Origin of the sequence: Pseudomonas sp. UBA3153, assembly GCF_002364635.1 — a bacterium.
Lineage (GTDB): Bacteria > Pseudomonadota > Gammaproteobacteria > Pseudomonadales > Pseudomonadaceae > Pseudomonas_O > Pseudomonas_O kuykendallii.
Map to the genome: position 1 here is coordinate 1 of NZ_DEYR01000034.1, position 56,004 is coordinate 56,004.

The window sequence follows — 56,004 nt, forward strand, 5'->3', positions numbered from 1 at the left end:
AGCGAGCCCGCCGCGGCGCCGGCCGGCGAAGCCAAGCCGTGGTTCGTCTACCTGGTGCGCGCCGCCAACGGCGCGCTCTACTGCGGCATCAGCGACGACCCGCAGCGGCGCTTCGCCATGCATTGCAGCGGCAAGGGCGCGCGCTTCTTCCACTCCAGCCCGGCGCAGGCGCTGGTGTACGTGGAGGCCTGCCCCGGCAAGGGTGACGCACTGCGCCGCGAGCGGGCGATCAAGCAACTGAAGAAGGTCGCGAAGGAACAGCTGATCGCCATGCATGGCGCTGATGCCACGCCATCCGCCTGAGTGGCTGGGACGCGGGGAAGCCGGCGGGTAAGCTGGCCGTACGAACAACAACAGCGGAAGCCAGCATGCACGACCTCATCCTGCACCACTATCCAGCCTCGCCGTTCGCCCACAAGACCCGCCTGCTGCTCGGCTTCAAACAGCTGAGCTGGCACTCGGTGAACATTCCGCCGGTAATGCCCAAGCCCGATCTGCTGGCGCTCACCGGCGGCTACCGCAAGACGCCGGTGTTGCAGGTCGGTGCGGACATCTATTGTGACACCGCGTTGATCGCCCGCCGGCTGGAGGCGGAGAAGGCCGCCCCGACGCTGTTCCCGCAGGGCCAGGCATTCACCGTCGCCGCCTTCGCCCACTGGGCCGACTCGGTGGTGTTCCAGCATGCCGTCACCCTGGTGTTCCAGCCCGAATCCGTCGCGGTGCGTTTCGCCCGCCTGTCGCCGGAAGCGATCCAGGGCTTCCTCGCCGACCGTGCCGGGCTGTTCAGCGGTGGTTCGGCGTCGCGTCTGCCGGCCGAGCTGGCGCGCCACAACTGGCCGACGCTGATGACGCGCCTGCAACAGCAACTGGCGCAGGGCGGCGAGTTCCTCTTCGGCGAGGCGTCCATCGCCGATTTCGCCATGGCCCACCCGCTGTGGTTCCTCAAGGCCACGCCGGTCACCGCGCCGCTGGTGGACGCCTACCCCGAGGTCGTGCGCTGGCTGCAGCGGGTGCTGGATTTCGGCCAGGGTTCGCCCAGCGAGATGAGCGCCGCCGAGGCCATCGAGGTCGCCCGCCAGGCGAGCCCGGCGGCGTTGCCGCAGACCTCGATCGAGGAGCCGAACGGTTTCTCGGTGGGCCAGCGGGTGCTGATCGCGGCGACCGACTACGGCGTCGATCCGGTGGAAGGCGAGTTGCTCCACGCCGGTGCCGAAGAGCTGATCCTGCGCCGCGAGGACGCGCGCGCGGGCGTGGTCCATGTGCACTTCCCGCGCGTCGGCTTCCGCATCGAGGCGCTCTGAGGCACGGCTCAGTAGGCGGCGAGGATGCCCTGCGGGTCGTAGCCATGGATCACCGTGCCCTTGACGTCGATCACCGGCACGCCGCGGCCGCCGAGCGCGTCGTAGGCGCGGCGGCCGTCGGCGGACTTCTCGATGTCGAGTTCGCGGTAGGGAATCGCGCGTTCGGCGAGGAAGGCGCGGGTCTTGGCGCAATAGCCGCACCAGGACGTCGCGTAGAGAATCACCTCGCCGGTGCGCGCCTGGCGGTGCACCGGCTGGCCGAGGCCGAGCAGCGGCTCGACGCGGTCCCACTGTTGCCAGGTGGCGAGCGCGGCGAGGATCAGCAGGATGCGTTTCATCGTCAGTCCTTGCGGCGTTTGAGCTGGTCCTTCAACTGGGTCGGCAGCTGACGAATGATCAGCATGTCACGGCCCTCGTCGTACTCGATCTTCGACCCCAGCAGATGCGCCTCGAAGCTGATCGACAGCCCTTCGGCGCGCCCGGTGAAGCGCTGGAACTGATTCAGCGTGCGCTTGTCCGGCGGAATCTCCGGCGACAGGCCGTAGTCGCGGTTGCGGATGTGGTCGTAGAACGCCTTCGGCCGGTCCTCGTCGATCACCCCGGAGAGTTCTTCCAGGGTCATCGGCTCGCCGAGCTTGGCCTGGGTGGTGGCGTAGCCGACCAGCGCACTGGTCTTCTCCCGCGCCTGTTCTTCTGGCAGGTCCTCGCTCTCGACGAAATCGCTGAAAGCCTTGAGCAGGGTGCGCGTTTCGCTCGGCGCATCGACGCCCTCCTGGCAGCCGATGAAGTCGCGGAAGTAGTCCGAGACCTTCTTGCCGTTCTTGCCGCGGATGAAGGAGATGTACTGCTTGGACTGCTTGTTGTTCTGCCACTCGGAGATGTTGATGCGCGCGGCCAGGTGCAGCTGGCCGAGGTCGAGGTGCTTGGCCGGCGCCACGTCCAGCGCCTCGGTCACGGTGACGCCTTCGCTGTGGTGGAGCAGGGCGATCGCCAGGTAGTCGGTCATGCCCTGCTGGTAATGGGCGAAGAGCACGTGGCCGCCGGTGGAGAGGTTGGATTCCTCCATCAGCTTCTGCAGGTGCTCGACGGCCTGGCGGCTGAAGGCGGTGAAGTCCTGTTGCCCGTCCAGGTACTGCTTCAGCCAGCCACTGAACGGGTAGGCGCCGGACTCCTCGTGGAACAGCCCCCAGGCCTTGCCCTGCTTGGCGTTGTAGCTTTCGTTGAGGTCCGCCAGCAGGTTCTCGATGGCCTGCGACTCGTGCAGTTCGCTGTCGCGTGCGTGCAGCACGGCGGGCGTGCCGTCGGGTTTCTTGTCGATCAGGTGGACGATGGCGTGGCGGATCGGCATGGCGGTCTCGTGGCGAACGGGAAAGACGCGCAGTTTACCCGAGGCACGGGGTTGCGGCGTCAGTGCAGTGAGAGCAGGAAGGTCTCGACGGCCGCCGGGCTGCGCAGGCGTACCCGCTGGACATGGGCGAGGCGAGGGTCGGCGAAAACCTCGGTGTAGCGCCGCCGGTTGCTGCGGAAGTTCTTCAGCGTCCAGAGCAGGATCGAGTCGCGGCTGAGGAACGAGCGGCGGAAACTCTCGCGGTTGCCGGTGCCCGGCCACAGCTCGTCGCCGCTGAAGGAGCGCCGCAGTGCCCGGCTGATGGCCTGGTAAAGGGTGCGGATCAACGAGTAGTCGATCCAGACGATCATCTGCACGTCCCGCCACTTCATCGCGGCGGTGCGCTGGTAGTTGCCGTCGAGCACCCAGCCCGGCTGTGCCAGCGCGCGTTGCAGGCGGGCGAAGAAACTCGGGTCGTCGGACTCCTGCCAGTCAGGACGCCAGAACAGTGCGTCCATCTCGATGCAGGGCAGGCCGAGCTGATGGGCCAGGCGCCGCGCGAAGGTGCTCTTGCCGCTGCCGCTGGTGCCGACCACGTTGATCCGCCGCGGCGCATCGCTGTGGGCGGGCGTCATACCGGGCGAGACGGCTCGCCGCGCAGCAGCTCGACCAGCGCCGGCAGTTCGCGCATGTCCCTGAGCAGCGCCTCGACGCCCAGTTCGCGCAGCACTTCGCCGTGCTCCGGCGGAATGTGGCTGGCGCCGAGGAAGCCGATCACGCGCATTCCGGCGGTCAGCGCGGCGGTGGCGCCGGTGGCGCTGTCTTCGACCACGAGGCAGCGCGACGGCACGACGCCGGCACGCCTGGCCGCCAGCAGGTAGAGGTCCGGCGCCGGTTTCGGCCGCTCCACGTCCTCGGCGGCGAAGATCCCGGAGTCCACGCGTTCGCGCAGGCCGGCGCGCTGCAACGCGTGCTCGACGCTGGCCCGGCGGCTGTTGCTGACCACTGCCAGCGGCAGGTCGACGGCCAGCAGCGCGTCGCGCACGCCGGCGATTGGCGCGGCGTCCCGGAAGGTCGCGGCTTCGCTGCGCTGGCGCAGCTCGGTGTGGAAGCCGTCCGGCAGTTCGACGCCGAAGTGCGCCTCGACGCGAGCGAGGATGTCGTGGCTCTGCAGGCCGAAGGTGCCGGCCAGGAGGATATCCAGTTCCTGCAGCGGGAACCGCTCGCCTAGCACCTCGCGGCGCAGGCGTTCGACGATGATTTCGCTGTCGACGATCACGCCGTCGCAATCGCTGATCAGCAGGTCGATATAGGAATTCATGCGGCCCGGCCCTTGCTGGAAAGCCTGTCTTGATAACACAGGCCCGCGCCGAGGGTCACCCTTGGGTGGCGGCGGCCCGACGGGGCGGTCGCCGCCCATGCAGCGCCACAAGCACGCCGAGCAGCGCCAGCGCGTACAGCGCCTGAACGCCCAGCGCCACCAGCACCAGCGCGCAAAGCGCCACGGAAAGTCCCGCCAGCCAGCGCCAGAGACCCTCCAGTAGCACCCAGCCCGCGGCCATGCTGAGCAGGTAGATGAGCACGAAGTTGCCGTTGGCGTAGCGGATCAGCTCGTCCACCGACAGCGACAGCAGGCTGCTCGCCAGCGAACACAGCGCGCAACAGGCGACGATCAGCAGCAGCGCGCGGGACGGCACGCCGTGCCGGTTGAGCCGCGCCAGCCCGGCCGGCGCCTTGCCTTCGTCGGCCAGGCTCCAGAGCAACCGGGCGAAACCCAGCAGGTAGACGTTGGTCGAGGCGAAGCAGGCCAGGTAGCCGAGCAGTGCCAGCAGCCAGCGGCCGCGTTCGCCGAACAGCTGGCCGACCAGGTCGGGCAGCGAGGTGGCATCGCGCTGGGCGTCGCCGTAGTGACCGAAGTTCAGCACCGCCAGCGAGCAGGCCCAGTACACCAGCCCGGCGAGCAGGGTGCCGAGCAAGAGTGCCAGCGGGAAGTCGCGCTGCGGGCGGCGGAACTCCTCGCCGAGGTGGGCGAACGCCTCGATGCCGACGAAGCACCAGAACATCACCGCCAGCGCCGTCGGCAGGCGCGACCAGTCGGGCGCGGCGCTGTTCAGCAGCGGCAGGCTGGCGTCCGGCAGATCGCCGGCCCACCAGATCAGCGCGATGCAGGCGACGATGGCCACCGCGATCGCCGCCTGCAGGCTGCCGGAGGCGCGCATCGGCCGTTGCCCGAGCAACAGGATGATCGCCAGCGTACCGAGCTGGATCGCCAGCGCCTGGCCGGGCGTGATGGCGAACACCGATTGCCAGAAGCCCACGCCGATGTGCAGCGCGGCGGGCACGCCGACCGGAATCACCGCGAGGAACAGCCAGGCGCTGACCCGCTCGAAGCGCAGCCCGAACGCGCGGCCGATCAGGTGCGGCGCGCCGCCGGCGTGGGGAAAGCGCCGGCCGAGCTGGGCGAAAGTGAAGGCCACCGGCAACACCAGCAGGATCAGCAACGGCCAGGCCCACAGCGAGGCGATACCGGCGCTGCTGGCGGCGAGGGCGGGGACCACGAAGATCCCGGTTCCCAGTAGCGAAGTGGCGAGCAGGGCAATGCCTTGCAGCAGCCCCAGCTCCTTGTTCAGACGGCTCATACGGTATGCTCGCGGGCTTGAAACGGCGGTAAGCCATGTTAGGCCGCCGCCGCCATTCAGGTTGCCGGCTTTGCCCGGCAGAGTGGCGCAAGCCGCCGCCGAATCGCCTGTCACCGTTTTGCGAGAACCCCGTGGACAAGTTCGATCGCCAGATCATCGCCCTGTTGCGCAGCGACGCGCGCACCCCCGTCACCCGCATCGCCGAAAGCATCAGCCTGTCGCGCTCGGCGGTGGCCGAACGCATCCGCCAACTGGAGGAGCGCGGCGTGATCCAGGGCTATCACGCCCGCGTCGCCGACCCGGAAAGCAACGCGATCAAGGCCTACCTCGAGCTGTTCTATCACGAGAGCCGCTGCGAGCAGTACGTCGAGCGGATGCGCGCCTTCCCGGAAATCCAGCGCTGCAGCGGCATCAGCGGCGAGACCGACATGCTGGTCTACCTGGAAGTCGCGAGCATGGCGCGGCTCGGTGAAATCCGCGGGCAGATCGAGAACTTCCCCGGCATGCAACGGGTGAAGACCCACGTCGTGGTGACCGACTGGGCGTTCTGACCGCGCCCGGATTTCCCCGGCCTGGGTGGCGGCCACGGCATCGCGCCGTAGGGTGCGCCGCGCGCACCGAGGCCGCTTGTCTGCGGTGGGAATCGCTCTCCCTTTGCGGTGCGCACGGCGCACCCTACGTACCGAGCGCCCGTCATCCGGCGCGCCTGCACCCGTGGCGAACGCTCTCGTAGGGACGAACTCGTTCGCCAGCCCCGTAGGGTGGGTTAGCGGCATCGCCCGATGAACCCTGGCGACCCTGTGGCCGAAAGCCGCGTAACCCGCCGGCGGAATCCGGCATGACTCCGCCTGGTGGGTTACGCCGCGTGACACACGCTCCCGGCACGATGATCGGCGCCGCTCGCGCTGTCGTGCGCCGGTCGAGTCGGTACAATGTCGGCCAATCGGGCCCGCGGGCGGGCCGTCACCTATTCGCGAGGGCTGGGCAATGACGTTCAAAGTATTCGTAGACGGCCAGGAAGGCACCACCGGGTTGCGCCTGCTCGACTACCTCGGCGGTCGTTCGGATATCGAGCTGCTGCGCATCGACGACGCCAAGCGCAAGGATTCCGCCGAGCGCGCGCGTTTCCTCAACGCCGCCGACGTGGCCTTCCTCTGCCTGCCCGACGCCGCCTCGCGCGAGGCCGTCGCGCTGGTGAACAACCCGAACACCTGCATCATCGACGCCAGCACCGCGTTCCGCACCGACAGCGGCTGGGCCTACGGGTTGCCGGAGCTGGCGCCCGGCCAGCGCGAGGCGATCCGCGCCAGCAAGCGCATCGCCAACCCCGGCTGCCATGCCACCGCCTTCATCCTGCTGGTTCGCCCGTTGGTGGACGCCGGCCTGCTGCCGGCCGACTACCCGCTCAGCGCCTTCTCGCTGACCGGCTACAGCGGCGGCGGCAAGCAGATGATCGCCGAATACGAAGCCGGCGCTAACGCCAAGCTGAAGAGCCCGCGCCCCTACGCCCTCTCCCAGGCGCACAAGCACCTGCCGGAAATGCGCGTGCAGACCGGGATCGCCGCGGCGCCGGTGTTCAACCCCATCGTCGGCGACTTCCTCAAGGGCCTGTCGGTGACCGTTCCACTGCAGCTCAGCCACCTGCCGACCGGCGCCAGCGTGGAAAGCCTCCACGCCGCGCTGGTCAGGCATTACGCCGGCGAGCCGTTCATCCGCGTGATGCCGCTGGACGGCGCCGACAACCTCGACGGCGGTTTCCTAGACGTGCAGGCGTGCAACGAGAGCAACCGCGCCGACCTGTTCGTCTTCGGCAATGCCGAGCGCGTGACCCTGGTCGCGCGCCTCGACAACCTCGGCAAGGGCGCTGCCGGCGCCGCCGTGCAGTGCATGAACGTGCACATCGGCGCCGCGGAAAACACCGGGCTCAACAGCGGCCTGTGATCCTCCCGGCGGGCTCGGCAAACGAGCCCGCCAGCAAGGGCACCACGATGGAAACCCTCTCCCTGTTCGATACTTCGCCGGCCGCCGCGCCCTTCGACGGCCTGCGCCTGCTGCACACCTCCGATTGGCACCTCGGCCAGCACTTCATGGGCAAGACCCGCCAGGCCGAGCACCAGGCGTTCTGCGACTGGCTGATCGGCCAGGTGCGCGAGCAGGCGGTGGACGTGGTGCTGATCGCCGGCGACATCTTCGATAACGGCGCGCCGCCCAGCTACGCCCGCGAGCAGTACAACCGCTTCGTCGTCGACCTGCGCGACAGCGGTGCGCAACTGGTCGTGCTCGGTGGCAATCATGACTCGGTGGCGACCCTCGGCGAGTCGCGCAGCCTGCTCGGCCGGCTCGGCGCGCGGGTGGTCCCGGCGGTGGCGGAAAACCCGGAAGACCAGTTGCTGGTGCTCGACAAGCGCGACGGCTCGCCGGGCGCGCTGCTCTGCGCGATCCCGTTCCTCCGCCCGCGCGACCTGCTCCGCAGCGAAGCGGGGCAGAGCGCCGAGGACAAGCAACGCTCGCTGCAGGAAGCCATCGCCGGGCACTACCGGGAACTCTTCGCGCAGGCCGAGCGGCGCCGCGCCGAACTCGGTGGCGCATTGCCGATCATCGCCAGCGGCCACCTCACCACCGTGGGTGCCAGTGCCAGCGATTCGGTGCGGGAAATCTACGTCGGCGCGCTGGAGGCCTTTCCCACCAACGCCTTCCCGGCGGCGGCCTACATCGCCCTCGGGCACATCCACCGGCCGCAGAAGGTCGGCGGCCTGGAGCACATCCGCTACTGCGGCTCGCCGATCCCGCTGGCCTTCGACGAAGCGCGGCAGGAAAAACAGGTACTGCTGGTGGACCTCGACAGCGACGGCCTGCGCGCCGTGACGCCGCTGCCGGTGCCGCGCTTCCAGCCGCTGGCCTCGCTGCGCGGCTCGCTGGCGGAACTCAAGGGAGCGATCGCCGACGCGGCGCGCGAGGGCAGCGCGACGTTGCCGGTGTGGCTGGATGTAACGGTAACCGCAAGCGATTACCGCAGTGACCTTTGGGCCCAAGTGGCCTCGCTATGCGAGGGGCTACCGGTTGATCTTTTTTGTGTGCGCGGTGCGCGGGATTCGATCGGAGCCAGATTGGTTGGTGAATCCCGCGAAACCCTCGACGAGCTCACCCCGCACGACGTCTTCGCCCGTCGCCTCGCCAGCGAAACCCTCGACGACGCCCTCCAGCAGCGTCTCCACGATCTACACCGGCAGGTGCTCGGCGAGTTGCAGGACGGGGAATAGTGTCGGGCGATGAACCGCCCGGTGGGCAGGTGAAGCGTTGCCCACCCTACGGAACTGGAGCACACCCACGTAGGGTGGGTTAGCCGCGCCGGGCGAGGGGTGGGGCAGGCGCGGAAGCCGGCGTGCGGCGTAACCCGCCAGGGGGTGACATGCCGGACTCCGCCCGGTGGGTTACGCGGCTTTCGGCCTCGGGTCGTCAGGGGCTATCGAGCGATGCCGCTAACCCACCCTACGAGACTTGTCACGCCCGGTCGGCAGGGGCTCCGCGCTGCCGTTAGAATGCCAACCCCGACCTGATCAGCTCCCGCCATGAAAATCCTCTCGCTGCGCCTGAAGAACCTCAACTCGCTCAAGGGCGAGTGGAAGATCGACTTCACCGCAGAGCCGTTCCGCGACAACGGGTTGTTCGCCATCACCGGGCCGACCGGGGCGGGCAAGACCACCTTGCTCGATGCCATTTGCCTGGCGCTTTACCACCGCACGCCGCGGATGAATGCGCTGTCGGCGAGTAGCAACGAGCTGATGACGCGGCACTGCGCCGATTGCCTGGCCGAGGTGGAGTTCGAGGTGAAGGGGCAGGGCTACCGGGCGTTCTGGAGCCAGCGCCGGGCGCGCGACAAGGCCGACGGCGCGTTGCAGGCGCCGCGTGCCGAGCTGGCGCGGCTGGACGGGCAGATCATCAGCGACAAGCTGAGCGAGAAGCCGCGCGAGGTGGAGCGCCTGACCGGGCTGGATTTCGAGCGTTTCACCAAGTCGATGCTGCTGGCCCAGGGCGGTTTCGCCGCCTTTCTCGAGGCGTCGGCCAACCAGCGCGCCGAGCTGCTGGAAGAGCTGACCGGCACCGACATCTACGGGCAGCTGTCGCAGCGGGTTTTCGAGCGCACCCGCGAGGTCAAGGCGGCACTGGAGCAGCTCCGCGCGCGCGCCGAGGGCGTCGAGTTGCTCGACGAGCCGCAGCGTGCCGGATTGGCCGAAGAGGCCGCGCGCCTGGCAGGCGAGGAGGCGACGTTGCACCGGCAACTCGCCAGCGCCCAGGGCGAACGCCACTGGCTCGATGAGCTGGGCAAGGCCGAGGCGCGCCAGCAGGACGCGCTGGCCGGCGAAGACCGGGCGCGACAGGCGCTGGACGCGGCGGCGGGCGATCTGCAACGCCTCGCCGACAGCGAGCCGGCGGCGCGGCTGCTGCCGGTGCAGGGGCATCGCCTGGAAGCGGAGCAGGCGCTGCAGGACACCCGGCGGTCGTTGCAGGCGGTCCTCGACGAACAGGCGGCGGTGTCCGCCGAAGCCGTGCGTCAGCTCTGGCAGGCGCAGCGTTTCTCCGCGCGGCTGGCGGGCGAGCGCGGCGAGGCTTTGTCGGCCGTGGTCGAGCAGCGGCGAAGTCTGGACGCCGATTTGAGCGAGCGCGCGCCGCATGCAGCCCTGGCCGAGCAACTGAGCGGCTGGCGCAGCCGGTTCGAGGCACGCAGCACCTGCCAGCAGGAAATCGCCGAGGCGCAGGCGCGCCAGCAGGACGCCGCCCGCCAGTTGCACGCGCTGGGCGCCGAGGTCGCCGACCGGCAGCAGCACCTGCAGAGGGCGCAGGCACATCTGCAGGCGGCGCGGCAGGCGCTGGAGGCGCCGCAGCGGGATTGGCAGTCGACCCTCGACGGTCGCAGCGAGGCCGAGTGGCGCGCCGACTGGCAGCGCCTGCTGGCCCGCGGCAGTGCCCTGGAACAGCTGCGCCAGCTCGGCGAGCGGCGCACGCAACTGGCCGGCCAGGTCGAGCAGGCGCGCGTCACGCTGGCCGCGCGGCAGCGTCAGCAGGACGAGAAGAACGCAGAAGTCGCGGCGCTGCGCGAGCGTTACCGCGACCTCAAGCAGCAGGTACAGGACAAGAAGACGCTGCTCGCCCAGGAAGAGCGCATCAAAGCGCTGGAAACCCATCGCGCGCAGTTGCAGCCCGGCGATGCCTGCCCGCTGTGCGGCGCCCGCGAGCATCCGGCGATCGCCGCGTATCAGGCGCTGGACGTCTCGGAGACCGCCCGCGCCCTGGCGGCGAAGGAGGCGGAGCTGGAGGCCTTGGGCGAGCGCGGTCAGGAACTCAGCCGGCAGGCCTCGGCGCTGGACGAGCAGCGCCGCCAGGCCGGCGAGCTGCTGGTGTCCGGCGAGGAACAGCGGCTGTTGCTAGACCAGGCCTGGCAGCAGCAGTGCGAAACCCTGGCGCTGGAACCCGGCGATTCCTCGGCCATCGCCGGGGCGCAGGCCCATCAGGTTGCGGCGCTGGCCGAGGTGCAGTGTCGGCTGGAAGCGCTGGATGGCCTGAAGCAGCAGCTGGAGAGCGCCCGCCTCGAACTGCAGCGGGCCCAGCAGGCCGAAGCGGACGCCGCGCAGGCGCTGGCCCTGGCGCAACGCGACCAGCTCGCCCGGCAAACCGCGCTGGACGAGCTGGGCCGCCAGTTGAGCAAGCTGCACGCGCAGCAGGCGCAAGCGGACGAGAGGCTGGCTGCCGAGCTGCAAACCCTCGGTTACGCGCTGCCGACCGATGGCGCCGCCTGGCTGCGCGAGCGCGAAGCCGATGCCCAGGCCTGGCAGCAGGCGCAGGCGCGGCTGCAGGCGTTGCGCGAACAGCAGACAACGCTGGAGCACGCCGCCGCCCATGTCCGCGAGCTGGCCGGCAAGTGGATGCAGCGCTGGCAGGCGGCGCAGCACGCGGATCTGCCCGAGGACGCGCCGCCGGCCGATCTGGAGGCCGCGATAGGCGAGGCGGAGTCGCAGCTCGCCGGCGCGCAGCAGCGCAGCGCCGAATTGCAGGGCACCCGGCACAGCCTGGAACGGCGCCTGGCGCAGGACCAGGCCAGGTTCGCCGAGGCCGAGCAGGCCTGGCACGTGGCGCTGGAAGACAGCCCGTTCGCCGACACCGAGGCGTTTCTCGAGGCCTGCCTGGACGAGGCGCAGCGTGCCACCCTGCAGGACGCCAGGGAGCGCCTGCACACCGGGCTGGCCCAGGCGCAGGCATTGCGAGCGTCGGCCGAACAGGCGCTGGCCGACCTGCGCGCCGCACCCAAGACCGACGCGGACGCCGCGCAACTGGATGCGCGCCTGGCCGAGCTGGACGCCGCGCTGCGCAGCCTGACCCAGCGCCAGGGCGAGATCCGCGCGCAACTGCAGGGCGACGAACAGCGTCGGCAGAGCCAGCAGGCGCTGTTCGCCACGATCGCTGCGCAGGAGGGCGAGCACCAGCTCTGGCAGCACCTCAACGGCCTGATCGGGTCGGCGGACGGCGCCAAGTACCGCAAGTTCGCCCAGGGCCTGACCCTCGACCACCTGGTGCACCTCGCCAATCGTCAGCTGGAACGCCTGCATGGGCGCTACCTGCTGGCGCGCAAATCGGTCGGCGAACTGGAACTGGAGGTGATCGACACCTGGCAGGCGGATGTCGCCCGTGACACGCGCACGCTGTCCGGCGGCGAGAGCTTCCTGGTCAGCCTGGCGCTTGCCCTGGCGCTGTCCGACCTGGTCAGCCACAAGACCAGCATCGACTCGCTGTTCCTCGACGAAGGCTTCGGCACGCTGGACGGCGAAACCCTGGACATCGCCCTCGACGCGCTGGACAGCCTGAACGCCAGCGGCAAGATGATCGGCATCATCAGCCACGTCGAGGCGCTGAAGGAGCGCATTCCGGTGCAGCTCAAGGTCAGCAAGGGCCACGGCATGGGCTACAGCAGCCTGGAGAAGCGCTTCGCCGTCGAACCCCGGGTGCCGGCGACGCCGTAACAGCCGGTAAAGAATTCGCTCCGCGGACCGCCTGCGTTTTTAGGGGCCGCGAGCGCTCAACGGCGGCCGTTGCAGGCATCATTGCCGAACTGTCGCCGCGTTATGGCGTCCATTGCCACGTTTACCCCTGCCGCCGCCTCGCGGGTGCGCGGTTCCCAGAACCTCCGTCGTGAAGTGATCCATGCAAAGACGAAATCTGTTGAAAGCGTCCATGGCGCTGGCCGCCCTGACCGGCCTGCCGGCGTCCGGTTTCTTCGCCGCCCGCGTGCTCGCCGACACCGCCAACGGCGCCGCCGAACCCTTCGACTTCAAGCGCCTGCAGGCGCAGGCCAAGGCGCTCGCCGGCAAGCCCTACGTGGATACCCGCGAGACGCTGCCGCCGACCCTGGCGAAGATGACCCCGCAGCAGTTCAACGCCATTCAGTACGACCCCGAGCATTCGCTGTGGAAGGACCTCGAAGGCCAGCTCGACGTGCAGTTCTTCCACGTCGGCATGGCGTTCCGCCAGCCGGTGCGCATGCACAGCATCGACCCGGCCACGCGCCTGTCGCGCGAAGTGCACTTCCGCCCGGAACTGTTCAACTACGCCAGCAGCGGCGTCGATGTCGCCCAGCTCAAGGGCGACCTTGGCTTCTCCGGGTTCAAGGCGTTCAAGCAGCCGAACATCGCCAAGTACGACATCGTCTCCTTCCTCGGCGCCAGCTACTTCCGCGCGGTGGACAAGACCGGCCAGTACGGCCTCTCGGCGCGCGGCCTGGCGATCAACACCTACGCCGGCGGCCCCGAGGAATTCCCCAATTTCGTCGAGTTCTGGTTCGAGACGCCGGACAAGGACAGCACCCGCTTCGTGCTTTATGCGCTGCTCGATTCGCCCAGCGCCACCGGCGCCTACCGCTTCGACATCGACTGCCAGCCGGACCAGGTGGTGATGTCCATCGACGCGCACGTCAACGCGCGCCAGGCGATCAGGCAGCTCGGCATCACGCCGATGACCAGCATGTTCAGCTGCGGCGGCCACGAGCGGCGCATGTGCGACACCATCCACCCGAACATCCACGATTCCGACCGGCTGTCGATGTGGCGCGGCAATGGCGAGTGGGTCTGCCGCCCGCTGAACAACCCCGAGCGCATCCAGTTCAACGCCTTCGCCGACAACAACCCGAAAGGCTTCGGCCTGGTGCAGAGCGACCACGACTTCGCCACCTACCAAGACACCGTGGACTGGTACAGCCGCCGGCCGAGCCTGTGGGTCGAGCCGACCAACGACTGGGGCGAGGGCAGCGTCGACCTGATGGAGCTGCCGACCACCGGCGAGACGCTGGACAACATCGTGGTGTTCTGGAATCCCAAGCGCGCGATCACCGCCGGAACGTCGCTGAACTACGCGTACAAGCTCTACTGGGCCGCGCTGCCGCCGGTGCAGCCGTCGCTGGCGAGGGTGCTCGCCACGCGCTCCGGGATGGGCGGTTTCATCGAGGGCTGGGCGCCGGGCGAGCATTACCCGGAGGTCTGGGCGCGGCGCTTCGCCATCGACTTCACCGGCGGCCCGCTGGACGCCATGGCCCCCAGCGAGGGCATCGAGCTGGTGGTCACCGCATCCAACGGCGAGGCGAAGGACTTCCACATCCTTGCGCTGCATCCGGAGGTGAAGGGCTTCCGCGCGCTGTTCGACTGGTTCCCCACCAACGACAGTGTGGATCCCGTGGAATTTCGCGCCTTCATCCGCCGCGCGAGCGACAGGCAGGTGCTCAGCGAGACCTGGCTCTACCAGTACTTCCCGCCGGCGCCGGAGAAGCGCAAGTACCCATAGGCGGGATTCGGTGGACGGCTGAAAAAGCCCGCATCGAGCGGGCTTTTTCCGTCTACCAGGGCGTTGCCTTCCCTCTCACCCAGCCCTCTCCCATGAATGGGGAGCGGCGTGCGCGTCCGCCGCAGGTTGGGCTTCAGCCCACGCGATGCAGTGCAGCGAGCCGCCCCTACAGATACCCCTCGGCCTGCAGCCGGAACAACTGCGCGTACTGGCCTTCGGCGGCGAGCAGCTGCGCGTGGCTACCCTGTTCGAGGATGCGCCCGTGTTCGAGCACGATGATCTGCTCGGCGCTGCGCACCGTGGAGAAGCGGTGCGAGATGAGGATGGTCATCTTGCCCGCGGCGTGTTCGCGGAAGCGTGCGAACACCTCGGCTTCGGCGGCGGCGTCCATCGCGGCGGTGGGTTCGTCGAGCACCAGGATGTCCGCCGAGCGGCGCATCCACGAGCGCGACAGGGCGATCTTCTGCCACTGCCCGCCGGAGAGCTCCTGGCCGTCGCGGAACCAGCGGCCGAGCTGGGTCGCGTAGCCCTGGTCGAGGTCGTCGATGAAGTCGCTGGCCATGCCGCGTTCGGCGGCTTCGCGCCAGCGTTCCGGATCGTCGAAGGCCTCCACGTCGCCGACGCCCAGGTTCTCGCCGACGCTCAGCTGGTAGCGGGTGAAGTCCTGGAAGATCACCCCGATCCGCCGCCGCAACGCCTCGGCATTCCACTCCTGCAGGTCGCTGCCGTCGAGCAGCACGCGCCCCTCGCTGGGCGCATACAGGCGCGTCAGCAGCTTGATCAGCGTGGTCTTGCCGGAACCGTTCTGGCCGACCAGCGCCAGGCTGTGGCCGGGCTCCAGGTGCAGGTCGATGCCCTGCAGCGCCGGCCGGCTGGCGCCCGGGTACTGGAAGCCGACACCCTCGAAGCGCAGGCCGTCGCCCGGCAGCACGCCGGCATGCAACGTGCCGCGTTCCTCGGCGACCGGCTGTTCCAGGTAGTCGTAGAGGTTGGACAGGTAGAGGTTGTCCTCGTACATCCCGCCGATGGCGGACAGGCTGCTCGCCACGGCGGCCTGGCCCTGGCGGAACAGCAGCAGATACATGGTCATGTCGCCCAGGCTCAGGCGCCCGCCCACGGTGTCCAGCACCACCCAGGCGTAGGCGCCGTAGAACGCCAGCGTGCCCAGCAGGCCGAGGCCGAAACCCCAGCCGTCGCGGCGCAGGGTCAGCGCGCGGTCCTCGGCGTAGAGCCTGGCGAAGATCTCCCGGTAGCGCTGCAGCAGCAGCGGGGCGAGACCGAACAGCTTCACTTCCTTGACGCTGTCCTCGCGCGCCAGCAGCGTCTCCAGGTAGTTCTGCATGCGTGATTCCGGCGAGCGCCAGCTGAACAGGCGGAAGGCATCGCCGGAAAACTTCGCTTCGGCGAAGAACACCGGCAGCGCGCCGGCCAGCAGGATCAGCAGCGCCCAGGGCGAGAAGCCGACCAGCAGCACGCCGAAGCTGATCAGCGACAGCGCGTTCTGCGCCAGGGCGAAGGTCTTGTTGACCAGCGCCAGCGGCCGCACCGAGGCGTCACGGCGCGCGCGCAGCATCTTGTCGTAGAACTCGGAGTCCTCGAATTGCGCCAGCGACAGGCGCTGCGCCTTCTCCAGGATCAGCAGGTTGACCTTCTGCCCGAGCAGCGCGCGCAGCAGGGACTGTTGCACCGACAATCCGCGTTGCGCCGCGGCGATGGCGGCGACCACGCCGGCCTCCATCAGCAGGTAGCGCAGCACCGGCCACAACGGCGCCTCGCCCTGCACGCGATGCAGTTCCATCGCCGCCACCACCGCATCGACGATCTGCTTGCCCAGCCAGGCGGCCAGCGCCGGCAACACGCCGGCCACCAGCGTCGCGGCCATCAGGCCGATGGTCAGTGGTCGCGAGGTACTCCACACCAGCGACAAGGCGCGACCGGCATAGCCGAGCAGGGTGGCGGCGCGGGGCAGGCGGGTTCGCGGAACGGCAGGGGCGACGCTGGGCTTCATGGAGGACGCGACTTTGGCTGAAGGGTGGCTGGGGGCCGTCGAGGTTTGGTTCGCGGCAACGTGGCTCGCGATGAACGCTCGACAGCCCCTAGTGTTTCACAGGCGCGCCCGGCCTGGGTCAATCCAGCTGCGCCAGTTGCTCCAGGGTGACCGTGCTGGCGATGCTGCCGAGCAGGCGGATCGAGTCGACGTGATCGGCCAGGGTCGCGGCGGCGCAGGCTTCCTCGAGGATCAGCACCTCGAAGTCGCGATCGTGGGCATCGCGGGCGGCGCTCTGGATCGCCATCGCCGTGCTCACCCCGGCGAGCACCACGCGGGTCACGCCGCGGGCGCGCAGGGCCGGCTCCAGGCCGGTGCCGTGGAAGGCGTTGACGCGTGGTTTGACCAGCACCATGTCGGCCAGCGCGGATTCCAGCACTGGGTGGAATTCGGTGCCTGGCGAGCCGATCTCCAGCACGCCCATTTCCTTCGCGTTGCCGAACAGCCGGGAATGCCTGGGCAGGTTCGGATACCCCTTGTCGAAGCCGACCTTGACCAGCACCGAGAGCCAGCCCTTGCGCCGTGCGATGGCCAGCGCGTGGTTGGCCTTGGCGATCACGTCGCGGTCGATGACCTGCTGTGCGGCGGCGGCCATCCTGCCGCTGGGATGGGTGATGTCGACGATGTAGTCCAGGCCGATGAATGCGGTAGTCATGCGTACTCCATTTTTCGGGGAACACCCTCATTGGATACGCGCCGCGCGGATGATTCACCGCAGCGGTTCAGCCAGCCGACGACCGTTCACCTTGCCCGCGTGCGTCGTGCCACGCCTGCCGTTGCGCCGCGTCGTGGAAGGTCCAGGCGACGAAGCGGCTCTGCTTCTGGCCCTGCGCCATCTCCATCGTGCGTTGCTGGCGCACGCCGGCGCGTTTCAACGCGGCGCTCACCGCCGGCAGGTTGGATGCCTTGGACACCAGCGTGCTGAACCACAGCACCTGGCTGGCGCAGGCGGCGCTCTCGGCGATCAGCCGGCTGACGAAGGCCACCTCGCCGCCCTCGCAGTACAGCTCGTTGCTCTGCCCGCCGAAGTTCAGCGTCGGCAGCTGGCGGCTCGGGTCGAGCTTGCCGAGGTTGCGCCATTTGCGCTGGCTGCCGCGCGTGGCCTCGTCGCGCGAGGCATGGAACGGCGGGTTGCACAGCGTCAGGTCGAAGCGCTCGTCGGCGTGCAGCAGGCCCTGGAGAATCTGTTCCGGGCGTTCCTGCAGGCGCAGCGCGATGGCCTTGTCCAGGCGATTGCTGCGCAGGATCACCTCGGCCGCCTTCAGCGCCACGCGGTCGATGTCCGAGCCGAGGAACCGCCAGCCGTAGTCGGCGTGGCCGAGCAGCGGGTAAATGCAGTTGGCGCCGCAGCCGATGTCCAGCACACGCACCCCGGCGCCGCGCGGGATTTCACCGCCGTTGTCGGCGGCGAGCAGGTCGGCGAGGCCGTGCAGGTAGTCGGCGCGGCCGGGAATCGGCGGGCACAGGTAGCCGGGCGGGATATCCCAGTGGGCGATGCCGTAAAGCTGCTTGAGCAGCGCCCGGTTGAACACCTTCACCGCCTCCGGGTTGGCGAAGTCGATGCTCTGCTTGCCGTACGGATTGAGGATGACGAAGGCCGCCAGCTCCGGGCTGCTGGCGATCAGCTTTGGAAAGTCATAGCGACCCTGGTGGCGGTTGCGCGGGTGCAGCAGGGGCTTGGCGGCGGGCTTGTTCGGCATGGCGGGTTATCGGTTGGCGCGGCGGGGCATTGTCCCACAAGCCGCGCCGGCCGCGCTGTATCACCGCATCGCCATCACGCCGCCCTGCGTAGGGTGCGCCGCGCGCACCGTCACCGCGCTAGAACGGAAACAGCCAGGGCACCATCGCCACGCTGACCGCCATCACCAGCAGGGTGAAGGGCACGCCGACGCGGACGAAATCGCCGAAGCGGTAATGCCCCGGCCCCAGCACCAGGGTGTTCACCGGCGAGGAGATCGGCGTCATGAACGCCGCCGACGCCGCCAGTGCGACGATCATGGCGAACGGGTAGGGCGAGGCGCCGAGGCGTTCGGCGGTGCTCAGCGCGACCGGCGCCATCAGCACCGCGGTGGCGGTGTTGGAGATGAACAGGCCGATCAGCGCGGTGACTAGGAACAGCCCGGCGAGCAGCGCGCGCGGGCCGGCGTCGCCCAGCGCGCCGACCAGGCCGTTCACCGCCAGCTCGATGCCGCCGGTTTTCTGCAGCGCCAGGGCGAAGGGCAGCATGCCGACGATCAGCAGCAGGCTCTGCCAGTGGATCGCCTTGTAGGCGCTGTCCATGTCGATGCAGCGGAACGCGCCCATCAGCAGGCAGCCGATCAGCGCGGCGATCACGTTCGGCACCAGGCCGCTGACCATCAGCGCCACCATCACCGCCAACGCCAGCAGCGCGTGCGGCGCCTTGCGCGCGGCCGGCGCCACTTCGTCCACTTCCGCCGGCAGGCTGAGCACGAGGAAATCCCGCCCCAGGCTCTGCAACCGGTGGATTTCCTTCCAGGCGCCGGCCACCAGCAGGATGTCGCCGGTCTTCAGCTTCTCGTCCACCAGCAGGCCGTCGAGCGCCTCGCGGTTGCGCCGCAGGCCGACCACGTTGAGCTTGTGGCGGCTGCGGAACCCCAGTTCCTGGATGGTCTTGCCCGGCAGCTCGGAATCCGGCGGCAGCGCCACTTCGGCCAGTCCGAGCACATGGGAGTGGATGCTGTAGTAGGAGGTCTGCAACGGCAGCGGCTCCAGGCCCAGTTCGTCGTAGGCGCCGAGCAGGGCGATGGCCGGGCTGGCCAGGTCGATCAGCAGGATGTCGCCGGGCAGCAGCTCGGTGTTGCCGGTGGCCATCAGCAGCAGGCTGCGGAACTTGTGCTGGCGCTCGACCGCGATCACGTTTATGCCGTACTGCTGGCGCAGCTCCAGCTCGTTCAGCGCCTGGTTCGCCAGCCGCGAGTCGGCGCGCACGCGCAGGCGCCGCTCGCGTTCGCTCAGGCGATAGCTCTGCGCCAGGTCGGCGAGGGTGCGCCGGGCGTCCTGCTCGCCGTTCTCCGAGGCGCGACTGCCCAGCCAGCGCCGCGCCAGCAGCAGGTAGCCGATGCCCAGGGCGAGTATCGTCAGGCCGATAGGCGCGAAGGCGAAGAAGCCGAAGCCGGCCTGTCCCTCGCGCACCAGCTCGGCGTGCACCACCATGTTCGGCGGCGTGGCGACCAGCGTCAGCATGCCGCTGATCAGCCCGGCGAACGCCAGCGGCATCAACAGGCGGCTGGCCGCCACGCGCATCCGCGCGGCGACGCCGAGAACAACCGGGATGAAGATCGCCACCACACCGGTGGAACTCATCACCGAGCCGAGCCCGGCGACCATCAGCATCAACAGCACCAGCAGGCGCGTCTCGCTGCTGCCGGCGCGGTGCACCAGCCAGTCGCCGAGGCGATAGGCGATGCCGGTGCGCACCAGGCCGTCGCCGATGACGAACAGCGCGGCGATCAGCAGCACGCTGGGGTCGCTGAACCCGGCGAGCACTTCGTGCAATTCGAGAATTCCGGCGAGCGGCAGGGCGACGATCATCAGCAGCGCGACCACGTCCACCCGTGGCCGATTGCGCACGAACAGCGTGATGCACAGGACGAGCAGGGCGAGGACCAGCAGCAGTTCCTTATTCATCGTCGGACGGTCGAATGGCGGGCGACGATGGGCTCACGGGTACTCCAGGACCGCTTTGATCATCGGCAGGTGCCGCTCGATCCAGGCCTTGTCGATGGCGCCCCAGTCACGAATCTCGTAGCGCCCGGCGTTGTTGCGCTCGCCTTCCTGCTGCTCGAAGGCGCACTCGATATCCAGGTCGGCCAGCGCCGCCAGGGTGTCCTGCGCGGTGCGCCGCGGCATCCCGGTAGCCTCCGTCAACGCCGGCACGCTGGTCGCCGCGCCGCTGTCGATCAGCCAGGCGACGTAGAGGCGACGGTAGAAGCTGGTCTTGGTCTTGCTGACGTCCATTCCGAGTGTCCTTGTATGCCTCTGGAGCAGGCGGTTCGCCGCCGGCCTAATGCACAAGGCCCGCGGGTGCGGGCCTTGGCGTCGTTACAGGCTGGCGATCTTCTGCCGCTGTTCGGCGAGGTTGGCCAGCGCCTGTTCGGCTTCGGCGAGTTTGGCGCGCTCCTTGTCGATGACGTCGGCGGGCGCCTTGTCGACGAAGCCGGCATTGGACAGCTTTCCGCCGATGCGCTTGACCTCGCCCTCCAGGCGCTGGATTTCCTTGTCCAGGCGCGCCAGTTCCGCAGCCTTGTCGATCAGGCCGGCCATCGGCACCAGCACCTGCATGTCGCCGACCAGCGCGGTGGCGGACATCGGCGCTTCCTCGCCGGCGGCGAGCACGCGCACCGATTCCAGCTTGGCCAGCTTGTTCAGCAACGGCGCGTTGTCGTTCAGCCGGCGCAGGTCCTGCTCGCTGGCATTGGCGACGATGATGTCGATGCGCTTGGCCATGGAGATGTTCATTTCGCCACGGATCTGCCGCACGCCGAGCATCAGCGTCTTGACCCACTCGATGTCGCCTTCGGCGGCAGGGTCGATGCGGCTTTCGTCGGCCACTGGCCAGGGTTGCAGCATGATCGTCTCGCCGCTGACGCCGGCCTGCGCCTTGATGCGCTGCCAGATTTCCTCGGTGATGAAGGGCATGAACGGATGAGCCAGACGCAGGATCACTTCCAGCACGCGCACCAGCGTGCGGCGGGTGCCGCGCTGGCGCTCGAGGGGCGCGTTCTCGTCCCATAGCACCGGCTTGACCAGCTCCAGGTACCAGGCGCAGTACTCGTCCCAGACGAATTCGTAGAGCGCCTGGGCGGCCAGGTCGAAGCGGAAGGCGTCGAGCTGGCGGGTGACTTCGGCTTCGGTGCGCTGCAGCGCGGAGATGATCCAGCGGTCGACCGAGGACAAGTCCACGGCTTCGCCATTCACGCCGGTGTCCTGGCCATCGGTGTTCTCGATGACGAAGTTGGCGGCGTTCCACAGCTTGTTGCAGAAGTTGCGGTAGCCCTCGACACGGCCCATGTCGAACTTGATGTCGCGCCCGGTGGAGGCCAGCGAGCAGAAGGTGAAGCGCAGCGCATCGGTGCCGTAGCTGGCGATGCCTTCGGGGAACTCGGCCCTGGTCTGCTTGGCGATCTTCTCGGCCATCTTCGGCTGCATCAGGCCGCTGGTGCGTTTCTCCAGCAGCGCGTCCAGCGAGATGCCGTCGACGATGTCCAGCGGGTCAAGCACGTTGCCCTTGGACTTGGACATCTTCTGGCCCTGGCCGTCGCGGACCAGGCCGTGGACGTAGACGGTCTTGAACGGGATCTGGCCGGTCAGGTGGGTCGACAGCATGATCATCCGGGCGACCCAGAAGAAGATGATGTCGAAGCCGGTGACCAGCACGTCGGTGGGGTGGAAGGTCTTCAGGTAGTCGGTCTGCTCGGGCCAGCCGAGGGTCGAGAAGGTCCACAGCCCGGAGCTGAACCAGGTGTCGAGGACGTCGTCGTCCTGGCGCAGCAGGACCTCGCTGCCCAGCCCGTGCTTCTCGCGCACGTCCATCTCGTCGCGGCCGACGTAGACGTTGCCCAGTTCGTCGTACCAGGCCGGGATGCGGTGGCCCCACCAGAGCTGACGGCTGATGCACCAGTCCTGGATGTCGCGCATCCAGCTGAAGTACATGTTCTCGTACTGCTTGGGCACGAACTGGATCTCGCCGCCCTCGACCGCGGCGATGGCTTTCTCCGCCAGCGGTTTGGTGGAGACGTACCACTGATCGGTCAGCCAGGGTTCGATGACGGTGCCGGAGCGGTCGCCCTTGGGTACTTTCAGCGCGTGGTCTTCGATCTTCTCCAACAGGCCCATGGCCTCGAACTCGGCGACCAGCGCGCGGCGCGCGGCGAAGCGGTCCATCTGTGCGTAACCGCTAGGGAGGCTCGCGTCGACCTCGGTGTTCGGCTTGCCGTCGATGTCGAACACCTGCGCGCTGGCCAGCACGGCGGCGTTCTTGTCGAAGATGTTGATCAGCGGCAGGCCATGGCGCTTGCCGACCTCGTAGTCGTTGAAGTCGTGGGCCGGGGTGATTTTTACGCAGCCGGTACCGAACTCGGGGTCGCAGTAATCGTCGGCGATGATCGGGATCAGGCGGTTCACGATGGGCAGTTGAACCTGACGGCCAATCAGGTGCTGATAGCGCTCGTCATTCGGGTTCACCGCGACCGCGGCGTCACCCAACAGGGTTTCCGGGCGGGTGGTGGCGACGACCAGGTAGTCCTTGCCATCGGCGGTCTTCGCGCCGTCCATCAGCGGGTAGCGCAGGTTCCACAGGTGGCCTTTCTCGTCGTGGCTTTCCACTTCGAGGTCAGAGATCGCGGTGTGCAGCTTGGTGTCCCAGTTGACCAGGCGCTTGCCGCGGTAGATCAGGCCGTCCTCATGCAGGCGCACGAAGGCTTCCTTGACCGCTTCGGAGAGGCCGTCATCCATGGTGAAGCGCTCGCGCGACCAGTCCACCGAGGAACCCAGGCGGCGGATCTGCCGGCTGATGTTGCCGCCGGACTCGGCCTTCCACTGCCACACCTTGTCGAGGAACTTCTCTCGGCCGAGGTCGTGGCGCGACAGGCCCTGAGCGCCGATCTGGCGCTCCACCAGCATCTGCGTGGCGATACCGGCGTGGTCGGTGCCCGGCTGCCACAGGGTGTTGCGGCCCTGCATGCGGCGGAAGCGGATCAGTGCATCCATGATCGCGTTGTTGAAGCCGTGCCCCATGTGCAGGCTGCCGGTGACGTTCGGCGGCGGGATCATGATGGTGTACGGCTCGCCGGCACCCTGAGGAGCGAAATAGTTGTTCGCTTCCCAGGTCTGGTACCAGGAAGTCTCGATGGCGTGCGGCTGGTAGGTCTTGTCCATGCGGTGCGGGACTCTTGAAAGCGGCTGATCAGGAAAGCCGGCAAGTATAAAGGGGATGGCGGGCAGGGCCTAGGCACGCGGAGCCAGGCTGCCGCGTGCGGACTGTTGCGCGGCGATGGCGCGTTTTTGCGGCGTTCAGCGCTTGCGTTGCGCCAGCAGACGATCCAGACGGGCGTCGAGGCGACGGCGCAGTTCGGCTTCGATCTGCGGCACGAAATCATCGATCACGTCCTGCAACAGCAGCTGTGCGGCGGACCGCAGCTCGCCGTCCAGGCGCGCCAGCTCGGCGGCGCCCGGCGAGAGGTGGCGGCCCAGGCTCTGGGCGATCTCGGCCTGCTGCACGGGCGTTTGGGCGAGCTTCGGCTGCGCCAGCGGCACCACCGGTGGTGTCGGGGTGACCGGTGCCTGCGGAGCTTGCATGAGCGGTACGGGGGCCGGCTCGGGTTCTTCCTCGACGACCTCGCTGAGCAGGGGGATCTCCGGTGCATCCAGCGAATCGGTCAGCAGCGGCGGTTCCTGGTCCGGCGGCGTGAGTACGCGGCGGATCGACTCGAGTTCGTCGAGCAGGTGGGCGGGCTTGCGAGGAGGTTGATGGCTGTCCATGGATGGCTTCAAAGGCGAGGCAGGCGGTGGTCCTGCGGAGGATAGCCGCGCTCCCGGTAGAAACGGAAACTCTCGCGGGCCGCCTGACGGATGGCGGGATCTTCCACCACCAGCTCGGCGACCCGGGCGAAGCGCTCGAAAAACGCCGGCACGGCCAGGTCGAGGTTGATCAGCAGATCGCAATGCGCCACGGGCGCATCGCCCAGGCCCAGGGCGATGGGAGCCTGGCTGTCGTCTTCGGCCAGCCCGTGCGGAACGAAGGCCTCGCCCTTGAACGTCCACAACCGCGCATCCAGTGCCTCGCGCTGTTCGGCGTTCTGGCAGTGCAGGTAGATGCGATGACCGAGGCGCCAGGCCTTTTCGCTGAGCTTGCAGGCGAACTCCACCCGGGCCGCCGGATCGGCGGTGGGGAGCACGTAGAAATCGATCTGGGGCATGGGATTCTCGTCGTGCTGCCCGACGCCTCGCGGCGCCGGGCAGCGGGCACTCAGCCCTGGGTGCGATCCAGCAGGTATTGCGTCAGCAGCGGAACCGGGCGGCCGGTGGCGCCTTTCTCCTTGCCGCCGCTGATCCAGGCGGTGCCGGCGATGTCCAGGTGCGCCCACTTGTAGGCCTTGGCGAAGCGCGACAGGAAGCAGCCGGCGGTGATGGTGCCGGCCTTCGGCCCGCCGATGTTGGCGATGTCGGCGAACGGGCTGTCGAGCTGCTCCTGGTATTCGTCGAACAGCGGCAGCTGCCAGGCGCGATCGTCGGCGCGGCGACCGGCGTCGAGGACCTGCTCGATCAGAGCGTCGTCGTTGCCCATCAGGCCCGAGGTGTTGCTGCCCAGGGCGACGATGCAGGCGCCGGTCAGCGTGGCCAGGTCGATGACCGCCTGCGGCTTGAAGCGCTCGGCGTAGGTGAGGGTGTCGCACAACACCAGGCGGCCTTCGGCGTCGGTGTTGAGGATTTCCACGGTCTGCCCGCTCATGGTCGTGACGATATCGCCAGGGCGCGTGGCGCGGCCGCTGGGCATGTTCTCGGCGCAGGCCAGCAGGCACACCAGGTTGATCGGCAGCTGCAGTTCCAGCACCGCGCGCAGGGTGCCGAACACGCTGGCGGCGCCGCACATGTCGTACTTCATCTCATCCATGCCGGCGGCCGGCTTGATGCTGATGCCGCCGGTGTCGAAGGTGATGCCCTTGCCGACCAGCGCGTAGGGCTGCTCGCCCTTCTTGCCGCCGTTGTACTGCATGACGATCAGCCGCGGGGGCTGCTCGCTGCCCTGGGCGACGGCGAGGAACGAGCCCATGCCGAGCGCCTTGAGCTTCTTCTCGTCGTGGATCTCGACCTTCAGGCCGGGATAGGTCTTGCCGAGCGACTTGGCCTCTTCGGCCAGGAAGCTTGGCGTGCACAGGTTCGGCGGCAGGTTGCCCAGATCCTTGGTGAAAGCCATGCCGGTGGCGATGGCGCGGGCGTGAACGATGCCGCGCTCGACCTCGGCCTGGGCGGGCTTGTCGGTGATCAGGGTGATCTTCTTCAGTGGGCGCGCTTCGGCCTTCTGGCTCTTGAAGCGATCGAACACGTAGGTGCCGTCGGCCAGGGTTTCCACGGTCAGGCGGGCCTTGCCATAGGCGTCGCGGTTCTTCACCTCGAGGTCGCCCAGGGCGAAGGCCGCGTCGGTGCCGCCGAGGCCCTTGAGCGCCGCGTGCGCAGCGCCCACCAGCTTGCGGAACTGGCGGTCGGAAAGCGGGCTTTCCTTGCCGCAGCCGACCAGCAGCACGCGCTCGGCCTTGAGGTTGGGCAGGCTGTGCAGGAGCAAAGTCTGGCCCGGCTTGCCGGCCAGGTCGCCGCGCTTGAGCAGGGTGGCGATGGCGCCGCCGCTCGCCGTATCGACCGCCTGGGCGAGGTTGCCGAGTACGCGGCCTTCGCCGACGGGAATCACCAGGGTGGCGGTTTTTACGGTTTCCGGGCGAGCGCTTTTGACTAGGAATTCCATCGAGATTTGTCCCCGAGACAAGGTGTCTGATGTGCAGGAAGGCGACAGCGCATGGGGCCACCGCGTGATCCGGAAGATGCCGCGAAGACCGTCGATGCCTTTGGTCCGGTGGCAGGACGACGGTCGTGGAGCGAGTCAGTCATGGCCTGTCCGGGGATGCGCTGATCCGTCCGGACGGGTGCTCACCCCAACCTGCGCCGGCGTGTCGCGGTGTGCTCCGTATCCTACTGTCGTGGCGCGCGGATGCCCAGCCTTGGCGTAGCGGATCGCACGGGGATGGAACCCTTGGCGCGCGAGTAGCCTCCAACTGCATGACGCCGCCAAGGTGTCTCCCCATAACGGAAACGGAGGCTTTCCATGCTCAAGCACACTCTCACTGCCACCCTGGCAGCTGCCGCCGCACTCACCGCCGGAATGGCCCTGGCCGATCGTCCGGGCGCCGATTGGATCACCATCGACCAGGCGCTGGCGAAAGCCAAGGCCGCCGGTTACACCCAGGTCCACAAGATCGAGGCCGACGACGGCGGTTACTGGGAGGGAGAAGGCGTGAAGCAGGACGGCAAGGTCTACGAGTTCCGCGTCGATGGCAAGACCGGCGACGTCACTCGTGACAAGCTGGACTGATCGACCGCGCCAGCCGAAGGGCCCCGCCACTGCGGGGCCTTTTCATGTGCGCGTGCGGCTGCCGAGCACCAGCGCGATGCCGCCGAGCACCGCGATCGACACCAGCAGCAGGCGCAGCGTCAGGGTTTCGCCCAGTAGCAGGCTGCCGCCCAGGGCGGCGAGGATGGGTACGCTGAGTTGCACCGTCGAGGCCTGCAGCGCGCCCAGGCCGCGCAGTGCGGTGTACCAGATGGCGTAGCCGACGCCCGAGGCGAGCGCGCCGGAAAGCAGGGCATAGGTCACCCCGGGCAGGTCCCAGTCGCGCCGGGTGACGAGCGCCAGGCAGAGCAGCACGGCGAAGGGAATGGCGCGCAGAAAATTGCCGGCGGTGGCGGCGAGCGGGTCGGCGACGCCGCGTCCGAGCAGCGAATAGAGCGCCCAGGCGAGGCCGGCGAGCAGCATCAGCAGCGCGCTGCCGAGGGGCGGCGCACTGGCCCCCGGCAGCAGGAGCACAAGCAACCCGCCAAGCGCGAGCAGCAGGCCGAGTGTCGCCCAGCGGCCAAGACGTTCGCCGCGCATCACCCCGTAGAGCAGCATGCTCGACTGCACGGCGCCGAACAGCAGCAGGGCGCCGACGCCGGCGTCCAGTTGCAGATAGGCAAAGGAAAACGCCGCGGCATAGGTGAACAGGGCGGCAGCGCCGGACCAGCTACCGTGGGGTTTGCCTCGCGAGCGGCGTACCTGCAGGAGCAGGCTCAGCATCAGTGCGCCGGCGAGGAGGCGCAGCCCGGTGAAACTGGCAGCATCGATGGCAGTGTGTTTGAGCGCCAGGCGGCAGAGCAGTGAGTTGCCGGCGAAGGCGAGCATGGCGAGGCTGGTCAGCGATAGCGTTCGGGCGTTCATCTCGTCTCTGCGCAGAGTCCGATCGGGCTACGCTGGAGTCTATGCGTCGGGGCTCGGGTTCGCGCCTGGCCAAAGGTAGAGGGTGGCTCGTTCATCGGTAGAAGATCGCCGGTTGCGCCGGCCGCAGGCGAGCGGGAGGATAGCGATCCGAGTTCGCCGTGACACTCGCGCGCAATCGCAGGATAATGCCGGCCTCTTTTTAAATCGGCCGCCCGTGGGCGTGCCGGCCGCGGGTGGCGCACTGGGTTGCCGCCCGAGCCCGACAACCCTGGAGTGGTCTGGTTTGATCGTCTTTCGTTACCTGTCCCGAGAGCTGCTGATTACCCTGAGCGCGGTCAGTGCGGTGCTGCTGGTGATCATCATGAGCGGGCGCTTCATCAAGTACCTCGCCCAGGCTGCCCAGGGCTTGCTCGATCCGGGCGTGCTGCTGCTGATCATGCTCTACCGGATGCCCGGTTTCCTCGAACTGATCCTGCCGCTGGGGCTTTTCCTCGGCATCCTGCTGGCCTACGGACGGCTCTACCTCGACAGCGAAATGACCGTGCTGGCAGCCACCGGCATGAGCCAGCAGCGTCTGGTGGCCTACAGCCTCGCGCCGGCCACCGTGGTCGCCCTGCTGGTGGCCTGGCTGAGCATGGGCCTGGCGCCCCAGGGCATCGGCCAGGTGGCGCGCATTCTCAACGCACAGGACGCCCTCACCGAGTTCGATACGCTGGAGCCGGGGCGCTTCCAGTCCATGCGCGACGGGTCGCGGGTCACTTACACCGAGACCCTGTCGGAGAATCGCGACGCGCTGGGCGGGCTGTTCATCTCCGAGAAGCAATTGTCCCGCGACAAGGCCAAGGAACGCGGCATCACCGTGCTGGTGGCCGAATCCGGGCGCCAGGAAATACGCGAGGATGGCAGCCGTTACCTGATCCTGAAGAACGGCTACCGCTACGACGGCAACCCCGGCGAGGCCAATTACCGCGCGATCCGGTACGACACCTACGGCGTGCTGCTGCCGCGCCCGGAGGTCAGCGCCGAAATCAGCGATCGCGAGGCGATCCCGACCTCGCAGCTGTTCGGCAGCGACAACATCCGCTACATCGCCGAACTGCAATGGCGTCTGTCGATTCCGCTGCTGGTGTTCGTCATCACGCTGCTCGCCGTTCCGCTGGCGCGGGTCAATCCGCGTCAGGGGCGCTTCCTCAAGCTGCTGCCGGCGATCCTGCTCTACATGGCCTATCTGTCGCTGCTGATCGCCATGCGCGGCGCGCTGGACAAAGGGCGGATTCCGCCGGCGCTGGGGCTGTGGTGGGTGCATCTGCTGTTCTTCGCCATCGGCATGCTGATGCTTTATTGGGAATCGTTGCGCCTGAAACTGGCGGCGCGTCGTGCTGGAGCTGCGACCCATGGTTAAGTTGGATCGCTACATCGGCACCAGCGTGTTCTTCGCCATCCTCAGTGTGCTCGGCGTGATCGTCGGCCTCGCCCTGCTGTTCGCCTTCATCGACGAGCTGGGCGATATCGAGGACAGCTATGGCCTGCTCGACGCGGCCTGGTACGTGCTGCTGACCGCGCCGCGGCGAATCTACGAGATGCTGCCGATGGCGGCGCTTATCGGCTGCCTCATCGGTCTCGGCACGCTGGCCAGCAACAGCGAGCTGACCATCATGCGTGCGGCCGGGGTGTCGATCGGGCGGATCGTCTGGTCGGTGATGCGGCCGATGCTGATGCTGATGGTCGTCGGCATCCTGATCGGCGAATACCTCGCGCCGCAAACCGAGAACCAGGCTCAGTCGTTCCGCGCGATGGCCCAGGGCAGCGGTGACGCGCAAAGCGCCAAGCACGGCCTGTGGCATCGCCAGGGCAACGAATACGTGCACATCAACGCCGTCCAGCCCAGTGGCATCCTGTATGGGGTGACACGCTACCGCTTCGACAATCAGCGTCACCTGCAATCATCCAGTTTCGCCCGCCAGGCCCACTACAACGGCGACCACTGGCAGCTGCAGGACGTGACCACCACGCTGTTCAAGGAGCGCAGCACCGAGGTGAAGACGACCGCGGAGGAGCCCTGGGATATCGAGCTCAGCCCGCAGATGCTCGGGACCGTGGTGATGGAGCCGGACGCGCTGTCGCTCGTGGGGTTGTGGAAGTACATCGGCTATCTCGCCGATCAGGAGCTGAACAACCAGCGCTACTGGCTGGCGTTCTGGAGCAAGCTGCTGCAACCGCTGGTAACCGCCGCGCTGGTGCTGATGGCGATCAGTTTCATCTTCGGTCCGCTGCGCTCGGTGACCCTCGGCCAGCGCATCTTCACCGGCGTGCTGGTGGGCTTCGTGTTCCGCATCGCCCAGGATCTGCTCGGTCCATCGAGCCTGGTGTTCGGCTTCTCGCCGTTGCTGGCGGTGCTGGTGCCGGCCGCGATCTGCGCGCTGGCCGGTGGCTGGTTGCTCAGGCGCGCGGGCTGAGGCAGGCGCTCACTTCTTGTGAATGTGCTTGGGCAGCCGCACCACCTGGCTGTCCGAGTAGATGTCGTGCCAGCTGCGCTTGCGCTTGTCCCAGAGGATCCACAGGTAGCCGAGCCCGCCGAGCAGCCAGGAGCCGATGGCGATCACGAAGCGCAGCAGGGCCTGCCACAGGCTGACCGCCGAGCCGTCCGCGTTCTGGATGCGGAGCCCCCAGACCTGCATGCCGAGCGTCTGTCCCGAGTGGGTCCAGAACTTGGCGAAGAAACCGAACAGCGCGAACACCAGCAGCGTCGACAGCAGCGGGTCGCCGTCCAGCGCGCCAGAGTCGGTGAGGCGCTTGGTCTCGTCGACGCCGTAGATGCCCATCAGTGCCAGCTTGTAGGCGAAGGCAACGACGATCAGCAGCGCGACGCAGAGCAGGAAATCGTAGAACAGCGCGGCAAGGCGGCGGCCAAGGCCGGCGGGAGGAAACTCGCCTTGCGGACGGAGCAGGTGTTTCGGCATGTGGATGGGCTCGCTGGATAAAGCGCCATTCTAGTGAATGGCGCGCACAAAAAAGCCCCTGATGTCACCATCAGGGGCTTTTTCTTGCGAAGGCGATTAGGCCAGGATTTGAACCTGGTCAGCTTGCATGCCTTTCTGGCCTTGGACGGCCACGAAGCTAACTTTCTGGCCTTCTTTCAGGCTCTTGAAGCCGTTACCTTCGATTGCACGGAAGTGAACGAACAGATCCGGGCCGCTTTCGGGAGTGATGAAGCCGAAGCCCTTCTCGTCGTTGAACCACTTAACGGTGCCGTTTTGACGATTCGACATGTCTTATTTCCTTGAAACTAGAGTTGATGGCAGCCTCTACGACAATAGAGGGCTGGAACTGGTTGCAAAGAGTAAGAGAAGTCGAGCGGGATGTAGCGGATCTTAGGATCTACTGCACCAGGTCACGATTCAACAGCGACCCATGCAAACACAGTGGGCACACTCTACGCTAACTCCCGGGCCGTTGCCAACCCTGGAATGCGTGGTTTTTGCTGCCTGGGACGGGCTCTGCGAGGCTTTGGCAGAAACGCCGTGTGAGCTGGAGGCTAAGCGCTTTGTAGCGAGCGGCGACCTGTAAAGTCGCCGGGGATGAAGCGTGTTGGTGCCCCGGGGGAGACTCGAACTCCCACTCCTTTCGAAAACGGATTTTGAATCCGCCGCGTCTACCGATTCCGCCACCGGGGCAATGGCGGCGGAGTATAGGGAGGCGCCTGCGTCGGGTCAATCGCGCTGCGTGGTCAGCGCGAGGCTTTTCCGTTAAGATTCGCGCCCTGAGCAAGACGACCCAGACATGCGCGTTTCCGACTTCCATTTCGACCTTCCCGAATCTTTGATCGCCCGTTATCCGCTTGCCGAGCGTCGCGCCAGCCGCCTGCTGGTGCTCGATGGCGAGAGCGGTGAGCTGGCGCATCGACGCTTCACCGACCTGCTCGATCATCTGCGTCCCGGCGACCTCATGGTGTTCAACGACACCCGGGTGATTCCGGCGCGGCTGTTCGGTCAGAAGGCTTCCGGCGGCAAGCTGGAGATCCTCGTCGAGCGTGTGCTGGACGAGTATCGGGTGCTCGCCCATGTGCGCTCGAGCAAGTCGCCGAAGCCCGGTACCGAAATCCTCGTCGAGGGTGGTGGCCGCGCCGAGATGCTGGCGCGCCACGATGCGCTGTTCGAGTTGCGTTTCGAAGAGCCCGCGCTGGCGTTGCTTGATCGTGTCGGGCACATGCCATTGCCTCCTTATATAGTGCGCGCCGATGACGCTGCCGATCGCGAGCGCTACCAGACCGTCTACGCGCAGCGCTCCGGCGCGGTGGCCGCGCCTACCGCCGGCCTGCATTTCGATGAGGCACTGCTCGAGTCGATCCGCGCTAAAGGCGTGGACACCGCGTTCGTCACGCTCCACGTCGGCGCTGGCACCTTCCAGCCCGTGCGCGTCGAGCGTATCGAGGATCACCCCATGCACCGCGAGTGGCTGGAAGTCAGCCAGGGTGTCGTCGACGCCGTCGCCGCGTGCCGCGCGCGGGGCGGGCGGGTGATAGCGGTCGGCACCACCAGCGTGCGCTCGCTGGAAAGCGCCGCGCGCGACGGTCAGCTCAAGGCGTTCAGTGGCGACACCGACATCTTCCTCTACCCGGGGCGACCCTTTCATGTGGTCGATGCCCTGGTGACCAACTTCCATCTGCCCGAATCCACGCTGTTGATGCTGGTGTCCGCGTTCGCCGGTTATCCCGAGACGATGGCCGCCTACGCGGCCGCGGTGGAAAACGGCTACCGCTTCTTCAGTTACGGCGACGCCATGTACATCACCCGCAATCCCGCCGCGCGCGGCCCCGAGGACTTCGCATGAGCCACATGACCTTCGAACTGCTCGCCACCGAGGGCAGGGCCCGACGCGGACGCCTGACCTTCCCGCGTGGTGTGGTGGAGACCCCGGCCTTCATGCCGGTGGGGACCTACGGCACGGTGAAGGGCATGCTGCCGCGCGACATCGAGGCGATCGGCGCGCAGATCATTCTCGGCAATACCTTCCACTTGTGGTTGCGTCCGGGCACCGAGGTGATCCGCGAGCATGGTGACCTGCACGACTTCATGCAGTGGAAGGGGCCGATCCTCACCGACTCCGGCGGTTTCCAGGTGTTCAGCCTGGGCGCGATGCGCAAGATCAAGGAGGAGGGCGTCTACTTCGCTTCTCCGGTGGATGGCGCCAAGGTGTTCATGGGGCCGGAAGAATCGATGCGCGTGCAGCGCGAGCTGGGCTCGGACATCGTGATGATCTTCGATGAGTGCACGCCTTACCCGGCTGACGAAGACGTCGCGCGCCGCTCCATGGAGCTGTCGCTGCGCTGGGCCGAGCGCTCGAAGATCGCCCACGCGGACAACCCTTCGGCGCTGTTCGGCATCGTCCAGGGTGGCATGCACGAAAACCTGCGCATGCGTTCGCTGGAGCGCCTGTGCGAGATCGGCTTCGACGGCCTGGCCATCGGCGGGCTGTCGGTGGGCGAGCCGAAGGAAGAGATGATCCGTGTGCTGGATTTCCTGCCGGCTCAGATGCCGGCGGACAAACCGCGCTACCTGATGGGCGTGGGCAAGCCGGAAGACCTGGTCGAAGGCGTGCGCCGCGGCGTCGATATGTTCGACTGCGTGATGCCTACGCGCAACGCCCGCAACGGTCATCTGTTCACCGCCGAAGGGGTGGTGAAGATCCGCAACGCCGGGCATCGCCACGACCAGTCGCCCCTGGAGGCCGACTGCGATTGTTACACCTGCAAACATTTCTCCCGCGCCTATCTGCACCATCTGGATAAATGCGGCGAAATGCTCGGGAGCATGTTGAATACAATCCATAACCTGCGCCATTACCAGCGCCTGATGGCTGGTTTGCGCGGGGCAATTCAACAGGGTACATTGGCCGCCTTCGTCGACGCCTTCTACGCCCGACGCGGCCTGCCAACGCCGCCTTTGGATTGAAATTCCTTCCTTATTTCAAGAACTTGCAACAGGGGTGCTACATGAGCTTTCTGATTCCCGCCGCTTACGCCGACGCTGCCGCTCCGGCCGCCGGACCTGCCGGCACTGGCTTCGAATGGGTCTTTCTGGTTGGCTTCCTGGTCATCTTCTACCTGATGATCTGGCGTCCGCAGGCCAAGCGCACGAAGGAGCACAAGAACCTCCTCGGCAACCTGCAGAAGGGTGACGAAGTGGTCACTTCCGGCGGGATCGCCGGCAAGGTGGTCAAGGTCGCCGACGATTTCGTCGTCGTCGAAGTCTCCGACACCGTCGAGATGAAATTCCAGAAGGCCGCTATCGCTGCAACCTTGCCCAAGGGCACGCTGAAAGCCATCTGAGTCCTACCTTTTCCTTTCTTACACGGGGCGCTTTAGGGCGCCCCGCGTCATAAGCGGGCGGCGTCATGCTGAACAAATACCCTCTGTGGAAATACCTGCTGATCCTGGCGGTGCTGGCGATCGGCCTGCTTTATTCCGCGCCCAATCTCTATCCGGACGATCCGGCGATCCAGCTCACCGGCAGCAGCACCGCGCTTAAGATCGACCAGGCGACTGTCGATCGTGCCAGCCAGGCGCTGAGTGACGCGGGTATCGCCGTCAAGGCGGCCGAAGTCGCCCAGCATGGCGGCCTGCTGCGTCTGACCAAGCTCGCTGATCAGTTGCCGGCCAAGGACGTCGTGCGCAAGGCCTTGGGAGACGACTACGTGGTCGCCCTGAACCTGGCGCCGACCACGCCGGATTGGTTGCGCAGCCTGCATGCGACGCCTATGAAGCTGGGGCTCGACCTGTCGGGCGGTGTGCACTTCCTCCTCGAAGTGGACATGGGCAAAGCCGTCGATGCGCGCATCAAGGTCTACGAGGGTGAAGTCAAGAGCCTGCTGCGCAAGGAGCGGGTGCGCTACCGCAGCCTTCCGGCGCAGGACAGCGCCTTCCAGCTGGGCTTCAGCGATGCGGAGGCGGCGCAGAAGGCGCAGGACCTGATTCGCAAAAACTTCAACGACTTCGAGATCGCCACTGCCGAGCGCAATGGTCAGCAGGTGCTTAGCTTGCGCCTGACCCAGGCCAAGCTGGCGGAGATTCGCGAATACTCGATCAAGCAGAACCTCACCACCGTGCGTAACCGGGTGAACGAGCTAGGCGTCGCCGAGCCGCTGGTGCAGCGCCAGGGCGCCAACCGCATCGTCGTCGAGCTGCCGGGCGTTCAGGACACTGCCGAAGCGAAGCGGATTCTCGGCAAGACCGCGAGCCTGGAGTTCCGCCTGGCGGCCGAGGCCGATGCCTCCCGCGCCACCACCGAGTCCTTTGGCTTCCGCGAGCCGGGCCGTCCGTCGGTCCAGCTGGAGCGCAGCCTGATAATCACCGGCGACCAGGTCACCGACGCCAGCGCCAGCTTCGACGAGAACGGTCGCCCGCAGGTGAATATCCGTCTAGACGGCCACGGCGGCGAGCTGATGAACCGCGCGACCCGCAACAACGTCGGGCGCAGCATGGCGGTGATCTTCATCGAACAGCGTCCGGTCACCACCTACAGCAAGCAGGTGGTCGATGGCGTCGAGAAAGAAGTCGCCACGCAGAGCTTCAAGGAAGAGAAACAGATCATCAGCCTGGCGACCATCCAGTCGCCGCTGGGCGGGCAATTCCGCATCACCGGCCTGAACGGCCAGGGGGAGTCCTCCGAACTGGCGCTGCTGCTGCGAGCCGGCGGTCTGGCCGCACCGATGTACTTCGCCGAAGAACGCACCATCGGCCCGAGCCTGGGAGCCGAAAACATCGTCAAGGGCATCGAATCCACCGAGTGGGCGATGGTCTTCGTGTCGATCTTCATCATCGCCATCTACCGCTTCTTCGGTGTTCTGGCGACCGTCGCGCTGGCCTTCAACCTGGTGTTGCTGGTTGGCCTGATGTCGGTGATCGGCGCCACCCTGACCCTGCCGGGCATCGCCGGTATCGTGCTGACGCTGGGTATGGCGGTGGATGCCAACGTGCTGATCTTCTCGCGGATTCGCGAGGAACTGGCCAAAGGTCTTTCGGTACAGCGTGCGATCCACGAAGGCTTCGATCGCGCCTACAGCGCGATCATCGACAGTAACCTGACCACGCTGCTGGTCGGCGCGATCCTGTTCGCCCTGGGTACCGGTCCGGTTAAGGGCTTCGCCGTGACCATGTCGCTGGGGATCATCACCTCGATGTTCACCGCCATCATGTTCACCCGCGGTTTGGTCAACCTGATCTTCGGTGGCCGTAACTTCAAGAAGCTGTGGATCTAAGGTGCCGTCATGATCAAGTCCACCATCCGTTTCATGGCGATACGCAACATCGCGTTCGCCATCACCCTGGTCATCAGCTTCATCGGCCTTGGCAGCCTGGTCGCCAAGGGCCTGAACTTCGGTCTGGATTTCACCGGCGGCACGCTGATCGAGCTGGCCTACGAGAAACCCGCGAATCTCGAGCTGATCAAGTCCGAGCTGGGGCAGGCCGGTTATCCGGAGTCGATCGTGCAGAGCTTCGGCGCGAGCACCGACGTGCTGGTTCGTCTGGCCGGCGAAGATCCGCAACTGGGCAACAAGGTTGCCGAGGCATTGCGCAAGATCGATGCGGACGCCCAGTTCGAGGTCAAGCGCGTCGAGTTCGTCGGCCCGCAGGTCGGTGAAGAGCTGCGCGATCAGGGCGGCCTCGCCATGCTCCTGGCGCTGGGCGGCATCCTCATCTACCTGGCGTTCCGCTTCCAGTGGAAGTTCGGCGTCGGCGCCGTGGCGTCCCTGGCGCACGACGTGATCGTCACCCTCGGGCTGCTGGCGTTCTTTCAGGTGCCGTTCGACCTGACCGTGCTCGCCGCCGTGCTGGCGATGATCGGCTACTCGCTGAACGACACCATCATCATCTATGACCGTGTGCGGGAGAACTTCCGTCTGCTGCGCCGGGCGACGCTGATCGAGAACATCGACATCTCGGTCACGCAAACCCTGCTGCGGACCATCGCCACGTCGTTGTCCACAGCGCTGGCACTCTTCGCGTTGCTGTTCTTCGGCGGCGACAGCCTGGCGAACTTCGCAATCACGCTGTTGATCGGTGTGGTCGTCGGTACCTACTCGTCGGTCTACATCGGTGCCACGGTGCTGGTTTGGCTGGGCCTGAGCTCCGAAGACCTGATCCCTCCGGCAGCGAAGGAAGTCGACGAGCGCCCGTGATCCGCGCAGATGAGCTTGTCGAACTAACCCTTTTGACTTCTGTCCAAGGCAGGGAATGGAGCGTAATCGCTCGCAGTGGATGGTAGTCAGGAGGTGCGTGTGAACAAGTCGATGCTCGTCGGTGCGGTGCTCGGTGCCGTAGTCGTTACGGCCGGGGGCGCGGTGGCTTACAGCGTAGTCGGCAACGGTCCGGACTACGCGAAGGTCGTAGCGGTTCAGCCGGTAAAGGAAACCATCAAGACACCTCGCGAGGTCTGCAAGGATGTCACGGTCACCCGGCAAAAGCCCGTGCAGGACCAGTACAAGATCGCCGGTACGGCGATCGGCGCCATCGCTGGCGGTTTGCTGGGCAACCAGGTCGGCGGCGGTAACGGCAAGAAGCTGGCTACCGTGGCCGGTGCCGTAGGTGGAGGTTACGCCGGCAACCAGGTTCAGGGTCGCATGCAGGCCGGTGATACCTATACGACCACGCAGACCCGTTGCAATACGGTCAACGAGACCAGCGAGAAAATCGTGGGTTACGACGTCAAGTACGACCTCGACGGCAAGATCGGTCAGGTGCGTATGGACCGTGATCCAGGTCCGCAGATTCCGGTCAGCAATGGCCAGCTGGTGATCGGTCAGAACACTGCCCAGTAAATCAGCGACAACGAAAAAGCGCCCCGCGGGGCGCTTTTTTAATGCCTGGAAATTGCCGAAGTCAGCGTTTCAGCGAGGCTGGGAGGTGCGGCTGGATTGCGGTCAGCACGGCCTTGAAGCACTTGGTGTTGCCCGCGACGATATTGCCCTTTTCGAGGAATTCATGGCTGCCGGTGAAGTCGCTGACGAGGCCGCCGGCTTCCTGAACCAGCAGTGCTCCGGCGGCCATGTCCCATTCCGACAGGCCGAATTCCCAGAACGCATCGAAACGTCCCGCGGCCACGTAGGCGAGGTCCAGGCTGGCGGCGCCGGCGCGACGGATGCCGGCGGTCTGGCCGGTCAGGGCGCGGAACATGTCGAGGTAGTTTTCCAGGTTGTCCATCTGACCTTCGCGGAACGGGAAACCGGTGCCGAGAAGGGCGCCTTCCAGGCCCTTGCGCGGGCTGACGCGCATGCGGCGGCCGTTCAGGGCGGCGCCACGGCCGCGGCTGGCGGTGAATTCTTCCTGGCGTACCGGGTCTAGGATCACGGCGTGTTCCAGGCGGCCACGGTACTTGCAGGCGATGCTGACGGCGAAGTGCGGCACGCCACGCAGGAAGTTGGTGGTGCCATCCAGCGGATCGATGATCCACAGGTAGTCCTTGCCTTCGCCGCTGCCTTCGCTGAAGCCGCTTTCCTCGCCAAGGATGGAATGGGTCGGGTAGGCCTTGCGCAGCGCGGTGACGATGGTCTGTTCGGCGGCGTGATCGACTTCGCTGACGTAATCGTTGGCGTCTTTCTCGTTGATCGAGATGACGTCCAGGCGTTCGATGGAGCGGAAGATCAGTTCACCGGCGCTGCGGGCTGCGCGCAGGGCGATGTTCAGCATGGGCTGCATGGAGTTTCACCTGGGTCGTCGAATAAAGCCGGCCATACTAGCAGAAAAGCGCGATTGATGCAGTCCGAACGGAGCCTTCGCGTAGCGTGGCGGAAGGGGCTTCTGTAAGATTTATCCCCCTTTTAGAACGCTTGCGGGAGCCGACCTTGCTGCAGAACATTCGCGTGGTCCTGGTCAATACCAGTCATCCAGGCAATATCGGCGGCGCGGCGCGGGCCATGAAGAACATGGGATTCGCCGATCTGGTACTGGTCGATCCGCTGGAGTTTCCGAGTCCAAAGGCCGATGCCCGTGCATCCGGCGCCACCGATGTGCTCGCTGCGGCGCGTGTCGTGGCGACGCTGGAGGAGGCGCTGGTCGGTTGCAGTCTGGTGCTTGGCACGAGCGCTCGCGATCGACGCATCCCCTGGCCGCTGCTGGATCCGCGTGAGTCTGCGGTCACTTCTCTGGAGCAGGCCACCAAGGGCGGCAAGGTGGCGCTGGTGTTCGGGCGGGAGTATGCCGGGCTGACTAATGAGGAGCTGCAGCGCTGCCACTACCATGTGCATATTCCTTCGGACCCGGAGTTTGGCTCGTTGAATCTCGCCGCCGCTGTGCAGGTGCTGACTTACGAGGTCCGCATGGCGTGGCTCGCGCAGCAGAACAAGCCGACCAAGATGGAAAAGACCGAGGCGCTAGCCGAGGGCGATGCGGAGGTGTGTACGGCCGAGGAGATGGAGTCGTTCTACCGCCATCTGGAACGGGTCATGCTGGACATCCGTTTTCTCGATCCCGAAAAGCCCCGCCACCTGATGCCGCGCCTTCGCCGGCTATACGGGCGTGCGGGGGTGAGCAAACTGGAAATGAACATCTTGCGCGGCATTCTCACGGAAACCCAGAAAGCCATCCGCGGTGAGCCACACAAGCGGGGTAACTCCTGATTGCGCTGGGATAGGCGAGCTTGGCGGTAGGGGATTGCCTTCTGCTATGATTCTGCGCCGCTTCGCTGGACTAATCCGACTGAGTTGATAGGTCTTATAGTTGACTTAAATACTCGGAAATTGGATAATCGGCTCAAACCAGCGAATTCTGTGGTACCACTCATGCGATTGACCACTAAAGGCCGTTACGCCGTCACCGCCATGCTCGATCTGGCCCTGCATGCGCAAAACGGGCCTGTTTCCCTGGCCGACATTTCCGAGCGCCAGGGCATTTCCCTGTCCTATCTGGAGCAGCTCTTCGCCAAGCTTCGTCGTGGCGGGCTGGTGTCCAGCGTGCGTGGGCCGGGCGGCGGCTATCAACTGTCCCGGGACATGTGCGGCATCCAGGTCGCCCAGGTGATCGACGCCGTCAACGAATCGGTCGACGCCACCCGCTGCCAGGGGCTCGGCGATTGCCATTCCGGCGATACCTGCCTGACCCACCACCTGTGGTGCGACCTCAGCGACCAGATCCACGAGTTCCTCAGTGGCATCAGCCTGGCCGATCTGGTCACCCGTCGCGAAGTGCAGGAAGTTGCCCTGCGGCAGGATCAGCGCCGCATTTCCACGGGCAGGCCGATGAGCCTGGACAAGATTCAAGCGTCCGCCGTCGAATAGACGGGCATAACAGGCGCCGGCCGCGAGGCCTCGATACCTGATTAGGAGATCACCGATGAGATTGCCGATTTATCTGGACTATTCCGCCACCACCCCAGTCGATCCGCGAGTTGCGCAGAAGATGGTCGAGTGCCTGACCATGGATGGCAATTTCGGCAACCCCGCGTCGCGTTCCCACGTGTTCGGCTGGCGCGCTGAGGAAGCCGTCGAAACCGCACGCCGCCAGGTGGCCGATCTGGTCAATGCCGACCCGCGCGAAATCGTCTGGACCTCCGGTGCCACCGAATCGGACAACCTCGCCCTCAAGGGCGTCGCGCATTTTTACGCGAGCAAGGGCAAGCACATCGTCACCACCAAGATCGAGCACAAGGCGATCCTGGACACCGCTCGCCAGCTCGAGCGCGAAGGCTTCGAGGTCACCTACCTCGATCCGCGCGAAGATGGCCTGATCACCGCCGAGATGGTCGAAGCCGTGCTGCGCGAGGACACCATTCTGGTGTCGGTCATGCACGTGAACAACGAGATCGGCACGGTCAACGACATCGCGGCCATCGGCGAGTTGACCCGTTCGCGCGGCATCCTCTTCCATGTCGACGCGGCGCAGTCCACCGGCAAGGTTGAGATCGACCTTGAGAAGCTGAAGGTCGACCTGATGTCGTTCTCGGCGCACAAGACCTACGGCCCCAAAGGCATTGGCGCGCTCTACGTGCGTCGCAAGCCGCGTGTTCGCCTGGAGGCGCAGACCCACGGTGGTGGCCACGAGCGTGGCATGCGTTCCGGCACCCTGGCGACCCACCAGATCGTCGGCATGGGCGAGGCATTCCGCATCGCCAAGCAGGACATGGTCAAGGATGCAGAGCACGTTCGCGCCTTGAGTGCCCGTTTCTACCGTCAGGTCGAGTCGCTCGAAGAGCTCTACGTCAACGGTAGTCTGACGTCCCGCGTACCGCACAACCTGAACCTCAGCTTCAATTACGTCGAGGGAGAATCGCTGATCATGGCGCTCAAGGACCTCGCGGTGTCCTCGGGTTCGGCCTGTACCTCGGCGTCGCTGGAGCCGTCCTATGTACTGCGCGCCCTGGGTCGCAACGATGAGCTGGCGCACAGCTCGATCCGCTTCACCTTCGGTCGTTTCACCACCGAGGAAGACATCGACTACGCGGCGCAGAAAGTCTGCGAAGCAGTAACCAAGCTGCGCGAATTGTCGCCGCTTTGGGATATGTACAAAGAGGGTGTCGACCTTTCCCAGGTCGAATGGCAGGCGCATTAAGACGTCACCCACAAGCCGCCCGCGTGATTACAGAGGAATTGCATCATGGCTTACAGTGAAAAGGTCATCGACCATTACGAGAATCCGCGCAACGTCGGCAAGCTCAACGCCGAGGATCCGGATGTAGGTACCGGCATGGTCGGTGCGCCGGCCTGCGGCGACGTCATGCGTCTGCAGATCAAGGTGAACGAGCAGGGCGTGATCGAAGACGCCAAGTTCAAGACCTACGGTTGCGGTTCGGCGATCGCCTCCAGTTCCCTCGCCACCGAGTGGATGAAGGGCAAGACGCTGGACGAAGCCGAACTGATCAAGAACACCACCATCGCCGAAGAGTTGGCGCTGCCGCCGGTGAAGATCCACTGCTCGGTTCTGGCGGAGGACGCCATCAAGGCGGCTGTGCGTGACTACAAGCACAAGAAAGGCCTGATCTGAGGAGGCGCCAATGGCCATCAGCATGACTGAAGCGGCGGTTCGCCACGTTCGTCGCTCCCTCGAAGGGCGTGGCAAGGGCGAGGGCATCCGTCTGGGCGTTCGTACCACCGGATGCTCGGGGCTGGCCTACGTGCTGGAGTTCGTCGACGAGTTCAGCGGCGACGATCAGGTCTTCGAGACCAACGGCGTACGCGTGATCGTCGATCCGAAGAGCCTGGTCTACCTCGATGGCACCGAGCTGGACTTCGTCCGCGAAGGGCTCAACGAGGGCTTCAAGTTCAACAACCCCAACGTGCGCGGCGAATGCGGCTGCGGCGAGAGCTTCAATACCTGAGGCTATCGTGGGCACTCCCTGTCATTTCGCGCTGTTCGACCTGCAGCCCGGTTTTCGCATCGACCTCGAGCAACTGGCGGTGCGTTATCGGGAATTGGCCCGTGCCACTCATCCGGATCGTTTCGCCGATGCGCCCGCCAGCGAGCAGCGCATTGCGCTCGAGCGCGCGGCGGGGCTCAATGAGGCCTACCGGACGCTGAGGAATGCGCCCCAGCGCGCCCGCTACCTTCTGGCGATTCGTGGCCACGAACTGCCCCTGGAAGTCACCGTGCAGGACCCGCAGTTCCTGCTGCAGCAGATGCAGTGGCGGGAGGAGCTCGAGGAGCTGCAGGACGAGGCCGATCTGGCCGGCGTCGCGGTCTTCAAGCGGCGCCTGAAAGCGGCCCAGGAAGCGCTTGAGGAGAGCTTCGCCGCCAGCTGGGAGGACCCCGCGCAGCGCGAGGAGTCCGAGCGGCTGGTGCGGCGCATGCAGTTTCTCGACAAGCTTTCCCAGGAAGTGCGCCAGCTCGAAGAGCGCCTCGACGATTAACCCACGCATCGCCGGCGCGATGCGTCCGAAACGCAGGCAACCATGGCTTTACTGCAGATCGCTGAACCCGGGCAAACCCCTCAGCCGCACCAGCGTCGCCTGGCGGTGGGCATTGACCTGGGTACCACCAATTCCCTGGTCGCCGCCGTGCGCAGCGGCCTCTCCGAACCGCTCCCCGATGAGCAGGGCCGCGTCATCCTGCCGTCCGCCGTGCGCTATCACGCCGATCGCGTGGAAGTGGGCGAGGCCGCACGCAATGCCGCTTCCAGCGATCCGCTGAACAGCATTCTTTCGATCAAGCGGCTGATGGGGCGCGGCATCGCCGACGTCAAGCAACTAGGCGACCAGTTGCCCTACCGCTTCGTCGAGGGCGAGTCGCACATGCCCTTCATTGACACCGTGCAGGGGCCGAAGAGCCCTGTGGAAGTGTCCGCCGACATCCTCGGCGTGCTGCGCAAGCGTGCCGAGCAGACCCTCGGTGGCGAGTTGGTCGGCGCGGTGATCACGGTGCCGGCCTACTTCGACGACGCCCAGCGCCAGGCCACCAAGGATGCCGCGCGGCTCGCCGGCCTCAACGTGCTGCGCCTGCTCAACGAGCCCACCGCCGCTGCGGTCGCCTACGGGCTGGACCAGCAGGCCGAGGGCCTGGTGGCGATCTACGACCTGGGCGGCGGCACCTTCGACATTTCCATCCTGCGCCTGTCGCGCGGGGTCTTCGAGGTTCTTGCCACCGGCGGTGACAGCGCCCTGGGCGGCGACGATTTCGATCACGCCATCGCCAGCTGGATCATCGAAAACGCCGGGCTTTCCGCCGATCTCGATCCGTCAACCCAGCGCAGCCTGCTGCAGAACGCCTGCGCCGCCAAGGAGGCGCTGAGCTCGGCGCAGTCGGTCGAGGTAGTCCAGGGCGACTGGAAGGGCACGCTGACGCGTGCGCAGTTCGAGCAATTGATCGAGCCGCTGCTGGCGCGCAGCCTCAAGGCCTGCCGCCGCGCGCTGCGCGACGCCGGCATCGAGCGCGAGGAGGTCGGGGCGGTGGTGATGGTCGGCGGTTCGACCCGCGTACCGCGCGTGCGTGAAGTGGTCGGCGAACTGTTCGGTCGCGAACCGCTGACCGATATCGACCCGGACCAGGTGGTCGCCATCGGTGCGGCGATTCAGGCCGACACCCTGGCGGGCAACAAGCGCGACGGTGAGGAGCTGTTGCTGCTCGACGTGATTCCGCTGTCGCTAGGCCTGGAAACCATGGGCGGCCTGATGGAGAAGGTCATCCCGCGCAACACGACGATTCCGGTGGCGCGTGCGCAGGACTTCACCACCTACAAGGACGGCCAGTCGGCGATGATGGTCCACGTGCTGCAGGGCGAGCGCGAGCTGATCAAGGATTGCCGCTCCCTGGCGCGCTTCGAGCTGCGCGGGATTCCGCCGATGGTCGCCGGCGCGGCGAAGATTCGCGTGACCTTCCAGGTGGACGCGGACGGGCTGCTCGGCGTCTCGGCGCGCGAGCTGTCCAGTGGGGTCGAGTCGAGCATCCAGGTCAAGCCGTCCTACGGTCTCACCGATGGCGAGATCGCGCGGATGCTGCAGGATTCCTTCCGCAACGCCGGCGACGACAAGGCTGCCCGTGCGCTGCGCGAACACCAGGTGGATGCGCAGCGCTTGCTGGAAGCCGTGCAGGGCGCACTCGATGCCGACGGGGAGCGCCTGCTCGATGACGAGGAGCGCCTGGCCATCGAGGCGCAGATGGACGAGTTGCGCCGTCTGCTCGACGGCACCGACGGCCTGGCCATCGAGCAGCAGACCAAGCGCCTGAGCAACATTACCGACGCCTTCGCCGCTCGTCGCCTCGACTCCACGGTCAAGGCGGCGCTGGCTGGGCGTCGACTGAACGAAATCGAGGAATAAGATGCCGCAAATCGTTTTTCTGCCGCACGCCGAACAATGCCCCGAGGGCGCGGTGATCGAGGCTCAGCCTGGCGAAACCATCATTGCCGCGGCGATGCGTAACGGTATCGAGATCGAGCACGCCTGCGAGATGTCCTGCGCCTGCACCACCTGCCACGTGGTCGTCCGGGAAGGTTTCGCTTCGCTGGAGGCCTCCGACGAGCTGGAGGACGACATGCTCGACAAGGCCTGGGGGCTGGAGCCGGAATCGCGTCTCTCGTGCCAGGCCGTGGTCGGCGAGAAGGACCTGACGGTCGAGATCCCGCGCTACACCATTAACCAGGTTTCGGAAAGACACTGAGGGCGCCATGGGTCTCAAATGGGTCGATGTTCAGGAAATCGCCATCCAGTTGGCCGAGAGCAGGGCGGACGTCGATCCGCGCTTCGTCAATTTCGTCAATCTGCGCAGTTGGGTAGTGGCGCTGCCGGAGTTCGACGACGACGCGCAGCGGGGCGGCGAGAAGGTTCTCGAGGCGATCCAGGCGGCCTGGATCGAAGAGGCCGAGTGAGCGCCGGCAGCGCTGTGGAGCGCCGCCTTCGGCTCCGACGTGCGCACACAGCAGCTTCTACGCATTTAACCGGAACCCGCGTATAATTCGCGGGTTTAATTTTTGCTTAATCCTTGTTTCATGGAGTTTTTCATGGCTGTCGAACGTACTTTTTCCATCATCAAACCCGATGCCGTCGCCAAGAACGTAATCGGCGAAATCGTCACCCGCTTCGAGAAGGCCGGCCTGCGCGTCGTTGCCTCGAAGATGGTCCAGCTTTCCGAGCGTGAAGCGGGCGGTTTCTACGCCGAGCACAGCGAGCGCGGCTTCTTCAAGGACCTGGTTGCCTTCATGACCTCCGGTCCGGTGGTTCTGCAGGTTCTGGAAGGCGAAGGCGCCATCCTGAAAAACCGCGAGCTGATGGGCGCCACCGATCCGAAGAAAGCCGACGCCGGCACTATCCGCGCCGATTTCGCCGTGTCGATCGACGAGAACGCCGTTCACGGTTCCGACTCCGAAGCCTCGGCCGCTCGCGAAATCGCTTACTTCTTCGCCTCCACCGAGGTCTGCGCTCGCATTCGCTGAGGCGAAGGGCGCGAGGGTGAAACCATGACCGAAGCCACCGGCAAGACCAACCTGCTGGGTCTGACCCAGCCGGAAATGGAGCAGTTCTTCGAACGGATCGGGGAAAAGCGTTTTCGTGCCGGCCAGGTGATGAAATGGATTCACCACTTTGGCGTCGATGATTTCGACGCCATGAGCAACCTTGGCAAGGCCCTGCGCGACAAGCTCAAGGGTTGCGCCGAGGTTCGCGGTCCGGAAATCGTCAGCCAGGACATCTCCACCGACGGCACCCGCAAATGGGTGGTGCGCGTGGCATCCGGCAGCTGCGTCGAGACCGTGTACATCCCGCAGGGCGGGCGCGGCACCCTGTGCGTGTCGTCGCAGGCCGGCTGCGCGCTGGACTGCAGTTTCTGCTCCACCGGCAAACAAGGATTCAACAGCGATCTGACCGCGGCCGAAGTCATCGGCCAGGTCTGGATCGCCAACAAGTCGTTCGGCACCGTGCCGGCGAAGATCGATCGCGCCATCACCAACGTGGTGATGATGGGCATGGGCGAGCCGTTGCTGAACTTCGACAACGTGGTCGCCGCCATGACCATCATGATGGACGACCTCGGTTACGGCATCTCCAAGCGCAAGGTGACGCTGTCCACCTCCGGCGTGGCGCCGATGATCGACAAGCTCGGCCAGGTGATCGACGTGTCGCTGGCGCTGTCGCTGCACGCGCCCAACGACGCGTTGCGCAACAAGCTGGTGCCGATCAACCGCAAGTACCCGCTGGCGGTGGTACTGGACGCCTGCAAACGCTACATCGGCGGGCTCGGCGAGAAGCGCTTCCTGACCATCGAGTACACGCTGCTCAAGGACGTCAACGATCAGCCTGAGCACGCCGCCGAGATGATCGCTCTGCTCGCCGACGTGCCGTGCAAGGTCAACCTGATTCCCTTTAACCCGTTTCCCCATTCCGGCTACGAGCGGCCGAGCAACAATGCGATACGGCGGTTTCAGGATCTTCTCCACAAGGCCGGCCACAATGTTACCGTGCGCACCACGCGCGGCGAGGACATCGACGCGGCCTGCGGCCAGTTGGTGGGCCAGGTGCTCGATCGGACCCGCCGCAGCGAACGCTACATCGCCGTGCGCGAGCTGAGTGCCGAGACAGAGAGGCCGCGCAGCGCCGCGAATCGGACTTGAAGGGAGACACCATGACACTGCGCGTTGCGCTGCTCATATGCGTTATCGGCTGGTTGACAGGGTGCGTGTCCACCGGCCATGTCGATCCGATGAAAACCTCCAAGGGCCGGGATCAGGCCCGTGATGCCTACATCCAGCTGGGTATCGGCTATCTGCAGCAGGGCGACACCGAGCGCGCCAAGTCGCCATTGAAAAGCGCGCTGGAGATCGATCCGAGCAACGCCGATGCGCATACGGCGCTGGCGCTCGTGTTCCAGGCGCAGATGGAGCCCAAGCTTGCCGACGAGCATTACCGCAAGGCGTTGGCCGAGCGCGGTAACGACCCGCGCATCCTCAACAACTACGGCGGCTTCCTTTTCGAGCAGAAGGATTACAAGCAGGCCTACCAGCGTTTCGAGCAGGCCTCCACCGATACCTTGTATTCCGAGCGCTCGCGGGTGTTCGAGAACCTCGGCATGACCGCTCTGGCGATGAACCAGCGTGACCTCGCCAAGCAGCATTTCGAACGTGCCCTGCGGCTGAACAACCAGCAGCCGAGGGCGCTGTTCGAGCTGGCGCAGATGTCCTACGAGGACAAGGAATACGTTCCCGCACGTGCCTACTACCAGCGTTTTAGTAGCCTGGCCCCGCAGAACGCCCGTACCCTGCTGCTCGGCATTCGCCTGGCGCGGGTCTTCGAGGATCGGGACACCGCGGCCAGCTATGGCCTGCAACTGAAACGGCTGTATCCCGGCTCGCCGGAATACAAGCAATATCTATCGGAGCAGTGATGAAAACGTCGCAAACCGAAGCTGTCGCGGCGACTCGTACCAACCCGGGCGAGACATTGCGTGCGGCGCGCGAGGAAAAGGGCTGGACGCTGGAAGAGGCGGCCAGCCAGTTGAACCTGACGCCCACCTCGCTGGGCCAGATCGAAGCCGGTTCGTTCGACAAGCTGCCCGGGCACACCTTTGCCCGCGGCTACATCCGCGCCTACGCCAAGCTGCTGGGCATGGACCAGGCGCAGATGGTCAGCGCGTTCGATCATTACACGGGTACCGACGCCAGCGGCAGCAGCGTGCATGCGCTCGGACGCATCGAAGAGCCGATGCGGCTGTCGCAGAACATCCTGCGCTTCGTCAGCTTCGCCTTGCTGGTGGCCCTCGGCCTGGCCGGATTTTTCTGGTGGCAGGGGCAGAGCGACCAGGTCGCGCGCGAGCAGGCCGGTACGCCGATCGAACACGTGGAAGTCGAGAGTGCCGACGGCACCACCCAGATCCATCCGCTGGACGAGCCCGAGGACCAGGCCGTCGTCGAGGCGCGCGAGCCCGACGAGCTGAGCCTGCCGGTTTCGCCTGAGGTCGCCAGTGGCAACGACGAAGCGGCGGCTACGGCGCCGAATGCTGCGGCCGGCGTTGGCCAACCCGCTACGTCGGCCAGTGCGCCTGCCTCTGCTCCGCTGCCGCTGCCAGCCACTCCGACCGCGCCCCAGGCTCCGGCGCAAGCCGCAGCCTCCGAGGTGCCTGTCGCTCCGGCGGCGGGTGAGGGTGTGGTCGCGATCCAGTTCGTGGCGGACTGCTGGACCCAGGTCACCGATGCCTCCGGCAAGGTGCTGGTCAGCATGCTCAAGCGCAAGGGTGACAGCCTGCAGGTGACCGGCAAGGCACCGCTCGAGCTTCGTCTCGGTTACGCCCACGGCGCTCAGGTCAGCTACAACGGCCAGCCCGTGGACATGACGTCCTTTACCCGCGGTGAAACCGCCCGCCTGAAGTTGGGACAATAAGACTCCATGCACAGCGAATCCCCGATCAAACGCCGGCTGTCCCGCAAGATTTGGGTCGGCTCCGTGCCGGTGGGCGGCGATGCGCCGATCTCCGTGCAGAGCATGACCAATACCGACACTTGCGATGTCGCGGCCACGGTCGCGCAGATCAGCCGTCTCGAGCAGGCCGGCGCCGACATCGTGCGTGTTTCGGTGCCGGACATGGACGCCGCCGAAGCCTTCGGCAGGATCAAGCAGCAGGTCAACCTGCCGCTGGTGGCGGATATCCACTTCGATTACCAGATCGCCCTGCGCGTCGCCGAACTGGGTGTGGACTGCCTGCGCATCAACCCCGGCAACATCGGCCGTGAAGACCGCGTGCGCGCGGTGGTCGAGGCGGCGCGCGACAAGGGCATCCCGATCCGCATCGGGGTCAACGCCGGTTCGCTGGAAAAGGACCTGCAGAAGAAGTACGGCGAGCCGACCCCGCAAGCGCTGGTCGAGTCGGCGTTGCGCCATGTCGAGCACCTGGATCGGCTGAACTTCCCGGACTTCAAGGTCAGCGTTAAGGCCTCCGACGTTTTCATGGCGGTCGAGGCCTATCGCCTGCTCGCCAAACAGATCGAGCAGCCCTTGCACCTGGGCATCACCGAGGCCGGCGGCCTGCGTTCGGGTACGGTGAAATCCGCCGTCGGCCTGGGCATGCTGCTTGCCGACGGGATTGGCGATACCATCCGCATCTCGCTGGCCGCCGACCCGGTCGAGGAGATCAAGGTCGGCTTCGATATCCTCAAGTCCCTGCGCCTGCGTTCGCGTGGCATCAACTTCATCGCCTGCCCGAGTTGCTCGCGGCAGAACTTCGATGTGGTGAAGACCATGAACGAGCTGGAAACTCGTGTGGAAGACCTGCTCGTGCCGATGGACGTGGCCGTGATCGGTTGCGTGGTCAACGGGCCCGGCGAGGCCAAGGAGGCGCATATCGGCCTCACCGGCGGCACGCCGAACAACCTGATCTACATCGACGGCAAGCCGGCGCAGAAACTGACCAACGAAAATCTGGTGGATGAGCTGGAACGGCTGATCCGCCAGAAAGCGGCCGAAAAGGCCGAAGCCGACGCGGCACTGATCGCCCGCGGCTGACTTTTTTAAGGATTCTTTGTGAGTAAGACGCTCCAGGCCATTCGTGGCATGAATGACATCCTCCCCGAGCAGACCCCGCTCTGGCGCTATTTCGAGGACAGCGTGGCCCGCCTGCTCGACGGCTACGGCTATCGGCAGATTCGCATGCCCATCGTCGAGTTCACCGAATTGTTCAAGCGCTCCATCGGCGAAGTCACCGACATCGTCGAGAAGGAGATGTACACCTTCGAGGACCGCAACGGCGATTCGCTGACGCTGCGTCCCGAAGGCACCGCCGCCTGCGTGCGCGCCGTGCTGGAGCATGGCCTGACCAGCGGCGGACAGCCGCAGAAGCTCTGGTACGCCGGCCCGATGTTCCGCCACGAGCGCCCGCAGAAGGGTCGCTACCGGCAGTTCCACCAGATCGGCCTGGAAGTGTTCAACCTCGAAGGGCCTGACGTCGACGCCGAGTTGATCGTGCTGACCTGGCGCCTGTGGAAACTGCTCGGCATCCGCGACGCGGTGACCCTCGAACTCAACAGCCTGGGCACGCCCGAGGCGCGCGTGCGTTACCGCGAGGCGCTGGTCGACTACCTGTCCGCGCGTGAAGGCCAGCTCGACGAGGACAGCCGCCGTCGTTTGGCGAGCAACCCGCTGCGGATTCTCGACAGCAAGGACGCCAATACCCAGGCGCTGCTGGTCGACGCGCCGAAACTGGCGGATTACCTGGACGACGAGTCGCAGACGCACTTCGACGGCCTGAAGACCCGTCTGGATGCCGCCGGCATTCCCTACGTGATCAATCCCAAGCTGGTGCGTGGCCTCGACTACTACAGCAAGACGGTGTTCGAGTGGGTCACCGACCAGCTCGGTTCCCAGGGCACGGTGTGTGCCGGCGGCCGCTATGATGGGCTGGTCGAGCAGATGGGCGGCAAGCCGACGCCGGGCGTGGGTTTCGCCATGGGCATCGAGCGCCTGGTGCTGCTGCTGGAAACCCTCGGCAAGGTGCCTGAATCCCTGGCGCGCCAGGTCGACGTCTATCTGTGTGCCTTCGGCGAGGCGGCCGAGGTGGCCGCGCTGGCGCTGTCCGAGCGTCTGCGTGACCAGTTGCCGGACCTGCGCCTGCAGGTCAACGCCGGTGCCGGAAGTTTCAAGAGTCAACTGAAGAAAGCCGACAAGAGTGCCGCGCTGTATGCCCTGATCCTCGGTGAGGATGAGCTGGCGCAGCAGGTGGTCGGCGTCAAACCGCTGCGCGATTCGCTCAAGGGGCAGGGCAACGGTGAACAACGGACCATCGCCTGGGATGCTCTCGCCGAGCACCTGGCAAGCTGCCTCTAACAGGCGTGATCAAGGAGTAATGGCGTGACCTCGCGTACCGAAGACGAAAACCTGGCGCTTATGCGCGACTGGTGGCAGCGCAACGGCAAGCCGCTGTTGACCGGCATCCTGCTAGCGCTGGTGCTGGTGTTTGGCTGGCAGGCCTGGAAGAAGCACGAAACCAACAAGGAGCAGGGCGCTTCGGTCGTGTATCAGCAACTGCTGGAGAGCGTGCTGATGAGCACCGGCCAGCCGGATGCGGCGCGCGTCGCGGACTTGGCCGGTGTGCTGAAGAAGGATTTCCCCGGCACGCATTACGCGCAGTACGGCAGCTTCTTCGTAGCCAAGGTGGCGGTCGAGTCGGGCAAGCTGGACGACGCCGTCGCCGAGCTGCAGCCGATCGTCGACAAGCCAGCCGACGCGGTGCTCGGCGAGCTGGCGCGTCAGCGTCTGGCGCGCGTGCTCGCGGCCCAGGACAAGGCCGAAGAGGCACTCAAGCTGCTCGATGGCGACGCCGACAAGGCGTTCGTCGCCAGCCGCGAAGAAATCAAGGGTGATCTGCTGGCGAAGCTGGGCCGTACCGACGACGCGCACGGCGCTTACGAGAAGGCCAAAGCGGCGCTCTCCGATGAGGCTGCCGTGGGTACCCTGCAAATGAAACTCGACGACCTGGCGAAAGGGGATGCGTGACGTGAAGCACTGGAAATATGCCGCAGTGCTGACCCTGGCCGTGCTGGCCGTGGGTTGCAGCAGCAACAGCAAGAAGGAATTGCCGCCCGCCGAACTGGTCAAGTTCGACGCGGAGGTGAAGCTCGACGAACAGTGGAGCCGCTCCGTCGGCGACGGTCAGGGCGACCTCTACAACCTGCTGACTCCGGCCGTTGACGGCGACAGCATCTTCGCTGCCGGCGCGGACGGCGATGTCATGGCGCTGGACCGCGAAACCGGCAAGGTGCTCTGGAAGAAGGACCTCGAAGCGCCGGTATCCGGCGGCGTCGGCGTCGGCTCGGGAATGGTCCTGCTCGGCACCCTGAAAGGTGAAGTGATCGCCCTCGACGCCGCCAGTGGCGAAGAGAAGTGGCGTGCGCGAGTCACCAGCGAGGTGCTTTCGGCGCCCGCCACCAATGGTGACATCGTCGTGGTTCAGACCCAGGACGACCGCCTGATCGGCCTCGAGGCCAGCACCGGTACGCAGCGCTGGATCTACGAAAACTCTCCGGCCGTGCTGACCCTGCGTGGCACCGGCGCGCCGGTCGTGACCAACAACCTGGCCATCGCCGGGCTGTCCACCGGCAAGGTCATCGCCGTCGACACCCAGCGCGGCCTGCCGGTCTGGGAACAGCGCGTAGCCGTGCCGCAGGGCCGTTCCGAGCTGGATCGCGTGGTCGACATCGACGGCGGCCTGCTGCTCTCGGGCAACACGCTGTACGTCGTCACCTACCAGGGTCGCCTGGCCGGTCTCGACCTGCAGACCGGCCGGGTGCTCTGGCAGCGCGATGCGTCCAGCTACGTCGGCGTCGCCGAAGGTTTCGGCAGCGTCTACGTGAGCCAGGCCAGCGGCACCGTCGAAGGCATCGACGAGCGCTCGACCTCGGCGCTGTGGAGCAACGACTCCCTGGCCCGTCGCGAGCTGTCGGCGCCGGCGGTGTTCTCCAGCTATGTCGCGGTCGGCGACATCGAGGGCTACCTGCACCTGCTCAGCCAGGTCGATGGGCGCTTCGTCGCTCGCGAGCGCATTGACAGCGACGGCTTGCGCGTCCGCCCGCTGGTCGTCGGCGACACGCTGTATGCCTTCGGCAACAGCGGCAAACTGGTCGCGATGAAAATCCGCTGACCTGCGGCGGGCCGGCATTTGCCGGTCGCTGTGCTTAACTTTTCGTCGGCCGCTGCCCCCGCAGCGGCCGACGTGTTTTCGTAGATTCAACGCTGGAGGAGCCAATGGTTCCGGTAATCGCCCTGGTGGGCCGCCCCAACGTGGGCAAGTCGACCCTGTTCAACCGCCTGACCCGCACCCGCGACGCGATCGTCGGTGACCTGTCGGGCCTGACCCGCGATCGTCAGTACGGCGAAGCCAAGTGGGAAGGGCGCAGCTACATCCTGGTCGACACCGGCGGCATTTCCGGCGACGAAGAGGGCATCGACGAGAAGATGGCCGAGCAGTCGCTGCTGGCCATCGAGGAAGCCGATGTCGTGCTATTCCTGGTCGACGCCCGTGCCGGGCTGACCGCCGGCGACCAGATGATTGGCGAGCACCTGCGCAAGCGCAACAAGCGCAGCTACCTGGTGGTGAACAAGGTCGACAACATCGACCCGGACATCGCCCGGGCCGAGTTCGCCCCGATGGGCCTCGGCGAGGCGTTGCCGATTGCCGGCGCGCACGGTCGCGGCATCACCCAGATGCTCGAAGTGGCGCTGGGCGACTTCGCCCGCAACGAGGAAGAGAACGCCCTCGACGAGGACGTCGCCGAAGGCGAGGAAGCCAAGCGTATTCCCGGCCCGAGCGAGAAGGACGGCATCAAGATCGCCATCATCGGCCGGCCCAACGTGGGCAAGTCGACGCTGGTCAACCGCATGCTCGGCGAAGACCGTGTGGTGGTCTATGACCAGCCCGGCACCACCCGCGACAGCATCTACATCCCCTTCGAGCGCAACGACGAGAAGTACACGCTGATCGACACCGCCGGCGTGCGCAAGCGCGGCAAGATCCACGAGGAAGTCGAGAAGTTCTCGGTAGTGAAGACGCTGCAGGCGATCAAGGACGCCAACGTGGTGATCTTCGTCATGGATGCCCGCGAAGGCGTGGTCGACCACGACCTCAACCTGCTCGGCTTCGCCATCGAGTCCGGTCGGGCGCTGGTGATCGCGTTGAACAAGTGGGACGGCATGGAGCCGGGCGAGCGCGACTACGTGAAGACCGAGTTGGAGCGCCGGCTGTTCTTCGTCGACTATGCTGACATCCACTTCATCTCCGCGCTGCACGGCACCGGCGTCGGCAACCTGTACAAGTCGGTGCAGGCCTCGTTCACCTCGGCGATCACCCGCTGGCCGACCAACCGACTGACGCAGATCCTCGAGGACGCGGTGCAGGAGCACCAGCCGCCGATGGTCAGCGGGCGCCGTATCAAGCTGCGCTACGCCCACCTCGGCGGTGCCAACCCGCCGCTGATCGTTATCCACGGCAACCAGGTGGACGCGGTGCCGAAGTCCTACACGCGCTACCTGGAAAACACCTTCCGCCGCGTGCTGAAACTGGTCGGCACGCCGATCCGCATCGAGTACAAGGGCGGCGACAACCCCTACGAGGGCAACAAGAACACCCTCACCGATCGCCAAGTGAACAAGAAGCGCCGCCTGATGAGCCACCACAAGAAGGCCGAGAAGAAGCGTCGCGACAAGAAGCGCTGATGCTTCTGCAGGCGGACGCCTGCCGCTCCTGCCCGAACGAGGCGCCGTCCTGGCGCCTCAGCTGTCCTGATCGAACGACTGGTCCATGTCCAGCGCCGGCTGCTCGTGGCGCGGCGTGCCTACCCGGCGCGCCGGGTTGCCGACCACGGTGGTGTGCGCCGCCACGTTGGCCAGCACCACGCTGCCGGCGCCGACCTTGGCGCCTTCGCCTATCTCGATGTTGCCGAGGATCTTCGCCCCGGCGCCGATCATCACGCCGCAGCGCACCTTGGGGTGTCGATCGCCGCATTCCTTGCCGGTGCCGCCGAGGGTCACGCCCTGCAGGATCGAGACGTTGTCCCCGACCACCGCGGTTTCGCCGATGACGATGCCGCTGCCGTGATCGAACATGATCCCCCGGCCGATGCGGCTGGCCGGGTTGATGTCGATGGCCAGGCGTTCGTTGCTGCGCGACTGGATGAACATCGACAGCAGGCGGTTGCCGTCGAGGTGCAGCCGGTGCGCGAGGCGGTACGCCTGCAAGGCGAGAAATCCCTTGGAGAAGAGGAACACCTCGAGCATCGACTCGAACGCCGGGTCGCGGCTGACGGTGGCCTGCAGGTCCTGCCAGGCGGCTTCGGCGAGCGCCGGCTCCTCGCGGTGGAGCAGGGCGAAACGTTCCGCCAGCGCGGCTTCCTGCTGGGTTCCCGATGCCAGGCCCTGGGCGACGCGGTGCGCCAGCGCCGTGCCGAAGCTTTCGTGGGCGAGTAGCGCGTGCTGCAGGATGGCGGACAGGGCCGGCTCGCGGGTGCTGGCGTGTTCGGCCTCCGCGCGAATCTCGTTCCAGGGCGATGGCGTGGGAATCATGCGGGTCATGCTGGGCTCTCCGCCGGCGTGGGGCGCGCAGGATAGGACAGCGCGGGCGATTGGCAAAGAGTCTACGCCTTCGCCGGCGCTTATCGATGACGGCCTCGAATCCGCCCGCCGGCATCGGCTATTCTTGCCTGCCCGGTCCCCGCGACCCATCCCGGCCCCGTCCAGATAGCCACCATGATCGTCAGCAAACTGCCCCACGTCGGCACAACCATCTTTACCCGCATGTCGCAGCTCGCCGCGCAGACCGGGGCGATCAACCTGTCCCAGGGCTTTCCCGACTACGACGGCCCCGAGGCGCTGCGCGAGGCGGTCGGCCGGCATATCGCCAGCGGCCACAACCAGTACGCGCCGATGACCGGGTTGCCGGCGTTGCGTGAGCAGGTCGCGGCGAAGATCGGCACCCTTTACGGCCGCACGGTCGACGCCGACAGCGAGGTGACCATCACCCCCGGCGCGACCCAGGCGATCTTCTGCGCGATCCAGGCCCTGGTGCGCCCGGGCGATGAGGTCATCGTCTTCGACCCCTGCTACGACAGCTACGAGCCTTCCGTGGAGCTGGCCGGTGGCCGTTGCGTGCACCTGCAACTGCAGGCGCCCGAATTCACCCTCGACTGGGCGGCGCTGGAGCGCGCGCTGAACGCGCGTACCCGGCTGATCGTGCTGAACACGCCGCACAATCCCAGTGGTTCGCTGATCGGCCGGGCCGACCTCGACCGCCTCGCCGAGCTGATCCGCGGCCGTGACCTCTACCTGCTCAGCGACGAGGTCTATGAGCACCTGGTATTCGACGGCGTCGCCCACGCCAGCGTGCTGTCCCACGACGAACTGTACGCGCGCGCCTTCGTGGTCAGCTCCTTCGGCAAGACCTACCACGTCACCGGCTGGAAGACCGGCTACGTGGTGGCGCCGCCGGCGCTCAGCGCCGAGCTGCGCAAGGTCCACCAGTACGTCAGTTTCTGCGGCGTGACCCCGTTGCAGTACGCCCTGGCGGATTTCATGGCCGAACACCCGGAGCACGTCAGCGAGTTGCCGGCCTTCTACCAGGCCAAGCGCGACCTGTTCTGCGACCTGCTGGCCGACTCGCGTTTCGTCTTCACGCCGGCGGCCGGCACCTATTTCCAGCTGGTCGACTATTCGGCGATCCGCCCGGACCTCGACGATGTGCAGATGGCCGAATGGCTGACCCGCGAACACGGCGTCGCGGCCATCCCGATCTCGGTGTTCTACCAGTCCGCCCCCAGCGACCTGCGCCTGGTGCGCTTCTGCTTCGCCAAGCGCGAGGAAACCCTGCGCGAGGCCGCGCGGCGGCTCAGCGCGATCTGAGCCGTTCGTAGGGTGCGCCATGCGCACCGTGCATTCACTCCAATCCTGGATCGATGCGCCAGAAGCATCCGCGTCCTACGCAAAAGGAGCATCGCATG

General features: G+C 66.4%; 55 protein-coding genes and 1 tRNA gene (1 of these 56 only partly in view). 36 read left to right on the forward strand and 20 right to left on the reverse strand.

Translation table 11 applies throughout. The annotated features are described in order from the left end of the window. Positions 1-51 precede the first annotated feature (51 nt). Together B2X67_RS07965 and B2X67_RS07970 are read left to right on the forward strand one after the other, a co-directional pair. Positions 52-303: a GIY-YIG nuclease family protein gene (locus tag B2X67_RS07965; RefSeq protein WP_286785204.1), complete on the forward strand. Its 252-nt coding sequence runs from the start codon at positions 52-54 to the stop codon at positions 301-303. Between the two features lie 65 nt (positions 304-368). Continuing rightward, positions 369-1,301, forward strand: a complete 933-nt coding sequence (locus tag B2X67_RS07970) for a glutathione S-transferase family protein (protein ID WP_286785168.1) — start codon at positions 369-371, stop codon at positions 1,299-1,301. 8 nt (positions 1,302-1,309) lie between these two features. Here B2X67_RS07970 and B2X67_RS07975 read toward each other — a convergent pair whose 3' ends face one another. From B2X67_RS07975 to yjeH, 5 genes are read right to left on the reverse strand one after another with little or no spacing between them, the layout of a single operon-like run. After that, the gene (locus tag B2X67_RS07975; RefSeq protein WP_286785169.1) at positions 1,310-1,639 is read right to left on the reverse strand and encodes a glutaredoxin family protein; all 330 of its coding nucleotides are present in this window, start codon (positions 1,637-1,639) and stop codon (positions 1,310-1,312) included. Between the two features lie 2 nt (positions 1,640-1,641). Continuing rightward, the gene (gene yejK / locus B2X67_RS07980) at positions 1,642-2,649 is read right to left on the reverse strand and encodes a nucleoid-associated protein YejK (RefSeq protein WP_286785170.1); all 1,008 of its coding nucleotides are present in this window, start codon (positions 2,647-2,649) and stop codon (positions 1,642-1,644) included. A 59-nt stretch (positions 2,650-2,708) separates the two neighbouring features. After that, positions 2,709-3,263: an adenylate kinase gene (locus B2X67_RS07985; RefSeq protein WP_286785171.1), complete on the reverse strand. Its 555-nt coding sequence runs from the start codon at positions 3,261-3,263 to the stop codon at positions 2,709-2,711. Then, positions 3,260-3,949 carry an HAD family hydrolase gene (locus B2X67_RS07990; protein ID WP_286785172.1) on the reverse strand — a complete coding sequence of 230 codons (690 nt, stop codon included), beginning with the start codon at positions 3,947-3,949 and terminating at the stop codon, positions 3,260-3,262. Before B2X67_RS07990 ends, B2X67_RS07985 begins: the two co-directional genes overlap by 4 nt. Before the next feature lie 55 nt (positions 3,950-4,004). Beyond that, positions 4,005-5,267: an L-methionine/branched-chain amino acid transporter gene (yjeH, locus tag B2X67_RS07995; protein ID WP_286785173.1), complete on the reverse strand. Its 1,263-nt coding sequence runs from the start codon at positions 5,265-5,267 to the stop codon at positions 4,005-4,007. A 131-nt stretch (positions 5,268-5,398) separates the two neighbouring features. On the opposite strand from yjeH, the gene B2X67_RS08000 reads away from it, so the two are divergent. From B2X67_RS08000 to B2X67_RS08020, 5 genes are all read left to right on the forward strand, one after another. Continuing rightward, positions 5,399-5,818 carry an Lrp/AsnC family transcriptional regulator gene (locus B2X67_RS08000; RefSeq protein WP_273232104.1) on the forward strand — a complete coding sequence of 140 codons (420 nt, stop codon included), beginning with the start codon at positions 5,399-5,401 and terminating at the stop codon, positions 5,816-5,818. A gap of 436 nt (positions 5,819-6,254) precedes the next feature. Next, positions 6,255-7,208, forward strand: a complete 954-nt coding sequence (gene argC / locus B2X67_RS08005; RefSeq protein ID WP_282344794.1) for an N-acetyl-gamma-glutamyl-phosphate reductase — start codon at positions 6,255-6,257, stop codon at positions 7,206-7,208. Between the two features lie 101 nt (positions 7,209-7,309). Next, positions 7,310-8,527 (forward strand): exonuclease subunit SbcD, encoded by a 1,218-nt coding sequence (sbcD, locus tag B2X67_RS08010; protein WP_286785205.1) that lies wholly within the window; start codon positions 7,310-7,312, stop codon positions 8,525-8,527. A 309-nt stretch (positions 8,528-8,836) separates the two neighbouring features. Next, positions 8,837-12,280, forward strand: coding sequence for an AAA family ATPase (locus B2X67_RS08015; protein ID WP_286785174.1), 3,444 nt, complete (start codon positions 8,837-8,839; stop codon positions 12,278-12,280). Positions 12,281-12,461: 181 nt separating this feature from the next. Next, the gene (locus B2X67_RS08020; protein ID WP_286785175.1) at positions 12,462-14,090 is read left to right on the forward strand and encodes a glucan biosynthesis protein; all 1,629 of its coding nucleotides are present in this window, start codon (positions 12,462-12,464) and stop codon (positions 14,088-14,090) included. A 166-nt stretch (positions 14,091-14,256) separates the two neighbouring features. On the opposite strand, the gene B2X67_RS08025 is transcribed toward B2X67_RS08020, so the two are convergent. The 9 genes from B2X67_RS08025 to B2X67_RS08065 form a co-directional block, all read right to left on the reverse strand. Next, positions 14,257-16,098 (reverse strand): ABC transporter ATP-binding protein, encoded by a 1,842-nt coding sequence (locus B2X67_RS08025; RefSeq protein ID WP_286785176.1) that lies wholly within the window; start codon positions 16,096-16,098, stop codon positions 14,257-14,259. A gap of 118 nt (positions 16,099-16,216) precedes the next feature. Beyond that, positions 16,217-16,792 carry an isochorismatase family cysteine hydrolase gene (locus B2X67_RS08030; RefSeq protein ID WP_286785177.1) on the reverse strand — a complete coding sequence of 192 codons (576 nt, stop codon included), beginning with the start codon at positions 16,790-16,792 and terminating at the stop codon, positions 16,217-16,219. Positions 16,793-16,859: 67 nt separating this feature from the next. After that, complete coding sequence (gene rlmF, locus B2X67_RS08035) at positions 16,860-17,837, reverse strand: 23S rRNA (adenine(1618)-N(6))-methyltransferase RlmF (protein WP_286785178.1); 978 nt, start codon at positions 17,835-17,837, stop codon at positions 16,860-16,862. Between the two features lie 118 nt (positions 17,838-17,955). Then, entirely contained in the window at positions 17,956-19,785 is a 1,830-nt protein-coding gene (locus B2X67_RS08040) for an SLC13 family permease (RefSeq protein WP_286785179.1), read from the reverse strand. Positions 19,786-19,818: 33 nt separating this feature from the next. After that, positions 19,819-20,115 (reverse strand): winged helix-turn-helix domain-containing protein, encoded by a 297-nt coding sequence (locus tag B2X67_RS08045; RefSeq protein WP_286785180.1) that lies wholly within the window; start codon positions 20,113-20,115, stop codon positions 19,819-19,821. Positions 20,116-20,199: 84 nt separating this feature from the next. Beyond that, the gene (locus B2X67_RS08050) at positions 20,200-23,034 is read right to left on the reverse strand and encodes a valine--tRNA ligase (protein ID WP_286785181.1); all 2,835 of its coding nucleotides are present in this window, start codon (positions 23,032-23,034) and stop codon (positions 20,200-20,202) included. A gap of 135 nt (positions 23,035-23,169) precedes the next feature. After that, entirely contained in the window at positions 23,170-23,637 is a 468-nt protein-coding gene (locus B2X67_RS08055; protein ID WP_286785182.1) for a DNA polymerase III subunit chi, read from the reverse strand. Between the two features lie 8 nt (positions 23,638-23,645). Continuing rightward, complete coding sequence (locus B2X67_RS08060) at positions 23,646-24,074, reverse strand: DNA polymerase III subunit chi (protein ID WP_090227056.1); 429 nt, start codon at positions 24,072-24,074, stop codon at positions 23,646-23,648. A 50-nt stretch (positions 24,075-24,124) separates the two neighbouring features. Further along, entirely contained in the window at positions 24,125-25,615 is a 1,491-nt protein-coding gene (locus tag B2X67_RS08065) for a leucyl aminopeptidase (protein ID WP_286785183.1), read from the reverse strand. Positions 25,616-25,972: 357 nt separating this feature from the next. Between B2X67_RS08065 and B2X67_RS08070 the strand changes: the two genes are divergently transcribed. Next, the gene (locus B2X67_RS08070; RefSeq protein WP_273232131.1) at positions 25,973-26,239 is read left to right on the forward strand and encodes a PepSY domain-containing protein; all 267 of its coding nucleotides are present in this window, start codon (positions 25,973-25,975) and stop codon (positions 26,237-26,239) included. Positions 26,240-26,281: 42 nt separating this feature from the next. Here the strand turns inward: B2X67_RS08070 and B2X67_RS08075 are convergent, their stop codons facing one another. After that, entirely contained in the window at positions 26,282-27,121 is an 840-nt protein-coding gene (locus B2X67_RS08075; protein ID WP_286785184.1) for a DMT family transporter, read from the reverse strand. Between the two features lie 283 nt (positions 27,122-27,404). On the opposite strand from B2X67_RS08075, the gene lptF reads away from it, so the two are divergent. Next, positions 27,405-28,523, forward strand: coding sequence for an LPS export ABC transporter permease LptF (lptF, locus tag B2X67_RS08080; RefSeq protein ID WP_090227066.1), 1,119 nt, complete (start codon positions 27,405-27,407; stop codon positions 28,521-28,523). Next, entirely contained in the window at positions 28,516-29,577 is a 1,062-nt protein-coding gene (gene lptG, locus B2X67_RS08085; RefSeq protein ID WP_282342606.1) for an LPS export ABC transporter permease LptG, read from the forward strand. The genes lptF and lptG overlap by 8 nt, the downstream gene beginning before the upstream one ends. 9 nt (positions 29,578-29,586) lie before the next feature. Here lptG and B2X67_RS08090 read toward each other — a convergent pair whose 3' ends face one another. From B2X67_RS08090 to B2X67_RS08100, 3 genes are all read right to left on the reverse strand, one after another. Then, a complete protein-coding gene (locus tag B2X67_RS08090) occupies positions 29,587-30,081 on the reverse strand; it encodes an RDD family protein (protein ID WP_282342604.1) in 495 nt (164 codons plus the stop codon). Positions 30,082-30,177: 96 nt separating this feature from the next. Further along, positions 30,178-30,390, reverse strand: a complete 213-nt coding sequence (locus B2X67_RS08095) for a cold-shock protein (RefSeq protein ID WP_090227075.1) — start codon at positions 30,388-30,390, stop codon at positions 30,178-30,180. A gap of 320 nt (positions 30,391-30,710) precedes the next feature. Beyond that, positions 30,711-30,795, reverse strand: a tRNA-Leu gene (locus B2X67_RS08100). A 106-nt stretch (positions 30,796-30,901) separates the two neighbouring features. Between B2X67_RS08100 and queA the strand changes: the two genes are divergently transcribed. From queA to B2X67_RS08130, 6 genes are all read left to right on the forward strand, one after another. Beyond that, positions 30,902-31,951, forward strand: a complete 1,050-nt coding sequence (gene queA, locus B2X67_RS08105; RefSeq protein WP_286785185.1) for a tRNA preQ1(34) S-adenosylmethionine ribosyltransferase-isomerase QueA — start codon at positions 30,902-30,904, stop codon at positions 31,949-31,951. A gap of 5 nt (positions 31,952-31,956) precedes the next feature. Then, entirely contained in the window at positions 31,957-33,072 is a 1,116-nt protein-coding gene (tgt, locus tag B2X67_RS08110; protein ID WP_286785206.1) for a tRNA guanosine(34) transglycosylase Tgt, read from the forward strand. A gap of 41 nt (positions 33,073-33,113) precedes the next feature. Further along, entirely contained in the window at positions 33,114-33,449 is a 336-nt protein-coding gene (gene yajC / locus B2X67_RS08115) for a preprotein translocase subunit YajC (protein ID WP_282342601.1), read from the forward strand. A gap of 65 nt (positions 33,450-33,514) precedes the next feature. Then, positions 33,515-35,377 carry a protein translocase subunit SecD gene (secD, locus tag B2X67_RS08120; RefSeq protein ID WP_286785186.1) on the forward strand — a complete coding sequence of 621 codons (1,863 nt, stop codon included), beginning with the start codon at positions 33,515-33,517 and terminating at the stop codon, positions 35,375-35,377. Between the two features lie 9 nt (positions 35,378-35,386). Then, on the forward strand, positions 35,387-36,298 hold the full coding sequence (secF, locus tag B2X67_RS08125; protein WP_282342599.1) for a protein translocase subunit SecF: 912 nt from the start codon (positions 35,387-35,389) through the stop codon (positions 36,296-36,298). Positions 36,299-36,397: 99 nt separating this feature from the next. Next, positions 36,398-36,937, forward strand: a complete 540-nt coding sequence (locus tag B2X67_RS08130; RefSeq protein WP_282342598.1) for a glycine zipper 2TM domain-containing protein — start codon at positions 36,398-36,400, stop codon at positions 36,935-36,937. Positions 36,938-36,998: 61 nt separating this feature from the next. On the opposite strand, the gene suhB is transcribed toward B2X67_RS08130, so the two are convergent. Beyond that, positions 36,999-37,814: an inositol-phosphate phosphatase gene (gene suhB / locus B2X67_RS08135; RefSeq protein WP_286785187.1), complete on the reverse strand. Its 816-nt coding sequence runs from the start codon at positions 37,812-37,814 to the stop codon at positions 36,999-37,001. A gap of 146 nt (positions 37,815-37,960) precedes the next feature. On the opposite strand from suhB, the gene trmJ reads away from it, so the two are divergent. The 18 genes from trmJ (at position 37,961) to der (ending at position 53,728) form a co-directional block, all read left to right on the forward strand. After that, complete coding sequence (trmJ, locus tag B2X67_RS08140; RefSeq protein WP_286785188.1) at positions 37,961-38,734, forward strand: tRNA (cytosine(32)/uridine(32)-2'-O)-methyltransferase TrmJ; 774 nt, start codon at positions 37,961-37,963, stop codon at positions 38,732-38,734. 162 nt (positions 38,735-38,896) lie between these two features. Beyond that, positions 38,897-39,391, forward strand: coding sequence for a Fe-S cluster assembly transcriptional regulator IscR (iscR, locus tag B2X67_RS08145; RefSeq protein ID WP_282342594.1), 495 nt, complete (start codon positions 38,897-38,899; stop codon positions 39,389-39,391). Positions 39,392-39,446: 55 nt separating this feature from the next. Beyond that, positions 39,447-40,661 (forward strand): IscS subfamily cysteine desulfurase, encoded by a 1,215-nt coding sequence (locus B2X67_RS08150; protein ID WP_273232154.1) that lies wholly within the window; start codon positions 39,447-39,449, stop codon positions 40,659-40,661. 45 nt (positions 40,662-40,706) lie between these two features. Then, positions 40,707-41,093 (forward strand): Fe-S cluster assembly scaffold IscU, encoded by a 387-nt coding sequence (iscU, locus tag B2X67_RS08155; protein WP_090227102.1) that lies wholly within the window; start codon positions 40,707-40,709, stop codon positions 41,091-41,093. Between the two features lie 10 nt (positions 41,094-41,103). Continuing rightward, positions 41,104-41,427 (forward strand): iron-sulfur cluster assembly protein IscA, encoded by a 324-nt coding sequence (gene iscA, locus B2X67_RS08160; protein ID WP_282342592.1) that lies wholly within the window; start codon positions 41,104-41,106, stop codon positions 41,425-41,427. Between the two features lie 7 nt (positions 41,428-41,434). Next, positions 41,435-41,956, forward strand: coding sequence for a co-chaperone HscB (hscB, locus tag B2X67_RS08165; RefSeq protein ID WP_286785189.1), 522 nt, complete (start codon positions 41,435-41,437; stop codon positions 41,954-41,956). 42 nt (positions 41,957-41,998) lie between these two features. After that, complete coding sequence (hscA, locus tag B2X67_RS08170; protein ID WP_286785190.1) at positions 41,999-43,861, forward strand: Fe-S protein assembly chaperone HscA; 1,863 nt, start codon at positions 41,999-42,001, stop codon at positions 43,859-43,861. Position 43,862: 1 nt separating this feature from the next. Next, positions 43,863-44,201, forward strand: a complete 339-nt coding sequence (gene fdx, locus B2X67_RS08175; RefSeq protein WP_090227112.1) for an ISC system 2Fe-2S type ferredoxin — start codon at positions 43,863-43,865, stop codon at positions 44,199-44,201. 7 nt (positions 44,202-44,208) lie between these two features. Continuing rightward, positions 44,209-44,409 (forward strand): Fe-S cluster assembly protein IscX, encoded by a 201-nt coding sequence (gene iscX, locus B2X67_RS08180; protein ID WP_286785191.1) that lies wholly within the window; start codon positions 44,209-44,211, stop codon positions 44,407-44,409. A gap of 132 nt (positions 44,410-44,541) precedes the next feature. Then, a complete protein-coding gene (ndk, locus tag B2X67_RS08185; protein ID WP_090227117.1) occupies positions 44,542-44,973 on the forward strand; it encodes a nucleoside-diphosphate kinase in 432 nt (143 codons plus the stop codon). A 24-nt stretch (positions 44,974-44,997) separates the two neighbouring features. Beyond that, a complete protein-coding gene (rlmN, locus tag B2X67_RS08190; protein WP_282342585.1) occupies positions 44,998-46,146 on the forward strand; it encodes a 23S rRNA (adenine(2503)-C(2))-methyltransferase RlmN in 1,149 nt (382 codons plus the stop codon). An 11-nt stretch (positions 46,147-46,157) separates the two neighbouring features. Next, complete coding sequence (gene pilW, locus B2X67_RS08195) at positions 46,158-46,916, forward strand: type IV pilus biogenesis/stability protein PilW (protein ID WP_282342583.1); 759 nt, start codon at positions 46,158-46,160, stop codon at positions 46,914-46,916. Further along, the gene (locus tag B2X67_RS08200; RefSeq protein ID WP_286785192.1) at positions 46,916-47,908 is read left to right on the forward strand and encodes a RodZ domain-containing protein; all 993 of its coding nucleotides are present in this window, start codon (positions 46,916-46,918) and stop codon (positions 47,906-47,908) included. The genes pilW and B2X67_RS08200 overlap by 1 nt, the downstream gene beginning before the upstream one ends. A gap of 6 nt (positions 47,909-47,914) precedes the next feature. Then, entirely contained in the window at positions 47,915-49,027 is a 1,113-nt protein-coding gene (ispG, locus tag B2X67_RS08205) for a flavodoxin-dependent (E)-4-hydroxy-3-methylbut-2-enyl-diphosphate synthase (RefSeq protein ID WP_273232174.1), read from the forward strand. 18 nt (positions 49,028-49,045) lie between these two features. After that, positions 49,046-50,344, forward strand: a complete 1,299-nt coding sequence (hisS, locus tag B2X67_RS08210; RefSeq protein ID WP_286785193.1) for a histidine--tRNA ligase — start codon at positions 49,046-49,048, stop codon at positions 50,342-50,344. Between the two features lie 60 nt (positions 50,345-50,404). Next, entirely contained in the window at positions 50,405-51,013 is a 609-nt protein-coding gene (locus B2X67_RS08215; RefSeq protein ID WP_286785207.1) for a tetratricopeptide repeat protein, read from the forward strand. Between the two features lies 1 nt (position 51,014). After that, complete coding sequence (gene bamB / locus B2X67_RS08220; protein WP_286785194.1) at positions 51,015-52,157, forward strand: outer membrane protein assembly factor BamB; 1,143 nt, start codon at positions 51,015-51,017, stop codon at positions 52,155-52,157. A 104-nt stretch (positions 52,158-52,261) separates the two neighbouring features. Further along, positions 52,262-53,728 (forward strand): ribosome biogenesis GTPase Der, encoded by a 1,467-nt coding sequence (gene der / locus B2X67_RS08225; RefSeq protein WP_286785195.1) that lies wholly within the window; start codon positions 52,262-52,264, stop codon positions 53,726-53,728. 57 nt (positions 53,729-53,785) lie between these two features. Here the strand turns inward: der and cysE are convergent, their stop codons facing one another. After that, complete coding sequence (gene cysE / locus B2X67_RS08230; RefSeq protein ID WP_349677785.1) at positions 53,786-54,574, reverse strand: serine O-acetyltransferase; 789 nt, start codon at positions 54,572-54,574, stop codon at positions 53,786-53,788. A gap of 183 nt (positions 54,575-54,757) precedes the next feature. Here cysE and B2X67_RS08235 point away from each other — a divergent pair, with 183 nt between their 5' ends. Then, positions 54,758-55,906, forward strand: a complete 1,149-nt coding sequence (locus B2X67_RS08235) for a pyridoxal phosphate-dependent aminotransferase (RefSeq protein WP_286785197.1) — start codon at positions 54,758-54,760, stop codon at positions 55,904-55,906. Between the two features lie 95 nt (positions 55,907-56,001). Then, positions 56,002-56,004, forward strand: the 5' portion of a protein-coding gene (locus tag B2X67_RS08240) for an amidohydrolase (protein ID WP_286785198.1). Its footprint extends 780 nt past the window's final position; 3 of the gene's 783 nt are visible here — the first part of the coding sequence; its start codon is at positions 56,002-56,004; its stop codon lies off the right edge, out of view.

Excerpts from the sequence above, each read along its gene's own strand:
- B2X67_RS07970 (WP_286785168.1), top strand. The coding sequence starts at position 369 with ATGCACGACCTCATCCTGCACCACTATCCAGCCTCGCCGTTCGCCCAC.
- B2X67_RS07975 (WP_286785169.1), bottom strand. The coding sequence starts at position 1,639 with ATGAAACGCATCCTGCTGATCCTCGCCGCGCTCGCCACCTGGCAACAG.
- yejK (WP_286785170.1), bottom strand. The coding sequence starts at position 2,649 with ATGCCGATCCGCCACGCCATCGTCCACCTGATCGACAAGAAACCCGAC.
- B2X67_RS07985 (WP_286785171.1), bottom strand. The coding sequence starts at position 3,263 with ATGACGCCCGCCCACAGCGATGCGCCGCGGCGGATCAACGTGGTCGGC.
- B2X67_RS07990 (WP_286785172.1), bottom strand. The coding sequence starts at position 3,949 with ATGAATTCCTATATCGACCTGCTGATCAGCGATTGCGACGGCGTGATC.
- yjeH (WP_286785173.1), bottom strand. The coding sequence starts at position 5,267 with ATGAGCCGTCTGAACAAGGAGCTGGGGCTGCTGCAAGGCATTGCCCTG.
- argC (WP_282344794.1), top strand. The coding sequence starts at position 6,255 with ATGACGTTCAAAGTATTCGTAGACGGCCAGGAAGGCACCACCGGGTTG.
- B2X67_RS08015 (WP_286785174.1), top strand. The coding sequence starts at position 8,837 with ATGAAAATCCTCTCGCTGCGCCTGAAGAACCTCAACTCGCTCAAGGGC.
- B2X67_RS08020 (WP_286785175.1), top strand. The coding sequence starts at position 12,462 with ATGCAAAGACGAAATCTGTTGAAAGCGTCCATGGCGCTGGCCGCCCTG.
- B2X67_RS08025 (WP_286785176.1), bottom strand. The coding sequence starts at position 16,098 with ATGAAGCCCAGCGTCGCCCCTGCCGTTCCGCGAACCCGCCTGCCCCGC.
- B2X67_RS08030 (WP_286785177.1), bottom strand. The coding sequence starts at position 16,792 with ATGACTACCGCATTCATCGGCCTGGACTACATCGTCGACATCACCCAT.
- rlmF (WP_286785178.1), bottom strand. The coding sequence starts at position 17,837 with ATGCCGAACAAGCCCGCCGCCAAGCCCCTGCTGCACCCGCGCAACCGC.
- B2X67_RS08040 (WP_286785179.1), bottom strand. The coding sequence starts at position 19,785 with ATGAATAAGGAACTGCTGCTGGTCCTCGCCCTGCTCGTCCTGTGCATC.
- B2X67_RS08045 (WP_286785180.1), bottom strand. The coding sequence starts at position 20,115 with ATGGACGTCAGCAAGACCAAGACCAGCTTCTACCGTCGCCTCTACGTC.
- B2X67_RS08050 (WP_286785181.1), bottom strand. The coding sequence starts at position 23,034 with ATGGACAAGACCTACCAGCCGCACGCCATCGAGACTTCCTGGTACCAG.
- B2X67_RS08055 (WP_286785182.1), bottom strand. The coding sequence starts at position 23,637 with ATGGACAGCCATCAACCTCCTCGCAAGCCCGCCCACCTGCTCGACGAA.
- B2X67_RS08060 (WP_090227056.1), bottom strand. The coding sequence starts at position 24,074 with ATGCCCCAGATCGATTTCTACGTGCTCCCCACCGCCGATCCGGCGGCC.
- B2X67_RS08065 (WP_286785183.1), bottom strand. The coding sequence starts at position 25,615 with ATGGAATTCCTAGTCAAAAGCGCTCGCCCGGAAACCGTAAAAACCGCC.
- B2X67_RS08070 (WP_273232131.1), top strand. The coding sequence starts at position 25,973 with ATGCTCAAGCACACTCTCACTGCCACCCTGGCAGCTGCCGCCGCACTC.
- B2X67_RS08075 (WP_286785184.1), bottom strand. The coding sequence starts at position 27,121 with ATGAACGCCCGAACGCTATCGCTGACCAGCCTCGCCATGCTCGCCTTC.
- lptG (WP_282342606.1), top strand. The coding sequence starts at position 28,516 with ATGGTTAAGTTGGATCGCTACATCGGCACCAGCGTGTTCTTCGCCATC.
- B2X67_RS08090 (WP_282342604.1), bottom strand. The coding sequence starts at position 30,081 with ATGCCGAAACACCTGCTCCGTCCGCAAGGCGAGTTTCCTCCCGCCGGC.
- B2X67_RS08095 (WP_090227075.1), bottom strand. The coding sequence starts at position 30,390 with ATGTCGAATCGTCAAAACGGCACCGTTAAGTGGTTCAACGACGAGAAG.
- queA (WP_286785185.1), top strand. The coding sequence starts at position 30,902 with ATGCGCGTTTCCGACTTCCATTTCGACCTTCCCGAATCTTTGATCGCC.
- tgt (WP_286785206.1), top strand. The coding sequence starts at position 31,957 with ATGACCTTCGAACTGCTCGCCACCGAGGGCAGGGCCCGACGCGGACGC.
- yajC (WP_282342601.1), top strand. The coding sequence starts at position 33,114 with ATGAGCTTTCTGATTCCCGCCGCTTACGCCGACGCTGCCGCTCCGGCC.
- secD (WP_286785186.1), top strand. The coding sequence starts at position 33,515 with ATGCTGAACAAATACCCTCTGTGGAAATACCTGCTGATCCTGGCGGTG.
- secF (WP_282342599.1), top strand. The coding sequence starts at position 35,387 with ATGATCAAGTCCACCATCCGTTTCATGGCGATACGCAACATCGCGTTC.
- suhB (WP_286785187.1), bottom strand. The coding sequence starts at position 37,814 with ATGCAGCCCATGCTGAACATCGCCCTGCGCGCAGCCCGCAGCGCCGGT.
- iscR (WP_282342594.1), top strand. The coding sequence starts at position 38,897 with ATGCGATTGACCACTAAAGGCCGTTACGCCGTCACCGCCATGCTCGAT.
- B2X67_RS08150 (WP_273232154.1), top strand. The coding sequence starts at position 39,447 with ATGAGATTGCCGATTTATCTGGACTATTCCGCCACCACCCCAGTCGAT.
- iscU (WP_090227102.1), top strand. The coding sequence starts at position 40,707 with ATGGCTTACAGTGAAAAGGTCATCGACCATTACGAGAATCCGCGCAAC.
- iscA (WP_282342592.1), top strand. The coding sequence starts at position 41,104 with ATGGCCATCAGCATGACTGAAGCGGCGGTTCGCCACGTTCGTCGCTCC.
- hscA (WP_286785190.1), top strand. The coding sequence starts at position 41,999 with ATGGCTTTACTGCAGATCGCTGAACCCGGGCAAACCCCTCAGCCGCAC.
- fdx (WP_090227112.1), top strand. The coding sequence starts at position 43,863 with ATGCCGCAAATCGTTTTTCTGCCGCACGCCGAACAATGCCCCGAGGGC.
- iscX (WP_286785191.1), top strand. The coding sequence starts at position 44,209 with ATGGGTCTCAAATGGGTCGATGTTCAGGAAATCGCCATCCAGTTGGCC.
- ndk (WP_090227117.1), top strand. The coding sequence starts at position 44,542 with ATGGCTGTCGAACGTACTTTTTCCATCATCAAACCCGATGCCGTCGCC.
- rlmN (WP_282342585.1), top strand. The coding sequence starts at position 44,998 with ATGACCGAAGCCACCGGCAAGACCAACCTGCTGGGTCTGACCCAGCCG.
- pilW (WP_282342583.1), top strand. The coding sequence starts at position 46,158 with ATGACACTGCGCGTTGCGCTGCTCATATGCGTTATCGGCTGGTTGACA.
- B2X67_RS08200 (WP_286785192.1), top strand. The coding sequence starts at position 46,916 with ATGAAAACGTCGCAAACCGAAGCTGTCGCGGCGACTCGTACCAACCCG.
- ispG (WP_273232174.1), top strand. The coding sequence starts at position 47,915 with ATGCACAGCGAATCCCCGATCAAACGCCGGCTGTCCCGCAAGATTTGG.
- B2X67_RS08215 (WP_286785207.1), top strand. The coding sequence starts at position 50,405 with ATGCGCGACTGGTGGCAGCGCAACGGCAAGCCGCTGTTGACCGGCATC.
- der (WP_286785195.1), top strand. The coding sequence starts at position 52,262 with ATGGTTCCGGTAATCGCCCTGGTGGGCCGCCCCAACGTGGGCAAGTCG.
- cysE (WP_349677785.1), bottom strand. The coding sequence starts at position 54,574 with ATGATTCCCACGCCATCGCCCTGGAACGAGATTCGCGCGGAGGCCGAA.
- B2X67_RS08235 (WP_286785197.1), top strand. The coding sequence starts at position 54,758 with ATGATCGTCAGCAAACTGCCCCACGTCGGCACAACCATCTTTACCCGC.